Source organism: Proteiniborus sp. DW1 (assembly GCF_900095305.1).
In the GTDB taxonomy this organism is placed as follows: domain Bacteria; phylum Bacillota; class Clostridia; order Tissierellales; family Proteiniboraceae; genus Proteiniborus.
In genome coordinates this window covers 1-57,671 of record NZ_FMDO01000036.1, presented here as the reverse complement: position 1 = coordinate 57,671, position 57,671 = coordinate 1, and the positions used below count along the sequence as shown (strand labels likewise).

Here is a 57,671-nt window from a genome sequence, read left to right as displayed (position 1 = left end):
ATGTAGGAGAAATACTAGGTGATAGTGAAACTCCAGTAGTTGGCATATATTTTAATATGACTGATGAAATAGAAGGAAATATTATGTTTGTTTTAGATATTAATTCAGCATAGTACAAAAAGTGAATTAGATGAAATGGATATGTCTGCTTTATCTGAGGTTGGAAACATACTTTCAGCTTCATATATTAACTCATTAAGTGCATTAACAGGATTAAATTTAAAATTGTCTATTCCATCTATTTGTGTAGATATGGCTGCTGCAATTTTAAGTGTACCTGCAGTTCAGTTCGGTCATATTGGAGAACATGTTATTTTTATAGAAACACAATTCGTAGAAAATAATAAGCAAATAACGGGAGATTTATTTTTAATTCCAGAGGTTGGCTCTTTTGAAAAAATACTAAAAAGTCTAGGGGTAATTGGGTAATGGAAATAGTTAAGGTAGGGATGGCAGACTATAAAGCAATAAAATCTACAGGTATTTTAACTACTTTAGGCCTTGGCTCCTGTGTGGGAATTGCCTTATATGATAAAGTTAATAAGATAGCAGGATTAGCACATATTATGCTACCATCTAGCTTAGAGATAAAAAATAATAGTAACAAAGCAAAGTTTGCTGATACTGCAATTGAGGAACTGTTAAAAGAAATGCTCCTATTAGGAGCAAATAGAAGATATTTAGTTGCAAAACTTGCGGGAGGTTCTCAAATGTTTTCATTTGGTTCTAATGTTGATATTTTGAGAATAGGAGAAAGAAATGTAATTGCCTCAAGAAAAAAATTACAAGAGCTTGATGTAAAAATAATTGCTGAAGATACTGGAGGAAATTATGGAAGAACAATTGAATTAGATAGTCAAGACGGAAGTTTATTAATTAAAACCATAGGACACGGTACTAAAAGTATATAGATAGTTTTATACCACCTTTTTGGAGGTGACAATATGGCAATTGACATGTTATGGAGGAATTATAAAGAAACTAAAGATTTAAGTTATAAGCAGGTCTTGATTGAAAAATATATTCAATTAGTTAAGATAGTTGCCGGCAGAATGTATAATTTTTATGGTGGAAATGTTGAGTACGAGGATTTAGTTGGATTTGGAATATTTGGACTTATAGATGCTATTGATAAATTCGACATTAACAGAGATTTAAAGTTCGAGACCTATGCGCAAATCAGAATTAGAGGTGCAATTATTGATAATTTAAGAAAATTGGATTGGATTCCAAGGGGTTTAAGAAAAAAAGCTAAGGAAATGGAAAGAGCAATAAATATATTAGAGAATAGACTTGGAAGAAGTGCTACTACTAAAGAAATAGCATTTGAGTTAAAAACAACTGAAACTGAAGTTGAAAGCATACTCTCTGAGATTTCAACATTAAATATAGTTTCTTTAGAGGAAGCTTTGATTAATAAAGGAGAAACGTATGACAACTTAAGTGATCTAGATAGCCCAGAGAGAATATTCGAAAATAAAGAGCTAAAATTTTTACTTAAAGAGGCTATAGAGAATTTAACTGAGAAGGAGAAAATTGTGATTTCTTTATATTATTATGAAGGATTAACATATAAAGAAATTGCAAGTGTATTAGAAGTCTCTGAATCGAGGATATCTCAGCTACATAGCAAAGCTATTCTATCACTTAAAAACCTATTAGCGTCAAAAGGGATTATATAATAATAACTATTAGGATGTGGTAATATGTCTCAGAAATTTATTATTTTAGAAGGTAAGGACCTAAATATATTAATAGATGAGGGACTGAAAAAATTAAATGCGGATAGAGAACAAGTAAAAGTCGAGGTATTAGAAAAAGGAAAAACTCTAATGGGAGTATCAATTAGAAATTATAAAGTTAAATTAACACTAAATCATTCTAGTAGAGAAGAAAGACTTTTAGACAGAGATGTAGAATTAGCTAAGCAATTAATTAAAATGGATAAAAACAAATCAATTGAAAGCTCATTTTATAGAATTGAGTACTTAGATGATGGTGTATACCTTAATATTTTAGATAGAGATACTTTTCAGTCTAATTCTAGGCAGGCACTGGAGTTTATTAGAAAGAAGAAAATAGATAACATAGATATTAGCGCAATAGAGGAAGCGATAAATTCTAAAGAAAAGAGTAGATTTAAAATTGCACCAAAACAGGAAGAAGTATTATTAGATGCAGAATTAAAGATTGATATTTCAAATGATGGTTTATGTGCTTTTATTACTTTAATACCTCCTTCTGGTGGAAAAGATATTAGTGTTGACGAAGCTTTTGAAAAAGTACAGGATTGCGTCAAGTACGGATTAAATGTCAATCTATTAAAGAAGGTTATAAATGAAAAATGCTATAATAGCAAAACTTTAATTGCAGAGGGAGAAAAGGCTATTGATGGGGAAGACGGTTATATAAAATACTTTTTTCCTGTGACAATAGATACTACTCCACGTGTTTTAGAAGATGGTAGTGTAGATTTTAGAAATCTCGATATAATCCATAATGTAAGAGCAGGAGATATTCTTGCTGAGCTAATTCTACCAACAGATGGGAAACAAGGGAACACAGTATATGGGAAGACTATAGAAGGGAAAAAAGGTAAAAAGAAAGAATTTAGATATGGTAAAAATGTAAAAGTTTCTGAAGACGGTAAGAACTTAATAGCTGAAAAAGATGGACAAGTATGTATACAAGATAACAAAGTAATGGTAAAGGAAGTTTTTGAAGTAAAAGGAAATATCGACAATTCTACAGGTAACATAAATTTCAATGGTACAATCAAAATCAAAGGGAATGTATTAACAGGATTTGAAGTAAATGCAGATGGTGACGTAGAGATTGAAGGAGTTGTTGAAGGAGCTAAAGTAAGTAGTCTTGGAAATATCATTTTAAAAAGAGGAATCCAGGGGTATAACAAAGGTAAACTTTTTTCTAAAGGAACTATTGTTGCTAGATACATCGAAAATAGCTTCCTAGAAGCTGATAGTGACATAATTTCAGATGCAATAATGCATAGTGAAGTAATTAGTAATGGTAGCATAAAAGTAACTGGGAAAAAAGGTTTAATTGTTGGAGGAACCTGTAAGGCTGCAACTGAAATCGTAGCCAAAACTATTGGATCAACTATGGCAACAGCAACAGTTTTGGAGGTAGGAGTATACCCAAATCTACGAAGCAAGCACGATGCAATAAAGGGTGAGATTGAAGAAATTGAAAGTAATATAAAAAAATTTGACCAATCTATTGCCTTATTTAATAGAATGTCGAAAAACGGTGAGTTGACAGAAGAAAAAGAAAAAACATTAAACAAAGTAGTTCAAGCAAGAGCTATACTTGTAAAGAATCTTGAAAGTCATAAAAAAGAAATGGCATATATATTAAAGCAGATAGATTCATTATCCAGAGGTAAAATTAAAGTTGAAAACGTTATTTATCCAGGTGTAAAAGTTGTTATAGGTAATAGCACTATGTTTATAAGAGATGAAATAAAGCATTGTACTCTATATATAGAAAATAATGAAATAAAAATTGGTCCATATGATTTTTAATATTTAGGAGGTTATTTTATGAGACCAATTGATTTAAATAACCAAGTTCCTAATGCACAGTTAATTTCAAAAGTACAGCAGGTAGAAAATAACAAGCAAAGATTTTTTGTTCAAGATCAAACCGTAATGCAAAATAAGAAATTTAAAAGGGAATTAAAAAAGGTTAACACAACAGATAAAGTTTATAAAATAAAAATCAATAAAGAACAAAAAAGTAATAAAGAACAAAAAAGAAACAAGTATAATAAGTTTGAAGAAAATGAGAGTATGACTTCTCAAGATAAAAATGACAAGAACATAGATAAAAAAGAAAAAGCTATATTAAGCGAGACAATAGGAACTAAAATTGATATTAAAATCTAATGAGGTGTAAAATGAATGCCTTTATTTTAATATTAGGTTTACTTTTAATAGTTATAGCATCCATAGCTATATTTTCTAATGATAGAAAAAAAGCAATTAATTTAGAAGAAATTGAATTAATAAATGATATTAATGAAACAAACTCTCAACCAGTTGAACATACAATGAACTTTGAAGAGATGTTAAATGATATTAACAATATAATGAGTGAAGATTTAACAGAAAGTACAAATTCTAGTTTAGTTTTTAATAGAAAAGATTTGACTTTCATAAAGGAAAATAGTAATATCAGCGATAATCACGACAATCCAAAAGAGTTAATAGAGAATAATTCGAAGGATAATTATGATAAGATTGTTGAATTGTACAAGTCAGGTCTAAGAGTTGAAGAAATAGCCAGAATTACTGAGAAGGGTATTAGAGAAGTAGAAATAATTTTAAAATTTCATAATAAGAAAAGTAATTAAGAAAATATTGTATAAAAGATGTAGTTAATGCAGAATATAGTACAGTATCCTTAATACTAAAAAAACTTATTGCCAAATCACACTTGGTATGTTATACTACATAAGGTGAAACTACACACACTCTTTGATCTTTAGGGTTGTGCCACTATGGTGCTCTATGGAGGTGAAAAGGGTGGAGGAAAAACAAAGGGAGGTGAAAAGCATGTCAGTTATTTCTATGAAAAGTCTTTTAGAAGCAGGAGTACATTTTGGTCATCAAACAAGAAGATGGAACCCCAAAATGGCTGAATATATCTTTACTGAGAGAAATGGAATTTACATTATTGATTTACAAAAAACTGTTGTTAAAGTAGAAGAAGCATATGATTTTATTAAAGATGTAGCAGTTAATGGTGGAGAAATTCTTTTTGTTGGTACAAAGAAACAAGCACAGGAGTCTATTGAGAGCGAAGCAAAAAGATGTGGCATGCATTTTGTAAGCCAAAGATGGCTTGGGGGAATGCTAACAAATTACAAAACAATAAGAAAAAGAATAGAAAGACTTCAACAATTAGAAAAAATGGAGGAAGATGGGACATTTGATGTTCTTCCTAAGAAAGAAGTCATCAAATTAAGACATGAAGCCGAGAGATTAGAGAAATTCCTTGGCGGCATTAAGAATATGCAAAGAATTCCAGATGCATTATTTGTTGTAGATCCTAGAAAAGAAAAAATTGCAGTTAAAGAAGCTAGGATACTTGGAATACCTGTAGTAGGCATCGTTGATACAAACTGCGATCCTGACGAAGTTGATTTTGTAATTCCAGGAAACGATGATGCAATAAGAGCTGTTAAGCTACTTACTGAAACAATTGCTAATGCTGTCTTAGAAGGTAAACAAGGCGAGCAAATAGAAGAGTAATCATAAAGGTAAGGGTTATAGGGGAATTTTTCCCTTACTGCTCTTACTTTTTTTAATTAAAAGGAGGCATATAAAATGGCTATATCAGCAGGAATGGTTAAGGAATTAAGAGAAAGAACAGGTGTAGGAATGCTTGATTGTAAAAAAGCTTTAGAAGAAACTAACGGAGATATTGAAAAAGCAATTGATTTGCTTAGAGAAAAAGGACTATCTAAGGCTGCTAAAAAAGCTGGAAGAATTGCATCCGAAGGTATTGTAGAGGCATACATACATGGAGGCAGAATTGGTGTACTAATTGAAGTTAATACTGAAACAGATTTTGTTGCAAAAAATGAGGAATTTAGGGTTTTTGTTAGGGATATGGCTATGCAAGTGGCAGCTGCAAATCCTAAATATGTATCTGTAGATGAAGTTCCACAAAGTGAAATAGAGAAAGAAAGAGAAATATTAAAACAACAAGCATTAAACGAAGGGAAACCTGAGCATATTGCTGAAAAAATGGTTGAAGGAAGAATTGAAAAATACTATAAAGAGGTATGTTTATTAGAACAACCATTCATTAAAGACTCTGACGTTATAGTAAAAGATCTTTTAGCTGAAAAAATAGCTAAGATAGGTGAAAACATTAAAATAAGAAGATTTGTTAGATACCAAGTTGGCGAAGGTCTAGAAAAAAGAGAAGAAAACTTTGCAGAAGAAGTAGCTAAGCAAATCAATGGCTAATTAAATGGAGAACACAAAGTGTTCTCCATTTAAGTAAATAATTCAAGCTTTTGATTAACTTTTTTTACTAGTTTTGAAGGTGTTTTTGATATGATGTAGAATATTTATGCTAGGAGTGTTTACATGATAGAACCCAAATATAAGAGAATTGTTCTAAAACTTAGCGGTGAAGCATTAGCAGGAGAAAAAGGTTTTGGTATCGATGAAAACACTATTATAAGAATCGCTGAAGAAATAAAAAAAATACAAGAGATGAAGGTTCAAGTGGCTATAGTAGTGGGAGGAGGCAACTTCTGGAGAGGAAGAAGTTCTGAGGGAATGGATAGAACAACCTCTGACTATATGGGAATGCTAGGAACTACCATTAATGCACTTGCCTTACAGGATGCTTTAGAAAAGATAGGTGTTTTAACAAGAGTTCAGACAGCTATAGAAATGAGACAAATTGCAGAACCTTATATAAGAAGAAGAGCTATTAGACACTTAGAAAAAGGTAGAGTTGTAATCTTTGCTGGTGGCTCTGGCAATCCTTATTTTTCTACTGATACTACTGCTGCGTTGAGAGCTGCTGAAATAGAAGCTGAAGTTATTTTACTTGCAAAAAAAGGAGTAGATGGAGTTTATGATTCTGATCCTTATCTAAATTCTGAAGCAAAAAAATTTGATAAATTGAAATATATAGATATTTTGAATTTAGGATTAGGAATTATGGATTCTACTGCTACATCTTTGTGTATGGATAATAAAATACCTTTAATTGTTTTTGGCATTGATGATGCTAATAATATTGTAAGAATTATTAAGGGAGACCAAATTGGAACACATGTAAAGGAGGAATAATTATGTATCTAGACATTCATAAGCAAACAGAAGAAAAGATGAAAAAAACTATTAAGGCTTATAAAGAGGAACTTAATAGTATAAGAGCAGGAAGAGCAAATCCAACTCTATTAGACAGAATCACTATTGATTATTATGGAACTCAAACACCACTAAATCAAATATCGAACATTTCAGCACCAGAGCCTAGGCTACTAGTGATTCAGCCTTGGGATGTTAGTGTTATTTCACAAATAGAAAAATCAATTTTGAAATCAGATTTAGGATTAAACCCTTCCGTAGATGGAAAAGTGATTCGACTAGTTATTCCTCAGTTAACAGAAGAGAGAAGAAAGGAATTAATTAAGGTAGTAAAAAAAGTTGCAGAAACTGCTAAAATAGCTATTAGAAATGGTAGAAGAGATGCTAATGATCAAATTAAAAAGCTACAAAAAGCATCTGAGATAACTGAAGATGAGCAAAAACAAGCAGAAGAGCAAATGCAAAAAATTACAGATAAGTATATAGAAGAAATCGATAACCTACTAGTTCAGAAAGAGAAAGAACTTATGGAGGTATAATCTTATTGAGTAAGTATGATATAATAGGGTTTCCACTGGAAGAAGGTTTAAATCTTCTGAAAAAGCAAAGTAGCAATAAAATAGAGATTAAAGGGACAACAGCGGATAGAAAGCTCAAAGAACCTTTACTATTTGAGCCAAGAATAGTTAGATGTACTGATACTGGAAGTATCATTACTGTTGTAGTTAGCTACTTTTAACCCCTTCTTATGTAAAGAAGGGGTTTTTAGTAGTTAAACTGTATATGGAGGTAATAGTATGAGCAGAGATGAAATAAATACGAATACTTTGTTGAGCAAAATTGATATGGATAAGTTACCTAAGCATGTAGCTATAATAATGGATGGTAATGGTAGATGGGCTAGAAAAAGGTTACTTCCTAGAACAGCAGGCCATAGAGAGGGTGTTGAAAGAGTAAAGGAAATTGTTGAAGCTGCTGGAAATCTTGGAATACCCTACTTAACTCTTTATGCTTTTTCAACAGAAAACTGGGGACGTCCCAAGGAAGAAATCGATACACTAATGAAACTGCTAGTTGAGTATCTTAAAAAAGAGCTTACTACTTTACATAAAAATAATGTAAAAATAAACATCTTAGGCAATATAGATGACCTACCTGCTTTACCTAGGGAAGAAGTGAAAAAGGCAGTAGAAAAAACTAAAAACAATGATAAAATGAATCTTAATATTGCTTTGAATTATGGTGGCAGAAACGAAATCGTTAACGGAATTAAGTCATTAATTAAAGATGTAAGAAGTGGGGATGTAATTTTAGATGAAATAAATGAAGAAGTATTTAAGAACTACCTTTTTACAAGAAATCAACCTGATCCAGACTTACTAATAAGGCCAAGTGGAGAAAAGCGTCTAAGTAACTTTTTGCTTTATCAAGTTGCTTACACGGAATTTGTTTTTTCAGACGTTTATTGGCCAGAATTTAATACCGAGCAGCTTTATAAATCTTTAATTGAATACCAAAGTAGAAAAAGGAGATTTGGAGGAATTTAGGTGAATAGCTATGAAAATTAGAATTATTTCAGGTTTAATAGGATTGATTATTCTTTTTACTGTAGTTCTAGTTGGAGGTCAATTATTGAATCTTTCTGTTTTGCTGATTTCCTTAATTGGATTATATGAGTTTGATAGGGCTGTTAGGAAGATTAACGGACTTAAGACTATCTTATTTATGAATTATGTGTTTGCTGTTGGCTTATTTCTATTGATTGTTTTAAATAAAAATGATTATTTTAGTGTACTACTATTCTTGTATGTTATATCTTTACTTTGTATTCTAGTATTTAATGAAAAAGTTAAGATTAGTGACATTGCTATAACAGTTATGGGAGCTTTGTATATACCTTATTTTATTTCTCATATTGCCTTACTAGGTGGTAGCATTTATATTTGGATTGTGTTTATAACTGCTTGGGGTACAGATACCTTTGCTTATTTTATAGGAGTCAATTTTGGGAAGAGAAAACTCTGCCCCAATTTAAGTCCTAAGAAAAGTGTAGAGGGTTTTTTGGGAGGAATTTTTGGAAGTCTAGTTTTAAATTTAGCTTTTTCCTATTACTTCAAGCTTGATAATTTTTTAAAAATCGCTATTTTAAGTATAATTTGTTCTATAATGGCTCAAATAGGAGATCTAGCTGCATCTAGAATTAAGAGATTAGCAAATATTAAGGATTATGGCAATATAATGCCTGGACATGGAGGCATTTTAGATAGATTTGATAGCATACTTTTTACAGGACCTTTAGTATATTATTATATAACTTTGTTTGTGCTGAGATAGTCTTATTTAAAGATGCGTATATTATTTAAATTGATCTATTTTTGTTGTTACCAGTATTTTAGTAATAAATTAATACTCTCATAATCTTGTAAATATACTGTAACAATGACAAATAGCATCCGTCTAAAATAAGGAGTGGTATTTTGATAGGAATAAGTATATTAGGTTCTACAGGTTCCATAGGGACTCAAGCTCTAGATGTTATAAAAAGCTCTAAAGAATATAAGGTGGTATCTTTAACTACTAATAAAAATATTGATTTGATTGAACAACAGGCTTTAGAATTCAATCCCAAGCTTGTCGTAGTTATGGATTTACAAAAATCTAAGATTTTAAAGGATAGGCTCAAAGGGTATAATATAAAAGTAAGCTCTGGGATTGAAGGACTAATTGAGGCGGTTGTTCTAGAGGATATTGATATAGTAATTACTTCAGTGGTTGGTATGATAGGACTACTTCCAACTTTGGAAGCAATTAAATGCGGTAAAAAAATTGCACTAGCCAATAAGGAAACATTAGTAACAGCTGGAGAAATTGTAATGAGGGAAGCTTCAAGAAATAATGTGGATATAATTCCAGTTGACAGTGAACATTCTGCGATTTTTCAGGCTTTAAGATGTGGAAATAGAGATGAGATTTCAAAACTAATATTGACTGCCTCAGGAGGACCTTTTAGGGGACGAAAAAAAGGTGATTTAGAAAACGTTAAGGTAGAAGATGCTCTTAAGCATCCTAATTGGAAAATGGGTAAAAAACTAACTATTGATTCTGCCACCTTAATGAATAAGGGGCTCGAGGTTATAGAAGCAAGGTGGCTATTTGATATTAATATTGATAAAATCGAAGTAATAGTACATCCTCAAAGTATAATACACTCTATGGTAGAATATATTGATGGTAGTATAATTGCTCATTTAGGTATTCCTGACATGAGAATACCTATACAATATGCGTTAACTCATCCTAAGAGAGTAGGAAACCAATTAAAAAAGCTTGACTTTATCAGTCTAAAGGAGCTGTCCTTTGAAGTTCCTAATACAGAAGTTTTTCCATGCTTAGAGTTAGCTTATGAAGCCATTAATATTGGAGGAACTATGCCAGCAGTACTAAATGCTGCAAATGAAGTTGCTGTAGAAATGTTTTTAAATAACCAAATAAAATTTTTAGAAATTCCCGAGATTATTCATAATACAATGACTCGCCATATTACAATTAATAATCCTACTCTAGATGATATTTTAGATAGTGATAAATGGGCGAGAAGTGAAATTCTAAGTAGAACATGTAATTAAGGTGGTGTTTTATAATTGCAAACTGCTTTGGCGACGATTTTTGTTTTTTTTATAGTTGTAGTTTTTCATGAATTTGGGCACTTTATTATAGCTAAAATTTCTGGAATTAAGGTACATGAGTTTGCTATTGGTATGGGGCCAAGATTATTTAAAATAAATAAAGGGGACACAGATTATAGCTTAAGGTTATTACCTATTGGTGGCTACGTAAAAATGGAAGGTGAAGACGAACACTCTGATGATGAAAAGAGTTTTAGTAAAAAGCCGATTGGAGTAAGAATGGCTGTTATAGCTGCAGGAGCTATAATGAACTTTGTTCTAGCTATTATAGTGTTTAGTATTTATGCTTATAATGTAGGAGTACCTACTACGACTATAGATGAGGCTACAGAGAGATTGCCTGCATATGAATCAGGGCTTAGAAGTGGAGATACTATAAAAAGCATAAATGGTTCTGAAGTTAATAGTTGGGATGATATTAAAAACTATATTGGCACCTCTAATGGAGAAGAAATAACAGTTTCAGTTATTAGAAATGGAAAAGAGTATAACTTTATTATGAAACCAATAACTAATAAAGAAGAAAACAGATTAATTATCGGGATTACTCCTAAATTAGTTAAATCATTGCCACTATCAATAAAAAGTGGATTTCAGAACATGATAATGATATTGGGCTTAATGTTCCAATTTATAGCTATGCTTTTTAGAGGAAAAGTAAGTAGTGGAGACATATCAGGTCCAGTAGGAATAGTATATCTTGTTGGAGAAGCTGCTAAGTCAGGCTTTCAATACGTTCTTTATGTTGCAGGATTTATTAGTATAAATCTAGGATTTTTTAATCTTTTACCTATACCTGCACTTGATGGAAGTAGACTTGTTTTCCTTTTGCTTGAATTGATTCGTGGTAAACCAGTAAATCCAGAGAGAGAAGGATTTATTCACTTTATAGGCTTTGTATTTTTAATATTGTTAATGTTAGTAGTAGCCTATAAAGACTTAATAAAATTTAATATTTTCTAGGCGGTGAAACCATGAGAAGAAAAAGCAAAGAAATTTTTGTAGGCAATGTTGGTATTGGTGGAGAGAACCCTATAACAGTTCAGTCCATGACTAATACAGATACAAGAGATGTAGAAAGGACAGTTAAGCAAATATTGGAATTAGAAGAGACAGGTTGTGATATAGTACGAGTTGCTGTTCCAGATAATGATGCTGCTGAAGCTATAAAAAAAATTAAGCAAGAAATTAACATTCCACTTGTTGCAGATATACATTTTGATTATAGACTTGCTCTTAGTGCAATAAAAAATGGAGCAGATGGTCTTAGAATAAATCCAGGAAACATTGGCTCAAAGGATAAGGTGAAGGAAGTAGTTCTTGCTTGTAAAGATAGGCAAATACCTATAAGAATAGGAGTTAATTCTGGTTCTATAAAGCGGGAAATAATAGAGAAATTTAATGGGATAAATGAGGATTCTATGTTATATAGTGCATTAGAACATATTAGAATATTAGAAGACTTGAATTATAATAACATAAAGGTTTCTTTAAAAGCAACAGATATAGCATTAACTGTAAAGTCATATAAAAAGGCTGCAGAATCAATTGAATATCCATTTCACATTGGAATAACTGAATCAGGAACTCCTTGGACTGGAACAATTAAATCTTCTATAGGTATTGGTTCGTTGCTTCTAATGGGAATAGGAGATACTATTAGGGTTTCACTTACAGGTAATCCAGTTGAAGAAGTAAAGGTTGGCAAACAGATTTTAAGAACTTTAGGTTTACTTAAGGATAAGATAGAAATAATTTCATGTCCTACATGTGGAAGAACTCAAATAGATTTAATTGACTTAGTTAATAAAGTTGAAAAGAGAATACATAATATTTCAAAACCTATTAAAATTGCAATTATGGGATGTGCAGTTAATGGACCTGGAGAAGCTAGAGAAGCTGATTTAGGCATAGCAGGAGGTAAAGGCTCAGCTCTAATATTTAAAAAAGGTCAAATAATTAAAAAAGTCGACGAAGATAAGTTGCTTGATGAGCTTATTTATGAAATAGAGAAATTATAGACAAAACTTGTAGATAAAGTTAAGGTGGTTAAATGTGTTCAATAACTGTTATAATACCAGCATATAATGAGGAAAAAACAATTGGTGACGTTATTAAAGCAGTAAAAAAGGTTAAATTAGTAGACGAAATAATAGTGGTAAGCGATGGCTCTATAGACAAAACTGTAGATATTGCAAAAAAGCATAATGTAGGAATATTAGACTTAAGAGATAATATTGGTAAAGGTGGAGCTTTGAATAAAGGTGTAAATGCCACACAGTCAGAAATACTATTGTTTTTAGATGCAGATCTGATTGGTCTTAGTGAGCAACATATAATTGACTTATTGATTCCAGTAGTTAATGGAGATGTTGATATGACAATTGGAGTATTTAGTAATGGTAGGCTTACTACGGATTTAGCCCAAAAGGTGGCTCCATATTTATCAGGTCAAAGGGCAATAAGAAGGTATTTATTTGAAAGTATTCCCAATATTGATATAACAAGGTATGGGGTAGAAGTTGCTTTAACGAAGTATGTGACGATAAACAATATCAAAACAAAAGAAATAATTTTAGAAAATCTTACTCATGTAATGAAAGAAGAGAAATTAGGTATAATAAAAGGTTTCATTTCTAGGATGAAGATGTACTGGGATATAGTAAAAGTTATTACTAGTTATAGATAGGTGATGAAATGATTTCGATTAAAGAAGTGGTTACTCGACTCATCCTTTCAGTTATATTATCAGGTATTATAGGGATTGAGAGGGAAAGTATAAAAAGACCTGCTGGGCTTAGGACTCATATTTTAGTATGTGTAGGTTCAACACTTGTTATGCTTACTTCTATTTTTATTTTTGATATGTTTAAGGAACAGACATCTTTACAACCTGACAGACTTGGTGCCCAGGTAATAAGCGGAATAGGTTTTTTAGGTGCTGGAACTATTATTAGACAAGGCGATACCGTTAGAGGATTGACTACAGCTGCAAGCTTATGGGCAGTAGCTTGCATAGGCATTGCTGTTGGTGCAGGTTTTTATCTAGGCGCCATAATTACAGTATCATTAGTACTTATTACTTTATTGTCTTTCTCGAAGTTTGAAAAGCACATAAAATTAAGAAGAAACTACATGAATCTTAAGATAACTGCTATTAGTAAGCCAGGACAACTAGGAAAGATATGTAAAATTATTGGAGATCTAGGCGGACATATTTTAAATATAGAGTTAGTTCCAGAGGATGAACAAATAGAAATAGTGAATTTAATTATAAAAATCCCTAATATATCTTTAAAGAATGAATTAATAAGCAAATTAAGTGATGAAGATGGTGTGATAGATGTACAAAATAGATCATAAAGGATTAGGAAAATAATATTAGAAAAGTATAGATGTTTATGTTAGAAGCTTTAGAATATATTTTTATATGAATTATATAGTAGCAGTAAGCTTACTTTATTTAATATTTGATTTTTGGAAAAAAATATGATATGCTTTAATTAAATAGACCTATGCAGCAAGAGTGGGATTTCCCACTCTTACTTTATTATAATATGCATTTAGAATAATTAAGCTATTTTATGGCAAAATATAAACGTAATTGTTTGGAGGTGAACATATGAAAAAAGCAGCAATAGAAAATATGGTTGCAGAAATGCTAGAACCGATATTGTTAAAATTTACCTATGAATTAGTTGATGTGGAGTACATAAAAGAAGGTCCACACTTTTATTTAAGAGTGTTTATTGATAAACCCGGCGGAGTAACAATAGATGACTGTCAAAGAGTAAGTGAAGAATTAAGTGTTCTCCTTGATGAAAAAGACCCTATAAAAGAAAATTATTTTTTAGAAGTATCTTCACCTGGACTAGATAGACCGCTTAAAAATAACAAGGATTTAGAAAGAAGCTTTGGAAAAGATATAGAAATTAGTCTGTATAAGCAACTAAATGGCAAGAAAAAGTATATTGGCAAACTAGTTAGCTTTGATGATAAAAATATAATAATTATCAATGAAAAAGAAGAAAAGATTCAGATAGATAGAGAGATTATATCAAAGATTAATCTAGCTATTAAATTTTAGTAGGGAGGTTAAAGGGGATATGAAAGCCGAGTTTATAGAGGCCCTTGAAGAAATTGAAAAAGAGAAAGGTATTCGCAAAGACACAATATTCGAAGCATTAGAAGCAGCTCTTATTTCAGGTTATAAAAAGAATTTTGGCTCTTCACAAAATGTTGAGGTAGCAATAAACAAAGAAAATGGTGAAGTAAAAGTATATGCAAAGAAAACAGTGGTTGAATCAGTAGAAGACGATTTGCTTGAAATTAGCTTAGAAGCTGCTAAGGAAATAGACACAAGGTATGATATAAATGATATAGTTAATATAGAGATTACACCTAGAAACTTTGGAAGGATAGCTGCTCAAACTGCAAAGCAGGTTGTAATGCAAAAAATAAAAGAGGCTGAAAGAGAAATAGTCTTTGATGAATTCATCAACAGAGAAAATGAGATTGTAACCGGATTAGTTCAGAGAGTTAGCAAAAACAATGTTTACGTAGACTTAGATAAAACAGAAGGAATATTGGCTCCAAGCGAGCAAATTCAAGGTGAGGTTTACAATCAAGGAGATAGGATAAAGGCATATATTCTAGAAGTTAAAAAGACTACTAAAGGCCCTCAAATCCTACTTTCTAGAACACACCCAGGTCTTGTTAAAAGACTTTTTGAGCTTGAAGTTCCAGAAATACAAGAAGGAATTGTTGATATCTATAGTATTTCAAGAGAGGCAGGATCAAGAACTAAGATTGCAGTGTATTCTAAAGACCCAAATGTAGATCCTGTTGGAGCATGTGTTGGATTTAAAGGTGCTAGGGTTAAAGCAATTGTTTCTGAGTTAAAGGGCGAAAAAATCGATATAATTAATTGGAGTAAGGATATTGAGGAGTTTTTATCCAACAGTTTAAGCCCTGCTAAAGTTATAAAGGTTGATGTAAATGAAAGTGAAAAGTCTGCCTTAATTGTAGTACCTGACTATCAATTATCGTTAGCTATAGGTAAAGAAGGCCAGAATGCTAGACTTGCAGCAAAACTAACTGGCTGGAAAATAGATATAAAAAGCGAAGGACAATTAGATAATTAATACTTGTTAAGGGGTGATAGAAGTTGAAGGTGAAAAAGATACCTCTTAGAAAATGTTTAGGCTGCTCTGAGGGGAAGCCCAAACGTGAATTAATAAGAATTGTTAAAAATAAAGATGGAGAGATATTTGTTGATTTAACAGGAAAAGCAAATGGACGCGGAGCTTATATCTGCAAAACTAGTGACTGTTTAGAAAAAGCAATAAAAACCAAAAGACTGAATAAAGCATTAGAGGTTGAAATTCCTGACAAGATTTATGATGACTTGTTTAAGGAGATAGAGTAGATGAAAAAACTATTATCAATGCTCGGTATCGGTAGGAAAGCTGGGCTTATAATATCAGGTGAGATGGGTTGTATTCAATCATTAAAAGAAAGAAAGTCTAAATTGTTAATTATTGCTTCAGATGCTTCAGATAATACAAAATCTAAATTTCAGAGTATATGTAATCAAAAAAATATTAGATACCTTGAAATAGGTCAAAAAGTAGAACTTGGGGAGTCTATTGGAAAAGGGCTCACCTCTGTGATATCAGTAAATGATGAAGCATTTTCAAAAGCTTTATTAAAAATTATAGATAAAATTACCACCTGTAAATAAATTGGGGGTGCATAGTTTGACTAAAATAAGAATATATGAATTAGCAAAAGAAATAGGAATATCAACTAAAGAATTAATGGATAAGTTAGATGAATTAAATGTGAAGGTTGGAAGCCATATGAGCTCTGTGGATAAGGAAGAAGCTGAGCTACTTAAGGAATATATCAAAGAAGAGTCTAGTAAAAAAGACGAAGATGAAGATATAGAAAGTTATGATGATACTAATGAAGATTTTTATGAAAAGAAGGCTTCTTCTTCAAAGCCTAAGAAAACTAAAAAACGTGAAGAAAATACTAAGGTAAATAAAGAAAAGGATAAGGAACGATTGACTAATAAAGAGATTAAGATTATTGAAGTAGATAATAAAATTATAGTTAAAGATTTAGCTGAGAAGGTGGGTGTAAGTTCTAACCAAGTAATCTCTAAATTGATTGCTTTAGGAGTTATGGCTGGTATAAACCAAGAAATTGATTTTGATGCAGCAAGTATTGTTGCCTCAGAATTTAACTGTGAATTAAAACTAAACAAGCAAGTTACAGAACAGGAAAATTCAATTTACGACGATTTTTTAGATAGCGAGGATCCTGAGGAGAGCTTAAAGCTTAGGCCTCCAGTTGTTACAGTTATGGGACACGTAGACCATGGGAAGACTTCTTTATTAGATGCTATAAGAGAAACTCGTGTTACTCAAAAAGAAGCAGGAGGGATAACACAACATATAGGAGCATCGACTGTAACAGTAAATAATAAAAAAGTTGTTTTCTTAGACACACCTGGTCACGAAGCTTTTACTTCCATGAGAGCAAGGGGTGCACAAATAACAGATATAGCAATACTTGTAGTAGCTGCAGATGATGGTGTAATGCCTCAAACTATAGAGGCTTTAAATCATGCTAAGGCAGCAAATGTGCCAATAATAGTCGCAGTAAATAAAACTGATAAAGAAGAGGCTAATCCTGATAGAGTTAAACAAGAATTAACAGAGCATGGCTTAGTACCTGAAGAATGGGGTGGAGACACAATATTTGTTCCTGTGTCTGCTCTTAAAAGAATTGGAATAGATGAATTATTAGAGATGGTATTATTAGTAGCTGAAATGCAAGAGTTAAAGGCTAATCCTAATAGGAATGCAGTTGGAACGATAATAGAAGCTAAATTAGATAAAGGAAGAGGTCCAGTTGCAACAGTGTTAGTACAAAAGGGTACACTTAGTGTTGGAGATTCAGTAGTTTCTGGAGTAGCCTATGGAAAAGTTAGAGCGATGCTCGATGATAAAGGAAAAAGAGTAAAAAAGGCTGGTCCTTCTATGCCAGTGGAAATACTTGGACTATCTGAAGTTCCAGAGGCAGGAGAATCCCTTTATGCAGTAGAAGATGATAAAAAAGCACGGGAAATAGCTGAACGTAATAAAGAGGCTATTAGAAGTGAACAACTAAAAGTTACTCAAAAGGTTTCTTTAGACGATCTATTTGAGAGAATTAAACAAGGCGAAGTAAAGGATTTAAATATTATTATAAAGGCAGATGTGAAGGGGTCTATAGAAGCAGTGAAACAATCATTGGAAAAGTTGAGTATAGATGAGGTAAAAGTAAACCCAATCCATGGAGGAGTTGGAGCTATAACTGAGAGTGATATTATGCTGGCATCTGCCTCAAATGCCATAGTTATTGGCTTTAATGTTAGACCAACTAATACTGCAATGGACATTGCAAATAGAGAAAATGTAGATGTAAGAACATATAGAGTAATATACAATGCTATTGAGGATATTGAAGCTGCAATTAAAGGTATGCTTGCACCAGAATATAAAGAAGTAATACTTGGTAGGGCTGAGGTCAGAGCTACATTTAAAGTGCCAAATGTTGGCATGGTAGCAGGAATATATATACAACAAGGTAAAATACTAAGAAATGCTAAAGTAAGACTTTTAAGGGATAATGTAGTTATTCATGAAGGAAATATTTCTTCATTGAAGAGATTTAAAGATGATGTTAGGGAAATAGCTACTGGATACGAAGGTGGCTTGGGTATAGAAGGCTATAATGACCTAAAAGAAGGAGATGTAATAGAAGCTTTTACCTTAGAGGAAATAAAAAGATAAATTGTTAGTAATGCATAAAGGAAAAAGGATAGGTGACTTCTATGAGTATAAAACGTTTAGGAAGGATTTCTGAAGAAATAAAAAGGATAGTTAGTAATGCTATAATGACAGAGTTAAAAGATCCTAGAATCTCTCCTATGACAAGTGTCACAGAAGTGGAAGTAACTAGGGATTTAAGATATGCAAAGATTTATATAAGCGTCCTAGGAGATGAAAGTAGTAGAGAGGAGACATTAAAAGGGCTGGAAAGCGGGAAAGGCTTTATCAGGAAAGAAATAGGTGAAAATTTAAACTTAAGATATACACCAGAACCATTATTTTATCTAGATAAATCAATTGAACATGGTTTTAAAATTTCAAAATTGTTAAATGAAGTGAAAGATAGCAATAGTAATAAAGGAAGTAGTGAAGATGACTAATAATAGAGAAATGCTTTTAAGAGAAGCACTCTCTAAAATTGAAAAGAATAATAGTATATGCATTACTTCTCATGTTAATCCTGATGGAGATAGTATAGGCTCTGTATTAGCTTTAGGTCTAGCTCTTAAGAGAAATGGCTATGACAATATAACTATGTTCATACCCGATGAAATACCTAGAAATCTTTCATTTCTTCCAGGAGTAGATTTGATTCAAAAAGAAATTCCTGATAATAAAATTAAAACGTTAATTGCATTAGATTGTGGAGATTTAGAACGAATTGGGATAGAAAAAACAGTTTTAAAATCTATAGATTCTATTATCAATATAGATCACCATATAACTAACACTAAGTTTGGCAACATAAACATAATTGATCCAGATGCTAGTTCTACTGGAGAAATAATTTACGAGATTTTAGAATTTATGAGTGTCAATATAGATAAAGATATTGCCACATCACTTTATGTAGCTATATCTTCTGATACAGGAAGCTTCAAATATGACAATACCTCACCTACTACTCATATAATAGCTTCTAAACTACTTAATATAGGTATAGATATTAATTTTATTAATGTAAATTTATATCAGAGTAGAAGTATTGAAAAGACAAAGCTACTCATGGCAAGCCTTAGTACTATGGAAATATTAGAAGAAGGGAAAATAGCTTTAGTCAATGTAACTAGACAAATGCTACAAAGCTGCAATGCAACAATGAGTGATGGAGATAATATAATTGACTTTATTAGAGATATTGACGGTATAGAAATTGCTTGTATATTTAAAGAGATTGAAGATAATGTTGTGAAAGTTGGTTTTAGGTCAAAAAACTATGTTGATGTATCAGCTATTGCAAAGAACTTCAATGGTGGAGGACATAAGAAAGCTTCAGGATGTACAATATACACTAGTATAGAAGAAGGAAAAATATTAGTATTAAAAGAAATAAAAAATGCACTCAGGTGATTATATGAATGGGATTATTAATGTTTTAAAACCGCCGGGTATGACATCTCATGACATTGTAAATTTTATTAGGAAAAAATTAAAAATTAAAAGGGTAGGGCACACTGGCACCTTGGATCCAAATGCAGCTGGTGTGCTGCCTATTTGTATAGGAAAAGCTACAAGGGTTGTTCAATATTTTGATGACTTTAGTAAATCGTATAGAGCCGAACTAACCCTTGGTTATGAAACAGATACTCAAGATAAATATGGAGAAATTATAAATAGGAAGGCTATACCAGATATTACCTCTGATGAACTTGAACAAGTATTTAATGAATTTAAAGGCAAAATTCAACAGATACCTCCTATGTATTCTGCATTAAAACATAATGGGAAAAAATTATATGAGCTTGCTAGAGAAGGGAAAACTGTAGAAAGAAAACCTAGGGAAATAATTATCCATAATATTTCAATTATAAAAAATTATGATAATAAGAGAGTACTTTTTGATGTCGAATGTTCAAAGGGGACTTATATACGAACATTATGTAACGATATAGGTAAAAGACTAGGGAGTTTAGGCTGTATGACATTTTTAGTAAGAACTCAAGTAGGAGACTTCAAAATTGAAAATGCCTATACCATCGAGGAAATAGAAGAATATATTTCTAATGGTAGATTAAGTAGTATTATGATGCCTCTAGATAGTGTACTTAAACATCATAAGCTTGTTAAGCTTGATCAAAAGTTCTATGATATCTTGAAAAACGGTGGAAAAATAAAGTTAAGTGACCATAACTATAAATTTAATAGTGAAAGTCACAGAGGCGAAATACGGGTATACTGCGATGATATATTTATTGGAATGGGGCTAGTTGAAGAAACTGCTGAAGGTACTATTTTAAAAATGGATAAAGTTTTTATATAAAGGTGATAGACAATGAAAATCTTGCATGACTGCAATACATCTATTAATAAATATACAGCTGTAGCTCTTGGAAATTTTGATGGTTTCCATCTAGGACATCAGTATTTAATAAAAGAAATGATGAAGAATGCAGAAGAAAAGGGCCTAACTAAGTCTGTTTTTACATTTAACAATGAATCACTAGTTAACTTTAAAACTAATAAAACAAACAATCTGCTTATGAGCAATGAGCAGAAAATCTTGTTATTTGAAAAAATCGGGATCGAGATATTATATTTAACTGATTTTACTAAAGAGATAATGCGTATGTCACCCTATGATTTTGTAAAAAAAATACTTGTGGATCAGTTACATGCAAAGTTTGTCGTAATAGGGTTTGATTATAAATTTGGTCATAAAGCTCAAGGTAATGGAGATTTTTTAATAAAAGCAGGTAAAGAGTTTGGCTTTGAAGTAATGATCATAGACCCCATTACCAGTAATAATAAGATAATAAGTAGTTCAAATATAAGGGAGTTAATTAAAGATGGACTTATTGAGGAAGCTAATATTCTACTTGGAAGACCATTTGCTATAAATGGCACTATTGTCAAAGGAAAAGGCAGAGGAAAAGGGTTAGGTTTTGCCACAGCAAATTTAAAAACAGATACAAAGTACCAAATACCAAAGTTTGGTGTTTACAAATCAATTACATCGATAGATAATAGAGAATTTTTGAGTATTACAAACATAGGAAGTAATCCTACTTTTAATGATGTAGATTTTAGCATAGAAACCCATATACTTAATTTTAATGAAAATATATATGGAAAAAGGGTTCATATTCAATTATTAGAGTTTATTAGAGAAGAAAAGAAATTTTCTAATAAAAACGAACTAGTCAAACAGGTTATGAGAGATATTGAGAAAATCTCTATACTTGATAGATGAATATGGAGATAAAAATGTAATATTAAAATAAATATTTACAAGATATATTTGATATGGTACAATTAGGATTGATAATACCATATGCTAAGTTTACTGTAGCCTCGACTGTATACTTGGCTTATGGTGTAGTATAATATAAGGAGGATAAAAAATGAATTTAAGTAAAGAAGAAAAAGCAAGAATTATTGAAGAGTACAGAGTACATGAAGGTGATACAGGGTCACCAGAAGTTCAAATTGCGATTTTAACACACAGAATTAATAAGCTTAATGAGCACTTAAAGATTCATAAGAAAGATCATCATTCTAGAAGAGGTTTGTTAAAGATGGTAGGTCAAAGAAGAGGCTTACAGAACTACTTAGAGAAAACTGATATAGAAAGATATCGTAATCTTATAGAGAAATTAGGCTTAAGACGTTAATTGGAGCGGGGATACCCGCTCTATTAATTTATAGGTAACTTTGTTTTTTTTATATTTTCGAGGCAATAATAATTAATATATAATAAAGTATACATATTAAAGGAGGTAGAACATGGAGAGAACTTTTGAAACTAATATAAGTGGAAGAAAGCTTTCTGTAACAATAGGAAAGGTCGCCGAGCAGGCTGGAGGTTCATGTCTAGTTAGATATGGTGACACTGTAGTATTAGCTACAGCTACTGCATCAAAAGAACCCAGAGAAGGTATTGACTTTTTTCCATTGAGTGTTGATTATGAAGAAAGGTTGTATGCAGTTGGGAAAATCCCAGGTGGCTTCATTAAGAGAGAAGGTAAACCTAGTGAAAAAGCCATATTAACATCAAGGCTTATTGATAGACCAATTAGACCATTATTTCCTAAGGATTTTAGAAATGATGTCCAAGTGATAGTAACAGCTTTATCAGTTGATCAGGACTGTACTCCAGATATTGTTTCAATGATAGGGGCATCTATTGCACTAACTATATCAGATATACCATTTAATGGACCCACTGGTTCTGTATCAGTAGGCTTAATTGATAATAAATTTATAATAAATCCTACTTGCGATCAAAGAGAAAAATCATTATTAAGCTTGATAGTTGCTGGCACTGAAGATGCTGTTATGATGGTTGAAGCTGGGGCAAATGAAATTGATGAAGCTGTAATGCTAGATGCTATAATGACAGGACATGAGGAAATAAAGGAAATATGTAAATTTATTAATGAGATTAGAAAAGAAGTTGGCAAACCTAAAAAGGAATATAAAGCATTCCTACCTGACAAGGAAATCGAAAAAGAAATAACAGAATATGCTAGAGAAAAAATGTTAAAAGCTATTAGAACTGAAGATAAGCAAGAAAGACAGGATAATATAGATAGTGTGAAAAAAGAAACATTTGAATATTTTATTGAAAAATATCCTGATAATACTGCTGATATTGAAGAAGTATTATATAATGTTGAAGAAGGAATTAGACCTGACAATAGACATGTAGATGAAATACGAAATATTACTAGTGAGGTTGGAATATTACCAAGAACTCATGGTTCAGGACTATTTACTAGAGGGCAAACTCAAGTATTGACTGTTGCAACCTTAGGAGCTGCAGGAGATGTTCAAATTATTGATGGACTTGGTGAAGAAGAAGAAAAAAGATACATGCATCACTATAACTTTCCACCATTTAGTGTCGGAGAAACTAGATTCTTAAGAGGACCTGGAAGAAGGGAGATCGGACATGGTGCTCTAGCTGAAAGAGCTCTAGAACCTGTTATTCCTAGTGTTGATGAGTTTCCTTACACCATTAGGCTAGTCTCAGAAGTACTAAGCTCTAATGGCTCTACTTCACAAGCAAGTGTCTGTGGAAGCACTTTAGCTTTATTAGATGCTGGGGTTCCAATCACTGCACCTGTAGCTGGTATTGCAATGGGATTAATAAAATCAGATGATAAAGTAGTAATTTTAACTGATATACAGGGAATGGAAGACTTTTTAGGGGATATGGACTTTAAAGTAGCTGGAACAAAAAAAGGTATAACAGCAATACAAATGGATATTAAAATAGCTGGTATTGATAGGGAAATTTTAAAAAATGCATTAGAAAAAGCAAGGATAGGAAGACTTTTTATACTTGATAAAATGAGTGAGGTTATTTCACAGCCAAGAAAAGAACTATCTCCTTACGCACCTAGAATCCTTACAATGTCAGTAAATCCAGATAAAATACGAGATATTATTGGTCCAGGTGGGAAAGTAATCAATAAGATTATTGATGAAACAGGAGTAAAAATTGATATCGAAGATGATGGAAAAGTGATTATTGCAGCAGAGAATGTAGAGTTTGGTAAGAAAGCTATGAAAATGATAGAGAAAATAGTTGAAGAGATAGAGATAGGAAAAATATATCTAGGAAAGGTAACTAGAATAATGCCATTTGGAGCTTTTGTAGAAGTATTAAATGGGAAAGAAGGTTTAGTTCATATATCAAACATTGCAAAGGAAAGAATTAACAAGGTAGAAGATGTATTATCAATTGGAGATGAAATACTAGTAAAGGTAACAGAAATAGATAATCAAGGTAGAATTAATCTTTCCAGGAAAGATGCTTTACCTAGCGAAGGAAAGAATGAAGGTGAACAAAAATAAGGACATGAGCCTAAAGGTTTATGTCTTTTTTATTTTTATATAATAAGTTTTTTATTTTTTATCAAGAAACTGATCTCATTGAAGCTTTTCTTATTATATTTTATAAAACTTAGAATACTTATATAGTATATCATATTATAGAATAGGAGGAAGTTTATGAAAATAATCTATATAAGGTTCAAAACTTTAATTATAGCAATTACAATAGCTATAATAATTTTAGCATTAATTATTTTGCTGAGCTTTAATTTTTCTTCAAAAGCTAAAGATATCTTCAATATCGATGATGTGTACTATAAGGGAACTATTGATGAAAAATTAATAGCCTTTGCATGCAATGTTGATTGGGGAAATGAATGCATACCTGGAATGCTGGACATTTTTAGAGAAAATAATATCAAAATAACCTTTTTTGTAACAGGAAGATGGGCAGAAAAAAATCCTGAACTACTAAAAAAGATATATGAAAATGGTCATGAAATAGGAAATCATGGGTACTTTCATAGGGATTATGATAAACTAAACTATGAAGATAACAGAGATGAAATAAATAAAGCGGATAAAGTGATAACTGATATATTAGGGATAAAATCTGTATATTTTGCTCCACCTTCTGGTGCATACAACAAAGAAACTATAAAAGCAGCTAATGAATTAGGATATAAGGTGATAATGTGGAGCATAGATACAATTGACTGGAGAAAAGATAGTACAAAAGATAAGATAATTAATAGAGTGATAAGCAAGCATCACAACTCAGCAATCGTTCTAATGCATCCAAAGGAGGAAACAGTTAAAGCTTTGCCTGTAATAATACAAAATTTAAAGGATAAGGGTTATCAAATAGGTGCAGTAAGTGATATAATAAAGTGAAATCATTTCAAGCCTAATTTCAATAAGTTATAATAAAATATAGTACTAATTTGCTTAGGAGGAAAACATGTATAATAAAATAACACTGGACAATGGCCTTCGAATAGTTACCGAATATATCCCATATGTTAAGTCTGTATCTATAGGAGTTTGGGTGGAGGCTGGTTCTAGAAAAGAAACCTTAGAAAATAATGGAGTATCTCATTTTATTGAGCATATGTTGTTTAAGGGAACTAAAAATAGAACTGCAAAAGAAATAGCCGAAAGTATTGATAATATTGGAGGTCAAATAAATGCTTTTACTAGTAAAGAATGTACCTGCTATTATGCTAAAGTATTAGATAGTCATATTGATGTTGCAATAGATGTATTATCTGATATGCTTTTTAATTCATTATTTGATGAAGATGAAATTTCTAAAGAGAAATCTGTAGTATATGAAGAAATTAAAATGTACGAGGATTCTCCAGAAGATTTAGTGCATGACCTATTATCACAAACTATATTCAACAAAAATTCTCTTTCCCTACCTATTCTAGGTAGTAGAGAATCCTTAGAAAAATTAACTAGAGAGAGTATAATTAATTATTTTGAGAGCTTTTATATACCTTCAAATACTGTTATATCTATAGCAGGAAACTTTAATTTAAATGCCACGATTAAACTAATTGAGAAACACTTTTCTAAATGGGAAACAAAAATAAATATTGCTGATAAATATGAGAAGCCTATTATTTCTCACAGCATCTCAAAAAAGAAAAAAGATATTGAACAATTACATTTTTGTTTAGGCACTGAAGGAATTTCACAAGGACAAGATGAGTTATATGCACTGCTAATACTAAATAATATATTTGGTGGAAGTATGAGCTCTAGACTTTTTCAGGATATAAGAGAAGATAAAGGGCTAGTCTATTCCATATATTCTTATCCTTCATCATATAAGGATTCAGGTATTTTTACTATATATGCAGCGCTAAATACTGATAACTTTATAAAGGTAATAGATATAATTATGGATAATATAAGTATTATTAAGAAGGATTATTTGACTGAGGAAGAGATATACAGATCAAAGGAGCAATTGAAAGGTAATTACATTTTAGGACTTGAGAGTACATCTAGCCGCATGACATCAATAGGTAAATCAGAACTATTATTAGGAAAAGTCATATCTCCTCAAGAAATAGCATCAAGAATAGATAAGATAGAGTTAGAAGATATAATTAGTGTAGTTAATAAAATATTTGATAAAAGTAAATATAATATTGCTTATGTGGGAAATTTTGATAATGAAAATGAAATAGATAGAGAATTAAGAAGATTACTTTTTAAATAGTAATCTTTTTTTTAAAAAAATATCATAACAAATCTTATCATAAATGATAAATCATAAAACAATCATATTTTCATATCATATAATAAACTGATAAAAATGGAGGCGATTTTATTGAGACTAAGCGAATTAGGTGGAAAAGAGATTGTTAACCTAAATGACGGAGGCAGATTAGGCATAATAGCTGATTCGGATTTAGTAATAGATGAAAAAAGTGGTAAAATATTAGCTTTATTAGTACCCGATCGAAGAAGTCAGATAAAAATATTTGGATTCAATGAAAGAAGCGGAATAGAAATTCCTTGGTCATCTATTAGAAAAATAGGCAATGATATGATTATAATTGAACTAGATGAAGAAAATAGAAGCAGAAGAATATATACAGTATAGAACTTTAAAGCTTATATAAAAAGTGAGCAGTATATAAAGAATTTGCTTTGTGCTTCAATGAATTGTACTAATAATTTTAAGCATATTAATCTAGGTTTAGTGTAAACTATATAAATAATAAGTTTAATTTCTACTAAAGATATTAAATATACAAAGGAGGAACAATATTGGATATAAATAAATATAATTCTGATTTTATCCTTTTTAATAGTGATTATAAGGATGAAGAGCAGGAAGAGAATAATCCAGAACAAAATACTGATAATAATGAGGATTTAGAAAAAGTAAAAACCTTTGGTACACCTAATCTTCCTACGACTCCTCAAGACATACAGTTCATTTCAATAATTGGAGAAGTTGAAGGACATATAGTATCTCCACCACAAAAAAAGGCTACGAAGTACGAGCACATTATGCCCTTACTAGTAGCTGCTGAACAAAATCCTGAGGTAAAGGGGATTCTTATATTTCTAAATACAGTTGGAGGAGATGTTGAAGCTGGCCTAGCACTGGCAGAAATGATAAATAGTTTAAGTAAACCTAAAGTATCACTAGTCCTAGGAGGTGGCCATAGTATCGGAGTTCCATTAGCTACCTCCAGCGATTATTCCTTTATTACTCCTACAGCTACTATGACAATTCATCCTATACGTATGACAGGGTTAGTTATAGGAGTCCCACAGACTTTCAGATATTTTGAGAAAATGCAACAAAGAATAATAAACTTTATTTTAAGAACTTCTAAAATAGAAAAAGAACTATTATTGAAATTGATGTATGATACAGATGAGATTGCTAATGATGTAGGAACTATTCTTATTGGTGAAGAAGCAGTTAAAAATGGTTTGATAGATGAAGTTGGGGGTTTTTCAACTGCATTACAAAAACTCAAAGAACTCATCGAAAAGAATTAAGTAAGCTAATTTGAATAGAATATTTAAATGGTTTATGTTATAATTACAACGTAAAAGTGTTAATGATGGTCATTAGCACTTTAATTCTATAAGGATAAAGTGTTAGTGAATATTGGGCGTTACGTTTTATCTTTATAGTATCGGGGTGGTGAATTATTTCTTTTTACTAAAGGATTTTATTCACTTCTGTAGAAATAGATTATAGAGGTGATCATATGACAAAAGCGAAAAGCAGGGTAACAGCAAAAAATAAAACTACAGCAAAACGAGACATTAAAATGGAAATTATGGGAATATTAATTGTAGCTGTAGGGCTTTTATCCTTATTAAGCATGTATAATAAGTCTACTGGTTTTATTGGTCAGATAATTAAAAAATACTCAATTATTATTGCTGGCCTAGGGGGATATGTTTTTCCCTTTATTATATTATTAGTTGGCTTTCTATTTATTACGAATAAAATAGAGCTTATCAAAAAAACAACATCAGTCATCATAACTTATATTGGCCTCCTAACTATTTTAGATATTAATTTCTTTCCTTTTGTAGAAGGATTATCTTTTTTTGATAGAGTTAAGTTATCTATTGAAGTTAATAATTCTATTATTGCCTCTGAGAGTATTGCTTCAGGTGGAGGAATTATTGGTTCGGCATTATCTTATGTTTTTCTAAGATTATTTGGAACTATTGGTTCTTATGTTGTGATAGCTGCAATTATTTTGATATCCTTTTTGCTATTTACAAATATTAGTGTTATAGATGTAACTAAGAATATTTTTAGAAGAATTGTTGCTTTAATTAAAGCAACAATTAACAATACAAAAGACTTCGTATATGTAGAAGATAAAAAGGGAAATACTCCTAGCAATAAAGAAGATGATATTATTCTAAAGGATATGTTAAGTCATGATGATAAAAACAACACTAGTGATAGTTCGATTACTACTAATGAGGCTGAAACGAAGATCAGGGTTCTAGATTATACTAAAAGTATAGATAAATCTGAACAATATGCTGAGAAAAAACATGAAGACAAATTAATAAATAGAGATAATAATATTGATATACCTGAGGGACAAAAAAATGAAAGCTATGACGATTATAAGTTACCAAGTACTGAGATACTCAGGGAAGTAAAATCAAATTCAAAAAACGTAGAAAAAAAAGAAGTTCTGAATAATGCAAACAAACTAATAGAAACATTACATAATTTTGGAATTGAAGCAAAAATACTTCAAGTTAGTATTGGCCCTAGCATTACAAGGTATGAGATACAACCAGCTCCAGGTGTAAAAGTAAGTAAGATAGTAAGTCTAACTAATGATATTGCTCTTAGTTTAGCATCATCAGATATTAGAATGGAGGCTCCCATACCAGGTAAATCTGCTATAGGTATTGAAGTTCCAAACAAGAATAAGGTTGGGGTAGGATTAAAAGAGATACTAGAGTCAAATGAATATAAAGAAATTGATACACTAATACCTTTTGCTTTAGGCAAAGATATTTCAGGTAAGCCAATAGTTACCAATATAGAAAAAATGCCTCACTTGCTTATTGCAGGAGCCACAGGCTCAGGGAAAAGTGTTTGTATAAATACTTTGATTGCAAGTATTTTGTATAAAGCTAGACCAGATCAAGTAAAGTTAATGCTTATTGATCCTAAAGTTGTGGAGTTAAGTGTATACAATGGAATACCACATTTATTGATTCCTGTTGTTACAGATCCTAAAAAAGCGGCCTTTTCACTTAATTGGGCTGTTCAAGAAATGACAAGAAGGTATAATTTATTTGCGAAGAATAGTGTGAGAGATTTAGATTCTTATAATAACAAGGCTGCAAACAATCTTGAAATGGAAAAACTTCCTAAGCTCGTTATAATTATAGATGAATTAGCAGATTTAATGATGGTCTCTGCCTCTGAAGTCGAGGACTACATATGCAGACTTGCACAAATGGCAAGGGCAGCGGGAATACATCTAATCGTTGCAACTCAAAGGCCTTCTGTAGATATTATTACTGGAACTATAAAAGCAAATATTCCGTCCAGGATTTCTTTTGCGGTGTCTTCTCAAGCAGATTCAAGGACTATACTTGATATGGGAGGAGCAGAAAAGTTGCTTGGTAAAGGAGATATGTTATTCTATCCAGTTGGCGAATCTAAGCCTCTTAGAATACAAGGAGCGTTTATTGGGGAAGAAGAAATTAATAAGTTAGTTGAATACTTACAAAGCCAATGTAGCGCCAATTATGAAGAAAAAGTAGTAGAAGAAATAAGCAACAACCTTAAACAAACTACAGATGATTCAGATGAATTACTACCAAATGCCATAGATATCGTAATAGATGAAGGGCAAGCATCTATTTCTTTGCTTCAACGTAGATTGAAAATAGGTTATGCGCGAGCTGCACGTATTATTGATGAAATGGAGGAAAGAGGGATTGTAGGCGGATATGAAGGTAGTAAACCTAGAAAGGTTTTAATCACTAGGGATGAATATGAAAATGACTAATATTTAAGCTTAAATGTTTTAAGAAGGTGAACTTTTGATAAGAGAAATAAATATTGAAGATGCTTTACAGATGAAAGATTTAGTTTTTATTGATGTTAGAAGTGAAAAAGAATATGAGCAGGACACAATTCCTGATGCAATCAATCTACCTATACTTAACGTTTCTGAACGAGAGCACGTTGGATATGTTTATACACAAATAGATAAAGATGAAGCGAAAAGAATTGGATTAAAATATGCTTCTGTTAAGCTTGTAGATTTCTATGAAAAAGCAAAAGAAATAGAAAATAATAATAAAAAAACTGCATTATTTTGCTACAGAGGTGGAATGAGAAGTAACTCAGTAGCTAGAGTATTAGATATTATGGGAATTAATTTGTTCTTAATAAAAGGTGGCTATAAAAGCTATAGAAAATACGTAATAGAAGAATTACCAAAATATGAAGGCAAGTATAAGTATATTGTTTTACATGGTTATACCGGAACTGGTAAAACAAAGATATTAAGATTATTAGAAAGTCTTGGTAAAGCCACACTTGACATAGAAAGCTTAGCTAAAAATGCAGGCTCAGTATTTGGTAATATTGCTTTTGAGGAGAAATCTAACTCACAAAAAAAATTTGAATCATTGTTACTGGATAAGTTTAAAAAAAACAATGAAAGTTTTATATTTACAGAAAGTGAAAGTAAAAGAGTTGGAAAGGCAGTACTACCTGATTTTCTATTTAATGATATGGATAAGGGTTTCCACGTTTTAATTAACACTACTTTCGAAAAGAGAATCGAAAATATTGTTGATGATTACGTAAATAATGCTTCAGGCACAAAAGACACAGAAATTGAAGGTGCCATTAAAAAGCTAAGAAAAAAAATAGGTGGCGATAAAGTAGATACTCTTATTGAAGAATTACATAAAAAAAACTATTCAGTAATAGCAAAAGAACTTATGACAAACTATTATGACCCACTTTATGAGTATTCTTTAGAGAAATATAAAAAGTATGATAAGATTATTAATTACAATGATATTGAATCTGCTGTATCAGAATTAATTAAATTTGTGGACACATTATATTAGATTAGAACAAGTATACTATATTGTTTTTTTCATTTAATATTAAATTATTAGATAGGAGATGTTTGCTTTGAATTTAGCCAATAAGTTAACCATTATTAGAATACTATTAGTTCCTATTTTTATGATTTTTCTTATTTTTGATTTTCCTTATGGGGACTATATAGCAGCATGTATATTTACTATAGCAGCACTGACTGATACTTTAGATGGATATATAGCAAGAAGTAGAAATCAGATTACTAAGTTCGGCAAATTTATGGATCCTTTAGCAGATAAACTTCTAGTTTCAGCTGCATTAATCTCCTTAGTTGAGATGAATAGAATTCCTGCGTGGGTTGTTGTCATAATAATTGCTAGAGAGTTTGCAGTTACAGGTTTAAGGGTTCTGGCAGCCTCAGATGGTATTACTATTGCAGCAAGCTGGTGGGGAAAAATTAAGACTATAACTCAGATTGTAGCAATTGTTTTACTGCTTGTTAATAATTACCCATTCAGTAAAATAGGAATTCCTTTTGATAAGTTGTGCGTGTCTTTAGCAGTTATTTTCACAATTATTTCTGGAATTGATTACTTTTATGTTAACAGAAAAGTATTTTTAGCAAGTAATAAATAAGCAGTTATGCTAAGAGGTGATGGTATGAAAGCTGAGGTAATTTGTGTAGGTACTGAGTTATTGTTGGGTAATATTATAAATACCAATGCAAGGTTTCTTTCTCAAACACTAGCAGAATTAGGAATAGACGTATATTATCAAACTACTGTAGGTGACAACATGGAAAGAATTATGGATGCTACTCTTAATGCTTTAAATAGAGCAGATATTTTGATTTTTTCTGGTGGATTAGGACCTACAAAAGATGATTGTACGAAAGAAGCTGTATGTAAGGTTCTAAAAAGAAACTTATACTTAGATGAACAAATATTAAAAAAAATATTTGAGTTTTTTTCTAATAGGCAGATGCCTGAATCTAATAAAAAGCAAGCTTATGTACCAGAAAATAGTGAAATATTAGAAAATGATATGGGAACAGCACCTGGTTTTTTTATTGAAACAGATAATAAGATAATAATCTTACTTCCCGGCCCACCACACGAGCTTATACACATGTTTAATAAACATGTTATACCCAAGCTTAGCAAAAACTCGAATTATACCATAAAATCAAGGGTAATTAATACAATTGGAATAGGTGAGTCATCTTTAGAAGAAAGGATAATAGACTTAATAGAGGCTCAAACTAATCCAACTATTGCAACCTATGCCAATAATGGACAAGTAGATATTAGAATTACAGCTAAGGCAGATAGCATTACCGGTGCTGATGCTTTGCTAGATGATATTCAGATTAAGATAGATGAGAGAATTAAAGAATTTATCTATAGCTATAATGGCGAAACTATTGAAGAAGTGGTTTTTAAACTTCTTTGTAAAAGACAGTTGAAAATAGGATTTTGTGAGTCATGCACAGCTGGTCTTACTACCTCTATGCTTGCTAGTATTCCGGGAGCATCTAAGGTTTTGGATAGATCTTTTATAACTTATAGTAATTTATCTAAAATGGAGGAAGTAGATGTTAAATCTAGAACACTAGAAACCTATGGAGCAGTAAGTAAAGAAACCGCTATTGAGATGGCACAAGGCATTTTAAAAAAATGTCCAATAGATATAGGTGTATCCATCACCGGAATAGCTGGTCCTACCGGTGAAACTGATAAAAAACCTATAGGATTAGTATATATTTGCATCGCAACTAAAGAAAGACATATAGTAGTTGAAAAGAGATTTAACGGTAATAGGGATGACAATAGGCTTAGAGCTGCAAAAGCTACATTTGACATAATTAGGAGATTTCTGCTGAAATTAGTTTAATAAACTTTTTTGTTTGACTATTATAAGAACTTATTATATAATTACAATGGAACACTTGTTCGAATATTTAAAAAGGTGGTGAATCCCAGTTTTTCTGGGAATACTTATGCAAGAAAAAAAGAAAGCTCTTGAAATGGCTATAAGCCAGATTGAAAAACAATTTGGAAAAGGCTCTATAATGAAATTAGGTGAAGATTCAAAGCTTAATGTTGAAGCAGTATCAACTGGGTGTCTTGACTTAGATATAGCAATAGGAATTGGTGGACTTCCAAAGGGAAGAATTATAGAAATATATGGACCAGAATCTTCAGGTAAGACTACAGTAGCTTTACATTCAATAGCAGAAGTACAAAAATTAGGTGGAACTGCTGCTTTCATCGATGCAGAGCATGCGTTAGACCCTAGCTATGCCAAAAATCTAGGTGTGAATATTGAAGAATTAATCGTATCTCAGCCAGATACTGGAGAACAGGCCTTAGAAATTGCTGAGGCGTTAGTTAGAAGTGGTGCTGTAGATATTGTGGTTGTAGACTCAGTTGCCGCTTTAGTTCCAAAAGCAGAAATTGAAGGAGAAATGGGAGATAGTCATATCGGTTTACAAGCTCGATTAATGTCACAAGCTCTTAGAAAATTAGCAGGAGCTATAAAGAAATCTAATACTATAGCAATATTTATTAACCAACTTAGAGAAAAAGTTGGGGTTATGTTTGGTAATCCTGAAACAACAACTGGTGGTAGAGCATTGAAATTTTATGCTTCTGTTAGATTAGAAGTTAGAAGAGTTGAGTCATTAAAACAAGGCGAAGATGTTATTGGTAATAGAACTAGAGTTAAAGTTGTTAAGAATAAGGTCGCACCTCCGTTTAAACAAGCTGAATTTGACATTATGTATGGAACAGGCATATCAAAAGAAGGAAGCATTTTAGATATGGGAGTTGCTGCGGAAGTAATTAATAAATCAGGTTCATGGTATAGTTATGAATCTAATAGATTAGGGCAAGGCAGAGAAAACGCAAAAGAATTCTTACGTGAGAATATTGACATAGCTAATGAGATAGAAGCAAAAGTAAGAGAAAAATTTAACCTTCAGGTTCCTCATCAAACCAATAAATTAATTGATATTCAAAAGGAAAAAAATGAAGAAGACAATGAGTAAATAATGGTAAACTAGTATAAATGGCGAACCTCGCCATTTTTTCGTTAGAAAGTGATGCTTTTTTATAAGATTTTCTATTTAGAGAACATCTTGTTTACATATTTTAATAAAAAAATCTTTATTTTTTATGCTTCACTTAATAGAAGCTTTTCTTATTTACTTGACATATAATTTAAAAAGTAATAAAATTAAATCGTATAGCAATATACTTATTAATGTAACATAAAAAACTTTCTACAAGATAATATGTAGGATCTCATAAGCCGAGATTACTCGGTTTATATTTTTATTAACTAGTATATTAGCTATTTGCACGAGATTAGTCATTTCGGCAATCTGCTTAATCTGTTATTGTATTCTAATGAAGATGTAAAAAAAACGAAACTTGAAAACTGAATAGTAAAGGAGGTGCTTTATCATTACATTACTAGTGATTGCAGGAACTGTTGGTGGCTTGGCAGTTGGAACCATATTGGGTATATATATTAGGAAAACAATTGCTGAAGCAAAAATAGTAAGTGCAGAGGAAGAAGCTTCAAGAATAATAGATGAAGCTAAAAAACAATCAGAAACACTAAAAAAGGAACAACTTCTTGAGGCAAAAGAAGAAGTTCATAAAGCTAGGAATGAATTAGAAAAGGAAATAAGAGAGAGAAGAATGGAAATTCAGAAGCAAGAAAGAAGGTTGCTTCATAAGGAAGAATCCATTGATAGAAAAAGTGAAGCATTAGAGAAAAAGGAGGAACTCTTAGCTAAAAAAATTAAGGATTTAGAACAAAAAGATTTAGCTATTGAAGAGTTATACGTTAAGCAAGTAGAGGAGTTAGAAAGAATTTCTAATTTAACATCTGATGAAGCTAGAGAATTATTATTAAACGATATCAGAAAAGAAATAACTCATGATGCAGCAATTATGATTAAGGATATTGAAAATAAAGCAAAAGAAGAGGGCGAGAAAAAGGCAAAAGAAATCATTGCTTATGCAATTCAAAAATGTGCTGCTGATCATGTGGCAGAAACTACTGTAACTGTAGTTCCATTGCCAAATGATGAAATGAAAGGTCGAATTATAGGTCGAGAAGGTAGAAATATCAGAACCTTGGAGACTTTGACTGGTATTGATTTGATAATTGATGATACTCCTGAAGCAGTTATTTTATCTGGATTTGATCCAATTAGAAGAGAGGTTGCAAGGGTAGCTCTAGAAAAGCTTATTATTGATGGACGTATACATCCTGCAAGGATTGAGGAAATGGTTGAAAAAGCAAAAAAAGAAGTAGACAATCATATTAGAGAGCAAGGCGAACAAGCTACATTTGAAACAGGAGTACACGGTCTTCATATAGAAATTATTAAACTTCTAGGTAGGTTAAACTATAGAACTAGTTATGGACAAAATGTACTTAAACACTCTATAGAAGTATCTCATTTAGCAGGTTTAATGGCTGCAGAACTAGGAGCTGACATAAAAATTGCAAAACGAGCAGGTCTCTTACATGATCTAGGTAAAGCTGTTGACCATGAAGTAGAAGGTCCACATGTTGCTATAGGAGCAGACATATTAAAGAAATATAGAGAATCCAAAGAAGTAATTCATGCCATGGAAGCACATCATGGAGATGTCGAGCCAGAAACAATTGAGGCTGTTTTAGTTCAAGCAGCAGACGCTATATCTGCTGCAAGACCAGGTGCTAGAAGAGAAACATTAGAAGCTTACATTAAAAGACTAGAAAAGTTAGAGGAAATTGCTAATTCCTTTGATGGCATAGAAAAATCTTTTGCTATACAAGCAGGTAGAGAAATAAGAATAATGGTTAAACCAGAACTTATTAATGATGACCAAATAATCCATACTGCTCGAGAAATAGTTAAGAGAATAGAAAATGAATTAGAGTATCCTGGACAAATTAAAGTAAATGTGATAAGAGAAACAAGAGCTATTGAATACGCAAAGTAGAGAAGACTATGTCTTCTCTTTTTTAATGTTGTAAAAATTATAATATTTTGAAAAAATCTAGCTGGGAAAAGAGGATTTTTTTGTTATTTGTAGAATAATATATTCATGTTGCAATAAATATTATTATTTTTTAAGGGGGCTTTTTTAATGGATGTATTAAAAGTATCAGCAAAATCAAACCCAAATTCCGTTGCCGGAGCATTAGCTGGAGTATTAAGAGAAAAAGGTGCTGCAGAAATACAAGCAATAGGTGCAGGTGCTCTAAATCAAGCAGTTAAAGCCGTAGCTATTGCTAGAGGATTTGTTGCTCCTAGTGGTGTTGATTTAATTTGTATACCTGCTTTTACTGACATTGAAATTGATGGGGAAGAAAGAACTGCTATTAAGCTCATTGTTGAACCTAGGTAATTAAAAAAAACCTGCACAAATATGCAGGTTTTTTTATTCATTTAGACATAATATATTCATATATATTATTTGATATTAATCAATATATATGAGACATAAGTTTAATTTGAAAGGAATGGTGACTTTATGTGTAAAGAGATTAAAAAATCTGATTTACACGTTCATACCACATTTTCTGATGGTTCTTTAACTCCATATGAAGTTCTGAAATGGGCCTATGACAAAAAAATTTATGCAATTTCTATTACTGACCATGATACTATAGAAGGTTTGAAATATGCAATAGAAAGTTCTAATTTATTTGATGTTCTTATTGTTCCAGGAGTAGAAATAAGCTGTACTTTTGAAGATGAAGAGATACATCTATTAGGGTATTATTTTGATATACAAGATAAGAACCTGCTTGAGGCTCTTAACCTATTAAAACATTCTAGAGAAACAAGAGGAGAAAAAATTATTGAAAAGCTAAATAGGTTAGGATTAAATTTGACTTTGCATGAAGTATATGATATTGCTGGTAAGGGTGTTATTGGCAGACCACATATAGCTAAGGCTATGATTAACAGAAAGTATGTTAGTTCTGTACAAGAAGCATTTGATAAATACTTAGATAGACACAAGCCAGCTTATGTTGATAGATATAGACTTTCTCTAAAAGAAGGTATAGATTTAATACATAAAGCAGGAGGGGTAGCAATAATTGCACATCCAGGATTAATTAAAAATGAAAGAATTTTTTTTGAAGTTATGAAAATAGGGATTGATGGAATTGAAGTTATTCACTCAAAGCATTCTCCTGAGGATACTTTAAAATATGAACATATGGCTAATGAGAATAATCTAATTACCACCGGTGGTTCAGATTTTCATGGAGACTTAATTGGTGATATACCGGTGTTGGGCGACTATTTTATTGATTATTCGCATGTAAAGCTTTTATATAAGAAAGCCTGCTTTTATAGAGAAAGGAGAGACATTGATAATGTACAAGAATGAAAGAAATAGGCAGTTTCCTTCCAAGCTTAGCACGACATCATTTGTTAAGTTATATATACTACATTTATTGACAGAAAAAAGCTATTATGGTAATGAAATAATTGATGAAATCAAATCAAGACTTAATAACAAATGGGAGCCGAGTCCAGGAATGATTTATCCACTTTTACGAGAGCTTGAAGATAATAATTATATTCATGGTTGGTGGCAAGAACCAGATAAACGCTCTATTCGACACTATAAAATAACTGATATTGGATATGAGCATTATAAGAAAATAAAATTGCTATATCATTCTAGCCTTGAAGATTCTCTAACAATAATCAAAAATACCTTAAAAGATATCTATAAAAGTAAATAAATATTATATAAACTGCTTAACTTTAAAAGGAAATTTGATTTTTATGTAGAAATTGTAATCAATTATTATTAAAGGGAGGATGATTATTTTGAAATTTAATCTTTCATCAAAGGCTTTAATGATATCACCATCTATAACATTGGATATCACAGCAAAAGCGAAAGAAATGAAGGCTAGAGGAATAGATGTAATAAGTTTTGGTGCTGGGGAGCCTGACTTTGATACACCAGAGAACATTCAGCTTGCTGGAATTAACGCAATCAAATCTGGAAACACTAGATACACTGCAACATCGGGTATTCTCGAATTAAAGGAAGCTATTTGTGAAAAACTAAAAAAAGAAAATAATTTAGACTATAAACTGAGTAATATTATCGTATCTAATGGTGCTAAACAATCTATTTTCAACTCATTATTTGCTATTCTTAATCCTGGTGATGAAGTTATCATGCCATTACCTTATTGGGTTAGCTATCCTGAATTTATTAAACTATCAGGTGGAGTACCTGTATCTGTAGAAACAAAGGAAGAAAATAATTTTAAATTTAAACTTGAAGATCTAGAAAATGCACTAACCTCAAAAACAAAGGCATTAATTTTAAATAGTCCTAGCAATCCAACAGGTGCTGCTTATGATTTAAAAGAACTTCAAGATATTGCAAACTGGGCAGTAAAAAACAATATATTCGTTATTTCAGATGAAATATATGAAAAACTTATTTATGATGGACATAAACATATTAGCATTGCTTCTCTCAATGAAGAAATTAAGAGATTAACAATAGTAATTAATGGTATGTCTAAGGCTTACGCCATGACAGGCTGGAGAATTGGATATGCTGCAGCAGATGAGGAAATAGTGAAGGTAATGACAAATATTCAAAGTCATACTACCTCTAATCCTTGTTCAATTTCTCAGTATGCCAGTGTTGAAGGATTAGTTGGTGATCAATTAATAATAGAAGAGATGAAAGAGCATTTTATTCATAGAAGAAACTACATGGTTGAAAAGATCAATTCAATCAATGGATTATCTTGTAGAAAGCCTCTTGGTGCTTTCTATGTGATGGCTAATATTTCAAAATTAAAAGGACAAATCATAAAAGGTAAAAACATAGAATCATCCTTAGACCTAGCAAACTTACTACTTGACGAGGCAAAGGTTGCAGTTATTCCTGGTTCTGCTTTTGGTGCTGATGATTTTATTAGATTATCCTATGCTACATCAATGGAAAATATAAAAGAAGGTTTAAATAGGATAGAAGAAACACTTAATTAATAATCTATTTAATTGAACCATTTACTATAAAAAAGGTATGGTCTACCATATCTTTTTTTATACCGAATAGAAAAATCTTAAAAGACTTTATTAGTTTATAACGTCCAATAAAAACTTTATAACTGGCAATCATTTTACATTTTCTAACAATATAATTTTAATTTTTAAAGTGCTCTGATATTAATATATTAGAGGTGAAAACATGGAGCTTATTAGTACAATTGTAAATAATATAAAAGCAAAACATATTATGAATAATAGTATAATAAAAGTATGTAAAGTTCATAATCTTTTCAATGTGCTTAAGTTAATGAAAAAAAATAAACAAAATGCAGTTATAGTTATCGACAACAGTAATAGAAAACATATTAGAGATTTACTTCTGACTATAGAAGACCTGGTAAATATAATAAGTGAAGGTATTACTTTAGAAGAATATATAGATAAAAATACAGCAACTTATCATAGGGGTATAGACATTGAGGATTCAGTAAATGAGATAATGAAATTGGTCAAAGAAGGTTACGATAAATCTATACCTGTATACAGCGAAGGTAGGATTAAGGGAGTAATTAGTCCTAATAATGTAGCAATTTTTTTCAATAATTTATTATTTAAAGTAAATGACTTATTTAGCAAAATCTTAGATAATATTCATGATGCTATATGTGTAGTTGATAAAGAAGCAAATGTTTTGATATGGAACAAAAGTGCTGAAAAATTGTACAAAATAAGCAGAGAAGAAATCTATTGTAAAAAGATACAAGAGATTTTTCCTAGTGCGTTGTTACCAAAAGTAGTAGCAGAAGGTAATTCTTATGAGAATATTTTTAATAGTCCTAGAAAAGGATGCTATAATATTATTAGTGCTAAACCATTGATGGATAATGATCAAATCATAGGTGGTGTAAGCTGCGACAAAGATATATCTGAGTTAATAAGGATGGCAGGCTTGCTTAGTAAAACACAAGCAAACCTCCAAGTTCTTGAAAGCGAGGTTTCAAGTTTAAATGAAAGTAGATTTCCATTTTCACAAATAGTAAGTAATAATAATAAATTTAATGAGATTATAGAATTTAGCAAAAATATATCAAAATCTACTATTAATGTATTGATAACAGGTGAAAGTGGAACTGGAAAAGAGGTATTTGCACGAGCCATACATATAGAAAGTGGTAGAAAAGGATATTTTGTTCCTATTAACTGTAGTGCTATACCTAATGAATTAATGGAAAGTGAGTTGTTTGGATATAAAGGCGGTGCCTTTACAGGTTCTTCTAGAGAAGGAAGAGCAGGCAAATTTGAATTAGCTCATAATGGTACAATTTTCCTCGATGAGATTGGGGACATGCCATTAAATATGCAACCTAAAATTCTAAGAGTAATTGAAGATGGTATTATAACACGTATTGGTAGTGAAAATTTTACTAAAATAGATGTAAGAATTATTGCAGCAACAAATAAAAATTTACTTAAACTAATGGATAAGGGTTTGTTTAGAAAAGACCTATATTATAGACTAAATTCTGTTCTAATAGAACTTCCTCCTCTAAGAGAGAGAAGAGAAGATATACCACTATTGGTAAATAAATTTATTAAAGATTTTTGTATATCTTATGGTACTAATATTATAGAAATTCCTCCAGATGTGATGAATATACTGTTAAATCATCATTGGGAAGGAAATATACGAGAACTTAGGAATCTAATTGAGAGAATAGTAATTTTATCAAAGCATAATAAGTTTGATATTAGCTATTTACCTAATGATATCATAAAGAATTATCAAGTGAGTTCTATGATACAAGCAAAAGATAATATTGACTTAAGTGAAGTAGTAAACAATAAAGAGAAAGAATTGATACTCAAGGCATTAAAGATTACTAACAATAACAAAAGAAAGGCAGCAGAAATTTTAAATATACCCAGAAGCACTTTATACTTTAAAATGAATAAGTACAACATTGAATTGTAAAGAGATGTCAAATATCTGACTTTGTGTCAAGTATTTGACATTATTTTTTTGCTTGTGTTTTTTATTTTATTTTTTTGAAAACAATTATATAGTCTTAAATTAAACTAATAGTTAAATTTTGAATTTTATAAATGTTGTCAATTTTCTGACTTTATGTTTTTGATAAATATCTAGCTTTGAAAAATACACATTTATTTTATTAAATAGTTGGTATATTTTTTGCTATATCTATATTATACATTGCAATAAAAAGTATAAATAGTATATAAGGAGGAAAAGAATGAGAATCAAAAACCATCCAATATTAGAATTTAATAGAGGAGAAAAAATTAAGTTCACTTTTAATGGCGAAGAGTTAGAAGGGTATAAAGGAGAAACCATTGCAGCAGCACTACATGCTGCTGGAGTAAAAGTACTGGGGAAAAGCATATTTAAGCAAAGGCCAAGAGGCTTTTATTGTGCAATCGGTAATTGTTCATCATGCAACATGATAGTAAATGGTGAGCCGAATATTCGCACTTGCATAACTGAACTAAAAGATGGAATGGTTGTTGAGACCCAACAAGGAAAGGGGGTTATAACTTATGAAGTACGTTGATTTAGCTGTTATAGGTGGGGGACCAGCAGGATTGTGTGCGGCTATTAGTGCTGCATCAAGTGGCACTAAAGTATTGTTAATAGATAGAAATAAAGAACTAGGTGGACAACTTATAAAGCAGACTCATATGTTTTTTGGTTCTGAAAAGCAGTATGCTTCTACAAGAGGAATTAGTATAGCTAAAATTTTGTTAGATAACTTAATGAAGTTTAAAAATAACGTTGAAATAATGACTGATGCTACCGTTTTGGGAATATATGAAGATGGGGTTATTACTATAGATTACGATAGTAAATATATAAAGGTAAATCCTAAGGCAATTCTAGTTGCAACTGGTGCTAGCGAAAAGGTATTAGCTTTTCCTAATAATGATTTGCCAGGAATTTATGGAGCAGGTGCTGTTCAAACTCTTATGAATGTACATGGCATTAAGCCCGGAAATAAAGTCTTAATGGTTGGTGCAGGTAATATAGGTTTAATAGTAAGCTACCAGTTAATGCAAGCAGGTGTAAAAGTAGAAGCCATTATTGATGCAGCGCCAAAAATTGGTGGTTACTTAGTACACGCCTCTAAAATCAGAAGAGTGGGAATTCCAATTCTAACTAGGTACACAGTAAAAGAAGCAATTGGAGGTAATTACTTAGAGAAAGCTGTTGTATGTAAATTAGACAGTGAATGGAATTCCATAAAAGGCACTGAAATAGAATTTGATGTAGATGTTATGTGTGTTTCTGTAGGGCTAACTCCATTAACTGAACTAATTATGCAGGCTGGGTGTGAAATGAAGTATGTTCCTGAACTAGGTGGATTGGTTCCAATAAGAGATGAAAATTATCAAACTACCAAAAAAAATATTTATGTAGCTGGTGACGTTTCAGGAGTAGAGGAAGCTAGTAGTGCCATGGTTGAAGGATATTTAGCTGGTTTATGTGCTGCAAAAAGTATAGGATTTGAACACAAAGACTTTACAGAACTTAGAAAAGATTATATTTCTCAGTTAAACTCCTTACGTTCAGGAATAGTAGGAGAAAAGATTAGAAATGGAATTAGTAAAATTGTCAGAGAGGTGATCTAAATGATTGAATACACAGGAATTCCTACAAAAGATTTAATAGAAAAAGCATTTCCTAGTTTAGATAGGATAAATCGTGGTCCAGTAGCTGTTGTTGAGTGCTTTCAGAGTATTCCTTGCAATCCTTGTTCAACATCTTGTCCATGTAATGCAATGAATTCTATGAATGATATAAATGATTTGCCCTCACTAAATGTTGAAAATTGCAATGGTTGCGGTATATGTATAAGCAAATGTCCAGGATTAGCTATTATGGTTGTAGACGGTAGTTATTCAGATAATGAAATATTGATTAGAATTCCTTATGAATTTTTACCTCTCCCTAATAAGGGGGACATTGTTAAAGGTTTAGATAGAAGTGGGGAATATATAACTGATGTAAGGGTAGTAAGAGTGCTAAATCCAAAATCCTTTGATAAAACTGCCATAATAGACGTAGCAGTCAATAGACAATTTTTATATGATTTTAGAAATATAGGAATGGGGGACATGACTCATGAATAATGATACTATAGTTTGTAGATGTTCAGATCTTACCTTAGAAGATATCAGAACGCTAATTCAAGATGGTTATACAACATTAGATGAAATTAAAAGGATTTCTCGAGCTGGAATGGGACCATGTCAAGGAAGAACCTGTAGTCAGCTTATATTAAGAGAAATCGCTAATTATACTGGTCTTAATATAGCCGAGCTAGATGTTTGTGTAAGTAGACCTCCAGTAGCAGGAATCAAAATAAGGCAAATATTAAATGGAGGTGAATTTAATGATTAAAACAGCTGATGTTATAATTATTGGTGGTGGAGTAACAGGTTGTTCTATAGCTTATAATCTAGCAAAAAAAGGTATAAGAGATGTTGTTGTACTAGAAAAAAAGTTTCTTGCAAGTGGTGCAACAGGCAGATGTGGAGCAGGTGTTAGACAACAATGGGGTACTGAAATGAATTGCAGATTGGCAATGGAGAGTATTAAATTCTTTGAAACAGCAAATGAAGAGCTAGAATATGATGGAGATATTGAATTTCATCAAGGAGGATATTTATTAGTTTCTACTACCGAAAAAGAAGATGCACAGTTTAAAAAGAATGTAGAATTACAAAAATCCTTAGGTATACCTGTAGAATACATTACACCACAGGAAGCAAAAGAAATAGTGCCTTATTTAAATACAAATATTATTAGAAGTGCTACTTTTTGCCCAAAGGACGGACATTTAAACCCATTTTTAACTACGGATGCATATGCAAAAGCAGCTAAGAAATTAGGAGTTAAAATATATACATTTACAGAGGTATTAGGAATAAAAGTTGAAAATGGAAAAATTAAGGGAGTTATTACTAATAAAGGAGAGATATCTACTAATATAGTAGTTAATGCTGCTGGCGGATATTCTAAGCTAATAGCAGATATGGTAGGTGTAGACATTCCTGTATATTCAGAAAGGCATCAGATATTAGTAACTGAGCCTGTAGAACCAATGCAAGACCCTATGGTTATGTCATTTTCATTAAATATATACTGTCAGCAGACTCCCCATGGTTCTTTTATTATGGGTAGAGGTGATGATAGTGAACCTAGAGACTTAAGAGTAACATCAAGCTGGCATTTCTTAGATGAAATGGCTAAGACAGTTGTAGAATTGCTTCCTCCTGTTGGAGAATTAAGAGTTATAAGACAATGGGCCGGTCTATATAATATGACTCCTGATAAACATCCTATTTATGGTCCTGTAAAGGGTGTAGAAGGATTCTATTTGGCTATTGGATTTAGTGGTCATGGTTTTATGCTAGGGCCAATGTCAGGATTACTTATAACTGAGCAAATACTAGGTGAAAAAAATACCATTGATATTAGTAGACTTACTCTTGAAAGATTTGAAAAAGGCGAGTTAGTATTTGAACCTTCAGTAGTATGATACAGAACTCACAAACATATTTTGAGAAAAGAATTCAAGGAAAGCATTTTTAAAAGTCGCTGAAATTATGATGATGAAGTTCAAGTTATTCATTTATTAGCAGGGGAGTAAAATAGTGATATTAAAATACTACATACAGTTTTGTGTGTAGTATTTATTTTTTGATTATTTTTATCATTTAAATAAATTATTATGTATGAATTTTCTTTAATTATTAGGTTATCTATAATCATAAAGTTAACATAATTATATTATGTTAACTTTATGTAAGTGTTTTAAAATATACAAGGCTTTTATAGCATAGTATTATATAAACAAGTAAAGTCATTTTATAAAAAAGTATTCATATTATTTTATAGAAAAAACAAAAATAATAAGTGATTTATCAAAAATCATCATTTTTTATAAATCACAAAAATACCGGCTCTAAATTTGAGAAATAAAGACGTTATTTTTGCTTACTAATGGTTTTATATCATAACATATAAAATTATGCTTAAAAACGATTTAAAACGCTAATTGTTGATAATTTGCTTCAAAAAAATTAATATCATAGGATCTTGAAATTTTTAATTGAGAAACATAATTCAGCAGCAATTTTGGCCATAAATCATTAAAAATATAGATTTAAAATATAGACTTTAAGCAAATTATTAATAATAGTCATGATTGTTAATTATATTTCTAAAGCAAACATTATATAAAAGCTCAGAATTCAATAAAATTATTCTTAATTTAAGAAGGATTTCTCTAAAAAATGTAGAATATAATTATACAAAATGTATATTTTGTATAATTTGAGGTGAAAAAATGGACAACTTACCAATAGTATTAGAAGATTTCTTAAATTACACAGAAACCATTAAGGGAAAATCCGAAAATACCGTAAAAGAATACTTTTTCGATTTGCGTACTTTCTTTAGATTTCTTAAAATTCGCTATAAGCTTGTAGATAAAAATACACCATTTGATGAAATTGATATTTCCGATGTTGACGAACAATTGATTAAGAGAGTTAATTTACAGGACCTATATGCTTTCATATCTTTTGTAGATAAGGAACGTAACAATAAAAATTATGCTAAAGCTCGTAAAGTCGCTAGCATTAGGTCCTTCTTTAAATTCTTACATTCTAAGCTCAGAATCATTGATTATAATCCTGCCTTGGATTTAGAGTCGCCAAAGACACGCACTAGACATCCTGTTTATCTTTCTCTTGAAGAAGCAGAAAACTTATTAGACTCTATTGATGGTCCATTTAAAGAGAGAGATTATGCTATTATTACCCTTTTTCTAAATTGTGGTTTGAGATTATCCGAGCTTGTTAGTATAGATGTAGATAAAATCAAGGGCGATACATTAACTGTTGTTGGTAAAGGTGATAAGGAACGTACTATTTATTTAAATGAAGCATGTCTTCATGCTATTAATGAATATTTACGTGTTAGACCTACAGAAGGAATTAAAACACCTAACGCCCTTTTCTTGAGCAACAGAAAAACCAGAATCAGTAATAAGACAGTTCAATATTTAGTAAAAAAGTATTTAAAAAATGCAGGATTAGATACTGAAATGTATTCGACTCACAAATTAAGACATACTGCTGCTACTCTTATGTATAAGTATGGAAATGTTGATATCAGAGCTTTACAGCAAATATTAGGTCATGAAAATGTATCTACTACACAAATATATACTCATTTAGATGACGATAGATTAAGAAAAGCTGTCAAGAGTAATCCTTTATCCAATAAAAACCGTTCTTGAATGTCTTAAAAATCATATTCTCTGCTATTTTTATTAATATATAAAGAAATAGACCTTTGATAGTTAATGGTCTATTTCTTTAACTAAAACTAATTCATTTTTTAGTATGTAGGAATCTTAATAACACTACCTGCTTTTATACTAGCAGATTTCATATTATTCATCTCCATAATTTCTTGAACAATAATTCTAACATCCTTATTATAGGGGTTATTTCTCTTGGCAATCTCCCATAAAGTATCTCCAGACAATATGGTCATCTCAATGTATTTACCATCATTTGAGCTATAAGCTAAATTTAGCTTCCATAACCCAGTAAATATTATGGTAAAAATAATAAACACAATAGTTAAAAAAATAGTAAATCTCTTTTTATTAACAATTCTTACTTTTCTTTTTCCCATTTTAATACCTCCAAAGAACATTTGTTCGTTAACTTAATTATAATTCGAACACACGTTCCTGTCAATAGGTTTTTGAAAAAAATCGAACGAATGTTTGCTATTTATAATTTTTTATGATATAATAACATCAAATACTTTATTGAGGGGTGCCAAAATGTATGAAGATTTATCGTCAATACAGCTAAAAATACTTGAATTTATTAAGAAGGAGATTTTTTCTAAAGGCTATCCTCCTGCAGTAAGGGAAATATGTAAAGCAGTAGGATTAAAATCTACTTCTACTGTTCATGCCCATCTTGAAAAATTAGAAAAAAAAGGATATATAAGAAGAGACCCTACTAAACCAAGAGCAATTGAGATTTTAGATAGAACTGATAGTATTATCCCATTTCCAAGAAGAGAAATTATTAATGTTCCCATTGTAGGTAAAGTCACTGCAGGTGAACCTATTCTTGCAGTAGAAAATATAGAAGATACCTTTCCTCTCCCTATTGAATTTGTAGAAAACGATTCTGTATTTATGTTAAAAGTAAGAGGAGAAAGTATGATAGAAGCAGGTATTCTTGACGGAGACTTAGTACTTGTTAAACAACAAAACACTGCAATTAATGGCGACATAGTTGTTGCTCTTCTCGAAGAAGAAGCTACCATTAAGAGATTTTTTAAAGAAAAGGATCATATACGTCTTCAACCGGAAAATCAATTTATGGATCCCATTATTACTAAGGATGTCTCAATCTTAGGAAAAATCATTGGTGTATACCGTAAAATAAAGTAAATAGCCAAAGTCTTTGATTTTGTGCTAGTCACTTTTATACAGGCTAAAATAAAAAGCTGGCTAATAAACCAGCTTTTCTTTATCTATCAAATTATTTTTATATAAGTTGTTTAAACTCATCATAACACCTAACTTACAGTGGTTATAAGTTAGCCCTCCCTGATAATATGCAAAGTAAGGCTCTCTCATTGGAGCATCTGCGCTTAATTCTATAGATGAACCTTGTACAAAAGCTCCCGCTGCCATTATTACCTCATCCTCATATCCAGGCATCTTCCAAGGCTCAGGAGATACATAAGAATCAACTGGTGAAGCACTTTGTATACCTTGACAATACTTAATTACTTTTTCCCTAGACTTAAATTCAATTCCTTGAATTATATCACTTCTCTTATCTTCTGTATCAGGTACAACTCTAAAGCCTAACCCTTTATATACTAAGGCATTTAATAAAGCTCCTTTAAATGCTTCTCCAACTATCATAGGAGCCAAAAATAAACCTTGAAGAGTATTTCTTGTCATTCCAAAGGTTAATCCACATTCCTTTCCTATACCTGGTGCAGTGCTTCTATTAGCAACAAGTTCAATTAAATCTTTTCTTCCTACAACATAGCCACCTGATAAAGATATACCTCCTCCAGGGTTTTTTATAAGAGAGCCAGCCATTATATCTGCCCCTACATTTGTAGGTTCGACTGTTTCAATAAACTCTCCATAACAGTTATCTACCATAATAATTAAATCTTTGTTGAAAGCTTTAATCTTATCTATGGCATATTTTATTTCATCTATTGTCAAAGCCTTTCTATCACTATATCCAGTAGATCTTTGAATCATAACTATTTTAGTCTTATCTGTTACAGATGCTAATGATTTTTCTATATCAATTTTTCCATTTGAATCTAAAGGGACCTCATTGTATTTTATTCCATATTCAATAAATGTACCTTTTTCATTGCCCCTTATACCTATTACCTTTTGTAAGGTATCATATGGACTTCCAGTGATTACAAGAAGCTCATCCCCAGGTCGTAGAATTCCAGACAAGGTAAGAGTAATTGCATGTGTTCCTGATACAATAGTTGGCCTTACTAAAGCATCCTCGGTACCAAAAACATAAGAATAAATTTCTTCTACCTTTTCTCTTCCAATATCATCGTAACCATAGCCTGTTGTCCAATTGAAATGAGTAGCATTGAGCTTAGCCTCTTGCATTGCATGTATGATTTTATACTGATTATATTCTTTAACTTTTTCAATCATATCCATATATTTTTCTTTCAATACCTTATCCTTACTTTCAACATACTCAATAATAATATTGTCTATGCCATATTGTTTACATAATATATTTCTCGTATACTCGTTCATTAAATCACCTTCTAATAATATTGTCTTATGTATTGTAACACATGAAAATCTTAGATTCAATTAGTTATATAGTAAAATTCCTATTGTACAACTCAACTGATGAATAACTCCCAAATAAAACCTTTTAAGTTGATTTTCAACTCAAAAGGTTTTATTAAAACTCTTGCAAAAGCTAGTAAAGTTTTACTTTACAATTTTTGCTCTACTCAAAGCTATCGATATTATTACCTTTATTCATAAAGCTTACAGCTTTCATTGGTACAATAGTTGAAATTGCGTGTTTGTATATTAGATTTTGCTTGCCCTCGCTATCTAGCACTATAGTATAGTTGTCAAATCCTTTAACTTGACCTTTTAATTGAAAACCATTAAGTAAGAAAATAGTAATAGGAGTATTTTCTTTCCTTACCCTGTTCAAGAAAATATCTTGAAGATTCATTGTAGCCTTCATTTTTTATACCTCCTAAATATTTTAAAATAGTGTTTTAATATATAAATGAATTCAATACCTAACTATTATAATTCTTCCATAATTATTTTAACTATATAGTCAATTAATAAACTTTTATTTTCATAATCATCTATATTTACCCACTTAATCCTCTCTTCTCTTCTAAACCATGTTAATTGTCTCTTAGCATATCTCCTGGAATCCCTTTTAAGTATCTCTATAGCTTTATCTAGGCTGTAATTACCTTTTATGTATTGAACAATTTCTTTATATCCTAGTCCCTGCATAGATACAAGATCTTCAGAATACCCCATAGCTAATAGACTTTTAACTTCATCGATTAATCCTGACTCAATCATATTATCTACACGTCTGTTAATCCTTTCATATAACTTATTTCTATCCATGGTAAGACCGATGAAAATAATATTATATTTGTTATTTTCCTTTCGAAAATCTTTATAAAAATATGACATAGGTTTGCCTGTTTCATGGTAAATCTCTAATGCTCGGATAATTCTTTTAGTATCATTAATATGAATTCTATTAGCAGATTCTATATCAATTTTTTTTAATTCTTCGTATATACACTCATTACCGTATTTTTCGGCTTTTTTAAGATATTCATCCCTTAATTCCCAGTTAGAAATAGCTTGTGAAAAATCTAGATCATAAACTAATGAGTTAACATATAATCCAGTACCTCCTACTATCATAGGAAGCTTACCCTTATCTAGTATAATATCAATATATTCAGTAGCTTTTGCTTGAAAATCTGAAACTGAAAAATCTTCAACTGGATATACCTCATCAATTAAATAGTGATTTATACCGTTCATCTCTGATTTAGAAATTTTAGCAGTTCCTATATTCATATATCTATATATTTGCATAGAATCTGCAGAAATAATCTCACCATCTATCTGCTTTGCTACATCTACGGAAATGCTAGTTTTACCTACAGCAGTTGGTCCGACTATTATTATAAGTGGTGGCTTTTTTTGCATAAAATCATCCTTTACTATACTCTTTTAAATCTTTTTTCAATTTCATATTTTGACATCTTAATGATAATTGGACGCCCATGAGGACATGTATAAGGCTGCTGAGTATTTCTTAAATCATTTAATAAAGAAACAATCTCTACTTTTTTTATATTTTGCCCCGCCTTTATTGCACTAGTACAAGCTAGCTTCATTATTTTATCTAGCCTAACTTCATAACTACTGATAATTTTTTCATCTAAATTATCTAATATATCTAGAAACAAATTTTTTGTATCTGGAGCACCGAATACCACAGGCACACTTCTGATTACAATTGAGTTAAGACCAAAATCTTCTACGTCAAAACCAATTCTATTAAATATAGCTCTATTTTCTTTAATTAACTCCATTTCTCCATGTGATAAACTAACTATAATTGGTGATAATAACTGTTGTTTATATATTTCGCCAGAACTTAACTGAGACTTAATTTTTTCGTACATTATTCTTTCATGAGCTGCATGTTGGTCAATCATATACATATCCTTCCCTACCCTATCTTCAGCAATGATATATGTGTCAAAAATAGTTCCAACTATATGAAGATCAGGTATAGGATTTAATTTAACATTTACATTTTCCTTTACATTATCATCATACCTTATTTCAGTTACTTCATTTACACTATAATCTATAATTCTTATCATTTCATTTAGATCTGTATGTTTTTCATTAATATCTTTATTATAGTCAAAATTTTTTTCAGAGTTGGCATTTAAAGCATCAGGATTTATGGGTTTTTCTACCTGATTGATTTTGCTATAATTCATATCTAAGAAGGTTTCTTGTTTCGTATCTTCAAGCTTGTTACTATCATTTACAACTGGCATGGTCATTTCTGGTATTAGATTGTTACTAGAAAAAGCAGAGCTAATAGCTAATGTTAATGCTCTTCTAAGTTTCTCAATATTATCAAACCTTACTTCAGTTTTTGTAGGATGGACATTGACATCGACAAGTTCGGGATTTATGTCAATGTAAATAGCATATACAGGAAACCTATTTATTGGAATCATAGTTTTGTACAAACTTGTAACTATATCTGATATCTCCTCACTCTTAATATATCTTCCATTGACATAGGTATATTGATGATTTCTGTTGCCCCTAGTAAAAGAAGGACTACTAATCAATCCACATATCTTTATATCATCTCCAGAATAACCAATATCAAACATAGAACTTGAAAATTCTTTTCCTAAAAGACTATAAACCGTTGATCTAATATCATTTTTACCTGGTGTATTTAGTATAACTTTATTATCTTTAATGAACTTAATTTTTAGCCCTGGATTACCTAGCGCTAGTTTGTATATAATATCACTTATATGAGAAGCTTCTATTGTATCAGTTTTAAGGAATTTTTGCCTGACAGGTACATTATAAAATAAGTTTTTTAAAATAATCGTAGTACCTATAGGACAACCTACTTCACTTTTCTTGATTATCTCTCCACCATTAATAAATACATGAGTTCCACTTATAGCTTCTTTCGTGCGAGTAATAAGCTCTAGCTGTGATACTGATGCAATGCTTGCCAATGCTTCACCTCTAAAGCCTAAAGTAGATAAAGAACTCAGATCCTCAACACTGCTTATCTTGCTTGTTGAATGTCTTAGAAAAGCAAAGTCAACATCATTCTTGCTTATTCCCGTGCCATTATCGGTTACTCTAATATATTTTTTACCGCCATTTTCTATTTCAACAACTATAAAAGATGCTTCTGCATCAATTGAATTTTCTATAAGCTCCTTAATTACAGATGATGGCCGTTCAATCACTTCTCCAGCTGCTATTTTATTTATTGTATTGCTGTCTAACAGTTTAATGTTATTCATTAAAATCACCTATATTTCTTTAGATTCTTCTCGAATCTTGTATAGTATGTTAATAGCATCAATAGGAGTTAACTTTTCAACTTCTAAGCTTTTAATTTTATCTATCAACTTACTTCTTTTAATATTGAATAAGTCAAGTTGCAGGCTATTATCAATATTAGAATTTTTTGAGGTGTCTTTTTTACTTACTGAAATAGCCACTTCTGATTTGCTTTCGTCTCTTTTTTCTAGGTCTTGTAATATTTCATAAGCTCTATTAATAACATCTGTCCTTACGCCAGCAAGCTTAGCTACTTCAATACCATAACTTCTATCTGCTCCACCTTTTTTTATCTTTCTCAAAAATATTATGTCTTCGCCTTTTTCTTGAACTAGTATTTTATAATTAATAATTCCGTTTATTTTATTTTCAAGCTCAGTTAATTCATGATAATGAGTAGCAAATAGAGTTTTTGCACCTATTTCTTTAGGGTTACTTATATGTTCAATAACTGCCCACGCTATACTTAGACCATCATATGTGCTGGTACCCCTGCCGATTTCATCAAGTATTAGCAAACTATCTTTTGTAGCATTATTTAGTATATTAGCTACCTCACTCATTTCTACCATAAATGTACTTTGCCCTTGTGATAAGTCGTCTGAAGCTCCTATTCTCGTAAAGATTCTATCTACAATACATATATCAGCTTCCTCAGCAGGTACAAAGCTACCTATTTGCATCATTAACACTATAAGTGCCACTTGTCTCATGTATGTTGATTTTCCTGCCATATTAGGTCCAGTAATGATTAAAACTCTACTATCGGTATTGTTTAGATAGGTATCATTTGGAACAAATAAGCCTTCTTCAAGTACTTTTTCAACAACTGGGTGCTTGCCATCCTTAATATTTATTAAACCTTCTGTATTTATGTTTGGTCTAATGTAATTATTATTCAATGCAGTCAATGCTAATGAATTTAAAGCATCAATTTTAGCAATAATCTTGCTAGCTTCTTGTATTCTCTTCACCTCAGAAGCAATCTTATCTCTGATACTAACAAAAATCTGGTATTCTAAGGCTATCATTTTATCTTCAGCGCCTAAGATTTTACTCTCCATTTCCTTTAATTCTGGGGTTATATATCTTTCAGAATTAGCAAGAGTCTGTTTTCTTATAAAATAATCAGGAACATATTTAATATTTCCCTTTGAAACTTCTATAAAATATCCAAAAACCTTATTAAATCCAATCTTTAAGTTTTTGATACCTGTTTTTATTCTTTCTTGTTCTTCCAGCTGTGAAAGCCATTCCTTACCCTGTACTGATGCTTCTCTAAGGGATTTTATTTCATTATTGTATTCTTTTTTTATAATTCCACCTTCTCTTACCGAAAAAGGAGGGTCATCCACAATTGATTTATCTATTAAATCATGAATATCCTCAAGCCCATCAAGTTCATAGCTAATATCTAATAACTCCTTACTGTTTGTAGCCGATAAAAAGGCCTTTATTTGCGGAAAAACCTCAATAGAATCTTTTAATGCAATCATGTCTCTCGCATTGCATGTTCCATATATTACTTTTGACATCAGTCTTTCTATATCATAAACTTCCTTTAGCAAAGTTTTCAAGTCATTTATTAGCATTAAATTATCAACTAAATACTCAACAATATTGAGTCTATACTCAATACTCTTTTTATCCAATAGAGGTTCCTCTATCCATTTTTTAAGAAGTCTACCTCCCATAGCAGTAGAAGTGTTGTCAAGCACCCAAAGTAGTGAGCCTTTCTTAGTTTTACCCCTAATAGTTTCAGTAAGCTCAAGATTTCTTCTAGTATTAACATCTAGAACCATATAATTATGAGAAGAATACTGGATAATTTTATTAATATGATAAAATGATATCTTTTGTGTTTCTCTCAGATACTCTATTAAAGTTCCTGAGGCAATTATAGAATATCTTTTATCTCTTAAGCCAAGTCCATCAAGACTAATAACTGAAAAGTGTTTTTTTATTGACTCTTCTGCAAAATCAAAATCAAATACCCATTCATGGTATGGATTCATCATACACTCAAATTTTTGCTTTAATTTTAGTGAAACTGATTCATTGCTATATATAAAGTCATTACATATTATTTCCTTTGGCATTATTTTTCCTAGCTCATCAAAAAGTGAATCAATAATATTGCTGTTCTCAGGTTCTACTTCAGTAGTAAAAAAATCACCTGTAGATACATCTACATATGCTAATCCATACCCCATTTGATCTAAATAAATACAGCATAAATAATTGTTTTCTTTTTCATCTAACATATTTGGATCTATAACCGTTCCTGGAGTTATTACCCTAACTACATCCCGCTTTACAAGTCCAACTGACTTAGATGGATCCTCTACTTGTTCACAAATCGCTACCTTATAACCTTTTTCAATAAGCTTAGATATATATGTATCTGCAGAATGAAATGGAACTCCGCACATTGGGGCCCTTTCTTTTTGTCCACAATCTCTTCCAGTAAGCGCAATCTCTAATTCTTTTGATGCAGTAATAGCATCATCAAAAAACATCTCATAAAAATCACCTAGTCTAAAAAAAAGAATAGAATCCTTATGCTTTTCTTTTATTTCTAAGTATTGTTTCATCATTGGTGTCAAGCTCAATTCATTCCCCTCCAAATCCCCTAGTTATAAATATTATATCATATGTAAGAGCATGTGTCCTAACATTGATATGTATTAAAAAATAGGCCAGGTTCAGCCTATTTTTTACAATTTGCACAGTTTGAATTACACTTACCACAACACCTGTTATTAGAATTACTTATTTTGGTTTCTCCAGTTATATATTCAATAATATTGTATATATTTTTAAGTAAATTATCATAATTCTTTTTAGCTTCTAAATACTGTTTAATTACTATGTTCATATCTACTGTATTTTGCATTTCTTTAATTTCTATAATATCTAGTTTTAATTTAATAGAGTTATCATTTTGAACTTCAATATATCCTAAACTGTTTAGGAGATTCAATGCAGCCTCATTGTTTAATAGTTCTTCTTCTGATTTTTTTAAAGAGTTATATTCAGCTGAGTTTAAGATTGAGAAGCCTAGTTCTCTTGCTAACTTTATAGGGCTTTCAACATTGTTACCCATCAATAAGCATTCCTTCTAGAGTCCATGTTTTTGTATTATCTATTTTGACTTTTACTATTTTTCCTATTAAATCCTTATCTCCTTTAAAGTGAACCAGCTTACTTGTTCTAGTTCTACCACTTAATACAGTAGAATCAGTTTTACTTGTTTCTTCTACTAAAACTTCTTGAATAGTATTTAAATATTGTAAGTTCTTATCATGACTTATAGGATTAAGAGTATCTAATAAGGTTTTAAGTCTTCTATGTTTAATATCTTCAGGAATTTGATTTTCCATATTTGCTGCAGGTGTCCCTTCTCTTATAGAATAAATAAAAGTAAAGGCTGAATCAAACTCTGATTTTTTTACTACATCAATAGTATCCATGAAGTCTTCCTCTGTCTCTCCTGGAAACCCAACTATTATATCAGTTGTTAGTGAAATATTTGGTATTTCACTTTTAATCTTCTTAACTAGGTCTAAATATTGTTCTTTCGTGTATTTTCTGTTCATATGCTTTAGAATTCTATTGCTTCCTGCTTGGAAAGGCAAATGAATATGTTCACAAACCTTATGGCAATCCCTTATTGTATAAATAAGCTCGTCTGATAAATCTTTTGGGTGTGAGGTCATAAATCTAATTCTCTCAATTCCCTCTATTTCATTAATCAAGTATAGTAATTGTGCAAATGACATTTTAGATGTAAGAGTCTTTCCATAAGAATTTACATTCTGACCGAGAAGAGTTATTTCTTTGCAGCCCTCATTAGCAAGCTCTCTTATTTCACTAAGTATATCTTCTGGCTCCCTACTTTTTTCTCTTCCTCTAGTATAAGGAACTATACAATAGCTACAGAAGTTATTACATCCATACATAATGTTAACAAAAGCCTTAAACCCATATTTTCTTTTTGCAGGCATTCCTTCAACTATATTCCCTGCATCTTCCCATACATCAATAATCATTCTAGTATGTTGATTGTGATTTGCAATTAGTTCAGGAAGTTTGTGGATATTATGTGTACCAAAAATTATATCAACAAACTTATATTTTTCTTTTATTATGTCTCTTATTTCTTTTTTCTGCATCATGCATCCGCATATTGCAATTATCAAATCTGGATTATGTCTTTTCAGAGCTTTAAGTTCTCCAAGGTTCCCATAAACTTTTAATTCTGCGTTTTCTCTAACTAAACATGTGTTGAATATAATTAAATCTGCTTCTTCTTTTATATCGGTACTTATATATCCTAAAGTTTCTAAAATTCCAGACATTTTTTCTGAGTCATGCTCATTCATTTGACAACCCCAAGTCGTAATTATATATTTCTTACTACCATTTATCATTAGGATCCTCCTATTCTCCTTTATGTCTTTAAGCAATTATCTAATCATTATATCATTATAACAAACATATATATAAAAAAAAAGTAATTTAATCACTAAGTATCAATCTAAACTATTATAAAATTTCTTTGAATATATTAAAAATATAGAGAAAGATTACTCTTTCTCTATACAAAATCATTCATTGTATATTGTAAATTTTCTGTTTTATTTATAACATCTAAAATTGTTCTCTTTAAAGCTTCTCTATCTGTTAAAAAAATATTCTCTGTTTCACCTTTAGCATTTATATCTAGAAAAACACTAATTCCATCAATATCATCTTTAATTTTAATAAATTTCTTTTCATATAAGCCTATATTAGCAAGAATAAGAGTTGGATAATTAACTTTTTTTAATTCTTCATCAGTGCAACTATCTAAATTATTTATTTCATATCTTGAAAATCCTGCCATTATCATAATTAATCTTATTAATGTCATTTCGTCATAATAGTAATTATTATATTCTCTATTAAAAAAACTATTTGCAATAAAGGTCTTTAGATTTTTTTTAGGATATATCCACACTAATTCTTCTCTCTCTCTATCTTTTATTGGTTTTTCATAATCAAAAAAGGCTTTAAT

The 57,671-nt window shown here is 30.9% G+C and carries 61 protein-coding genes (1 of these 61 running past the window's edge); 52 read left to right on the top strand and 9 right to left on the bottom strand.

Going from position 1 to position 57,671, the window contains the following annotated elements; genetic code table 11:
* From DW1_RS16015 to DW1_RS08985, 51 genes are all read left to right on the top strand, one after another.
* A protein-coding gene (locus tag DW1_RS16015; protein WP_347499714.1) for a chemotaxis protein CheC crosses the window boundary here: on the top strand, positions 1-113 show its end. Its footprint begins 151 nt before the window's first position; 113 of the gene's 264 nt are visible here — the last part of the coding sequence; the start codon falls outside the window, past its left edge; its stop codon occupies positions 111-113.
* A gap of 22 nt (positions 114-135) precedes the next feature.
* A complete protein-coding gene (locus tag DW1_RS16010) occupies positions 136-429 on the top strand; it encodes a chemotaxis protein CheC (protein ID WP_347499713.1) in 294 nt (97 codons plus the stop codon).
* On the top strand, positions 429-911 hold the full coding sequence (locus DW1_RS09230; RefSeq protein WP_074350328.1) for a chemotaxis protein CheD: 483 nt from the start codon (positions 429-431) through the stop codon (positions 909-911). Before DW1_RS16010 ends, DW1_RS09230 begins: the two co-directional genes overlap by 1 nt.
* 33 nt (positions 912-944) lie before the next feature.
* Positions 945-1,682, top strand: a complete 738-nt coding sequence (locus DW1_RS09225; protein WP_074350327.1) for a FliA/WhiG family RNA polymerase sigma factor — start codon at positions 945-947, stop codon at positions 1,680-1,682.
* A 24-nt stretch (positions 1,683-1,706) separates the two neighbouring features.
* Positions 1,707-3,545, top strand: coding sequence for a FapA family protein (locus DW1_RS09215; RefSeq protein ID WP_083605609.1), 1,839 nt, complete (start codon positions 1,707-1,709; stop codon positions 3,543-3,545).
* Between the two features lie 18 nt (positions 3,546-3,563).
* Positions 3,564-3,908, top strand: coding sequence for a hypothetical protein (locus DW1_RS09210; RefSeq protein WP_074350326.1), 345 nt, complete (start codon positions 3,564-3,566; stop codon positions 3,906-3,908).
* Positions 3,909-3,919: 11 nt separating this feature from the next.
* Positions 3,920-4,375 (top strand): DUF6115 domain-containing protein, encoded by a 456-nt coding sequence (locus tag DW1_RS09205; RefSeq protein ID WP_074350325.1) that lies wholly within the window; start codon positions 3,920-3,922, stop codon positions 4,373-4,375.
* A gap of 202 nt (positions 4,376-4,577) precedes the next feature.
* Positions 4,578-5,276, top strand: a complete 699-nt coding sequence (gene rpsB, locus DW1_RS09200) for a 30S ribosomal protein S2 (RefSeq protein ID WP_074350375.1) — start codon at positions 4,578-4,580, stop codon at positions 5,274-5,276.
* Positions 5,277-5,351: 75 nt separating this feature from the next.
* Positions 5,352-5,999 carry a translation elongation factor Ts gene (gene tsf / locus DW1_RS09195; RefSeq protein ID WP_074350324.1) on the top strand — a complete coding sequence of 216 codons (648 nt, stop codon included), beginning with the start codon at positions 5,352-5,354 and terminating at the stop codon, positions 5,997-5,999.
* 123 nt (positions 6,000-6,122) lie between these two features.
* Positions 6,123-6,839, top strand: coding sequence for a UMP kinase (gene pyrH / locus DW1_RS09190; RefSeq protein WP_074350323.1), 717 nt, complete (start codon positions 6,123-6,125; stop codon positions 6,837-6,839).
* Positions 6,840-6,841: 2 nt separating this feature from the next.
* Positions 6,842-7,399 (top strand): ribosome recycling factor, encoded by a 558-nt coding sequence (frr, locus tag DW1_RS09185; protein ID WP_074350322.1) that lies wholly within the window; start codon positions 6,842-6,844, stop codon positions 7,397-7,399.
* Between the two features lie 5 nt (positions 7,400-7,404).
* Positions 7,405-7,599: a hypothetical protein gene (locus tag DW1_RS09180; protein WP_074350321.1), complete on the top strand. Its 195-nt coding sequence runs from the start codon at positions 7,405-7,407 to the stop codon at positions 7,597-7,599.
* A 58-nt stretch (positions 7,600-7,657) separates the two neighbouring features.
* The gene (locus DW1_RS09175; RefSeq protein ID WP_074350320.1) at positions 7,658-8,407 is read left to right on the top strand and encodes an isoprenyl transferase; all 750 of its coding nucleotides are present in this window, start codon (positions 7,658-7,660) and stop codon (positions 8,405-8,407) included.
* 10 nt (positions 8,408-8,417) lie between these two features.
* Positions 8,418-9,194 (top strand): phosphatidate cytidylyltransferase, encoded by a 777-nt coding sequence (locus DW1_RS09170; RefSeq protein WP_074350319.1) that lies wholly within the window; start codon positions 8,418-8,420, stop codon positions 9,192-9,194.
* 140 nt (positions 9,195-9,334) lie between these two features.
* The gene (locus DW1_RS09165; protein ID WP_074350318.1) at positions 9,335-10,486 is read left to right on the top strand and encodes a 1-deoxy-D-xylulose-5-phosphate reductoisomerase; all 1,152 of its coding nucleotides are present in this window, start codon (positions 9,335-9,337) and stop codon (positions 10,484-10,486) included.
* Between the two features lie 27 nt (positions 10,487-10,513).
* Positions 10,514-11,509, top strand: coding sequence for an RIP metalloprotease RseP (gene rseP, locus DW1_RS09160; RefSeq protein ID WP_200800500.1), 996 nt, complete (start codon positions 10,514-10,516; stop codon positions 11,507-11,509).
* Between the two features lie 11 nt (positions 11,510-11,520).
* Complete coding sequence (ispG, locus tag DW1_RS09155) at positions 11,521-12,567, top strand: flavodoxin-dependent (E)-4-hydroxy-3-methylbut-2-enyl-diphosphate synthase (RefSeq protein ID WP_074350316.1); 1,047 nt, start codon at positions 11,521-11,523, stop codon at positions 12,565-12,567.
* 32 nt (positions 12,568-12,599) lie between these two features.
* On the top strand, positions 12,600-13,235 hold the full coding sequence (locus DW1_RS09150; RefSeq protein WP_074350315.1) for a glycosyltransferase family 2 protein: 636 nt from the start codon (positions 12,600-12,602) through the stop codon (positions 13,233-13,235).
* Between the two features lie 8 nt (positions 13,236-13,243).
* On the top strand, positions 13,244-13,909 hold the full coding sequence (locus DW1_RS09145) for an MgtC/SapB family protein (RefSeq protein ID WP_074350314.1): 666 nt from the start codon (positions 13,244-13,246) through the stop codon (positions 13,907-13,909).
* Between the two features lie 259 nt (positions 13,910-14,168).
* Complete coding sequence (gene rimP / locus DW1_RS09140) at positions 14,169-14,633, top strand: ribosome maturation factor RimP (RefSeq protein ID WP_074350313.1); 465 nt, start codon at positions 14,169-14,171, stop codon at positions 14,631-14,633.
* 19 nt (positions 14,634-14,652) lie between these two features.
* On the top strand, positions 14,653-15,690 hold the full coding sequence (gene nusA, locus DW1_RS09135) for a transcription termination factor NusA (RefSeq protein WP_074350312.1): 1,038 nt from the start codon (positions 14,653-14,655) through the stop codon (positions 15,688-15,690).
* Between the two features lie 23 nt (positions 15,691-15,713).
* Positions 15,714-15,974, top strand: a complete 261-nt coding sequence (locus DW1_RS09130; protein WP_074350311.1) for an RNase P modulator RnpM — start codon at positions 15,714-15,716, stop codon at positions 15,972-15,974.
* Positions 15,975-16,289 carry a L7Ae/L30e/S12e/Gadd45 family ribosomal protein gene (locus tag DW1_RS09125; protein WP_074350310.1) on the top strand — a complete coding sequence of 105 codons (315 nt, stop codon included), beginning with the start codon at positions 15,975-15,977 and terminating at the stop codon, positions 16,287-16,289.
* A gap of 16 nt (positions 16,290-16,305) precedes the next feature.
* A complete protein-coding gene (gene infB, locus DW1_RS09120; protein WP_143474397.1) occupies positions 16,306-18,390 on the top strand; it encodes a translation initiation factor IF-2 in 2,085 nt (694 codons plus the stop codon).
* Between the two features lie 41 nt (positions 18,391-18,431).
* On the top strand, positions 18,432-18,809 hold the full coding sequence (rbfA, locus tag DW1_RS09115) for a 30S ribosome-binding factor RbfA (RefSeq protein ID WP_074350308.1): 378 nt from the start codon (positions 18,432-18,434) through the stop codon (positions 18,807-18,809).
* Entirely contained in the window at positions 18,802-19,779 is a 978-nt protein-coding gene (locus DW1_RS09110; protein ID WP_083605608.1) for a DHH family phosphoesterase, read from the top strand. Before rbfA ends, DW1_RS09110 begins: the two co-directional genes overlap by 8 nt.
* The gene (truB, locus tag DW1_RS09105) at positions 19,766-20,689 is read left to right on the top strand and encodes a tRNA pseudouridine(55) synthase TruB (protein ID WP_242942466.1); all 924 of its coding nucleotides are present in this window, start codon (positions 19,766-19,768) and stop codon (positions 20,687-20,689) included. Before DW1_RS09110 ends, truB begins: the two co-directional genes overlap by 14 nt.
* Before the next feature lie 12 nt (positions 20,690-20,701).
* Positions 20,702-21,619 (top strand): bifunctional riboflavin kinase/FAD synthetase, encoded by a 918-nt coding sequence (locus DW1_RS09100; RefSeq protein ID WP_074350306.1) that lies wholly within the window; start codon positions 20,702-20,704, stop codon positions 21,617-21,619.
* 151 nt (positions 21,620-21,770) lie between these two features.
* Positions 21,771-22,040: a 30S ribosomal protein S15 gene (rpsO, locus tag DW1_RS09095; protein ID WP_074350305.1), complete on the top strand. Its 270-nt coding sequence runs from the start codon at positions 21,771-21,773 to the stop codon at positions 22,038-22,040.
* A gap of 112 nt (positions 22,041-22,152) precedes the next feature.
* Complete coding sequence (locus DW1_RS09090; protein ID WP_074350304.1) at positions 22,153-24,228, top strand: polyribonucleotide nucleotidyltransferase; 2,076 nt, start codon at positions 22,153-22,155, stop codon at positions 24,226-24,228.
* A 156-nt stretch (positions 24,229-24,384) separates the two neighbouring features.
* Positions 24,385-25,101, top strand: a complete 717-nt coding sequence (locus DW1_RS09085) for a polysaccharide deacetylase family protein (protein ID WP_074350303.1) — start codon at positions 24,385-24,387, stop codon at positions 25,099-25,101.
* A gap of 67 nt (positions 25,102-25,168) precedes the next feature.
* The gene (locus DW1_RS09080) at positions 25,169-26,440 is read left to right on the top strand and encodes a M16 family metallopeptidase (RefSeq protein ID WP_074350302.1); all 1,272 of its coding nucleotides are present in this window, start codon (positions 25,169-25,171) and stop codon (positions 26,438-26,440) included.
* 111 nt (positions 26,441-26,551) lie between these two features.
* Complete coding sequence (locus tag DW1_RS09075) at positions 26,552-26,827, top strand: YlmC/YmxH family sporulation protein (RefSeq protein ID WP_074350301.1); 276 nt, start codon at positions 26,552-26,554, stop codon at positions 26,825-26,827.
* Between the two features lie 173 nt (positions 26,828-27,000).
* The gene (locus tag DW1_RS09070) at positions 27,001-27,741 is read left to right on the top strand and encodes a ClpP family protease (protein WP_278335736.1); all 741 of its coding nucleotides are present in this window, start codon (positions 27,001-27,003) and stop codon (positions 27,739-27,741) included.
* Positions 27,742-27,956: 215 nt separating this feature from the next.
* Positions 27,957-30,251 (top strand): FtsK/SpoIIIE family DNA translocase, encoded by a 2,295-nt coding sequence (locus tag DW1_RS09065; protein ID WP_083605606.1) that lies wholly within the window; start codon positions 27,957-27,959, stop codon positions 30,249-30,251.
* A gap of 34 nt (positions 30,252-30,285) precedes the next feature.
* Positions 30,286-31,329 carry a tRNA 2-selenouridine(34) synthase MnmH gene (mnmH, locus tag DW1_RS09060; protein WP_083605605.1) on the top strand — a complete coding sequence of 348 codons (1,044 nt, stop codon included), beginning with the start codon at positions 30,286-30,288 and terminating at the stop codon, positions 31,327-31,329.
* Between the two features lie 67 nt (positions 31,330-31,396).
* Entirely contained in the window at positions 31,397-31,942 is a 546-nt protein-coding gene (gene pgsA / locus DW1_RS09055) for a CDP-diacylglycerol--glycerol-3-phosphate 3-phosphatidyltransferase (RefSeq protein WP_074350300.1), read from the top strand.
* Between the two features lie 24 nt (positions 31,943-31,966).
* Positions 31,967-33,199, top strand: coding sequence for a competence/damage-inducible protein A (locus DW1_RS09050; protein WP_074350299.1), 1,233 nt, complete (start codon positions 31,967-31,969; stop codon positions 33,197-33,199).
* A 106-nt stretch (positions 33,200-33,305) separates the two neighbouring features.
* On the top strand, positions 33,306-34,355 hold the full coding sequence (gene recA, locus DW1_RS09045) for a recombinase RecA (RefSeq protein ID WP_074350298.1): 1,050 nt from the start codon (positions 33,306-33,308) through the stop codon (positions 34,353-34,355).
* Between the two features lie 430 nt (positions 34,356-34,785).
* On the top strand, positions 34,786-36,312 hold the full coding sequence (gene rny, locus DW1_RS09040) for a ribonuclease Y (RefSeq protein ID WP_242942465.1): 1,527 nt from the start codon (positions 34,786-34,788) through the stop codon (positions 36,310-36,312).
* Between the two features lie 147 nt (positions 36,313-36,459).
* Entirely contained in the window at positions 36,460-36,720 is a 261-nt protein-coding gene (gene spoVS, locus DW1_RS09035) for a stage V sporulation protein SpoVS (RefSeq protein WP_050354976.1), read from the top strand.
* A 126-nt stretch (positions 36,721-36,846) separates the two neighbouring features.
* Positions 36,847-37,716 (top strand): PHP domain-containing protein, encoded by an 870-nt coding sequence (locus DW1_RS09030; RefSeq protein WP_074350296.1) that lies wholly within the window; start codon positions 36,847-36,849, stop codon positions 37,714-37,716.
* Positions 37,703-38,077 carry a PadR family transcriptional regulator gene (locus DW1_RS09025; protein WP_074350295.1) on the top strand — a complete coding sequence of 125 codons (375 nt, stop codon included), beginning with the start codon at positions 37,703-37,705 and terminating at the stop codon, positions 38,075-38,077. Before DW1_RS09030 ends, DW1_RS09025 begins: the two co-directional genes overlap by 14 nt.
* A 118-nt stretch (positions 38,078-38,195) precedes the next feature.
* Positions 38,196-39,356 carry a pyridoxal phosphate-dependent aminotransferase gene (locus DW1_RS09020; RefSeq protein ID WP_347499717.1) on the top strand — a complete coding sequence of 387 codons (1,161 nt, stop codon included), beginning with the start codon at positions 38,196-38,198 and terminating at the stop codon, positions 39,354-39,356.
* Positions 39,357-39,558: 202 nt separating this feature from the next.
* A complete protein-coding gene (locus tag DW1_RS09015; protein WP_074350293.1) occupies positions 39,559-41,331 on the top strand; it encodes a sigma 54-interacting transcriptional regulator in 1,773 nt (590 codons plus the stop codon).
* Positions 41,332-41,611: 280 nt separating this feature from the next.
* Positions 41,612-41,929, top strand: a complete 318-nt coding sequence (locus DW1_RS09010) for a (2Fe-2S)-binding protein (protein ID WP_074350292.1) — start codon at positions 41,612-41,614, stop codon at positions 41,927-41,929.
* Positions 41,916-43,004, top strand: a complete 1,089-nt coding sequence (locus tag DW1_RS09005; RefSeq protein ID WP_074350291.1) for an NAD(P)/FAD-dependent oxidoreductase — start codon at positions 41,916-41,918, stop codon at positions 43,002-43,004. Before DW1_RS09010 ends, DW1_RS09005 begins: the two co-directional genes overlap by 14 nt.
* Positions 43,005-43,505 carry a 4Fe-4S binding protein gene (locus tag DW1_RS09000; protein ID WP_074350290.1) on the top strand — a complete coding sequence of 167 codons (501 nt, stop codon included), beginning with the start codon at positions 43,005-43,007 and terminating at the stop codon, positions 43,503-43,505.
* Positions 43,498-43,776: a (2Fe-2S)-binding protein gene (locus tag DW1_RS08995; protein WP_074350289.1), complete on the top strand. Its 279-nt coding sequence runs from the start codon at positions 43,498-43,500 to the stop codon at positions 43,774-43,776. The genes DW1_RS09000 and DW1_RS08995 overlap by 8 nt, the downstream gene beginning before the upstream one ends.
* Positions 43,769-44,917 (top strand): NAD(P)/FAD-dependent oxidoreductase, encoded by a 1,149-nt coding sequence (locus tag DW1_RS08990; protein ID WP_074350288.1) that lies wholly within the window; start codon positions 43,769-43,771, stop codon positions 44,915-44,917. The genes DW1_RS08995 and DW1_RS08990 overlap by 8 nt, the downstream gene beginning before the upstream one ends.
* An 810-nt stretch (positions 44,918-45,727) precedes the next feature.
* On the top strand, positions 45,728-46,684 hold the full coding sequence (locus DW1_RS08985; RefSeq protein ID WP_074350287.1) for a tyrosine recombinase XerC: 957 nt from the start codon (positions 45,728-45,730) through the stop codon (positions 46,682-46,684).
* A 101-nt stretch (positions 46,685-46,785) separates the two neighbouring features.
* Here DW1_RS08985 and DW1_RS08980 read toward each other — a convergent pair whose 3' ends face one another.
* Positions 46,786-47,088 (bottom strand): LysM peptidoglycan-binding domain-containing protein, encoded by a 303-nt coding sequence (locus tag DW1_RS08980; RefSeq protein WP_074350286.1) that lies wholly within the window; start codon positions 47,086-47,088, stop codon positions 46,786-46,788.
* 154 nt (positions 47,089-47,242) lie between these two features.
* Between DW1_RS08980 and lexA the strand changes: the two genes are divergently transcribed.
* Positions 47,243-47,866: a transcriptional repressor LexA gene (lexA, locus tag DW1_RS08975; RefSeq protein ID WP_074350285.1), complete on the top strand. Its 624-nt coding sequence runs from the start codon at positions 47,243-47,245 to the stop codon at positions 47,864-47,866.
* Between the two features lie 60 nt (positions 47,867-47,926).
* Here lexA and DW1_RS08970 read toward each other — a convergent pair whose 3' ends face one another.
* The 8 genes from DW1_RS08970 to DW1_RS15555 all read right to left on the bottom strand — a co-directional run.
* Positions 47,927-49,237: a methionine gamma-lyase family protein gene (locus DW1_RS08970; RefSeq protein WP_074350284.1), complete on the bottom strand. Its 1,311-nt coding sequence runs from the start codon at positions 49,235-49,237 to the stop codon at positions 47,927-47,929.
* A gap of 202 nt (positions 49,238-49,439) precedes the next feature.
* Entirely contained in the window at positions 49,440-49,688 is a 249-nt protein-coding gene (gene hfq, locus DW1_RS08965; RefSeq protein ID WP_074350283.1) for an RNA chaperone Hfq, read from the bottom strand.
* Positions 49,689-49,753: 65 nt separating this feature from the next.
* Positions 49,754-50,695 (bottom strand): tRNA (adenosine(37)-N6)-dimethylallyltransferase MiaA, encoded by a 942-nt coding sequence (gene miaA / locus DW1_RS08960; RefSeq protein ID WP_074350282.1) that lies wholly within the window; start codon positions 50,693-50,695, stop codon positions 49,754-49,756.
* A gap of 14 nt (positions 50,696-50,709) precedes the next feature.
* The gene (mutL, locus tag DW1_RS08955; protein ID WP_074350281.1) at positions 50,710-52,572 is read right to left on the bottom strand and encodes a DNA mismatch repair endonuclease MutL; all 1,863 of its coding nucleotides are present in this window, start codon (positions 52,570-52,572) and stop codon (positions 50,710-50,712) included.
* A gap of 9 nt (positions 52,573-52,581) precedes the next feature.
* Positions 52,582-55,209 (bottom strand): DNA mismatch repair protein MutS, encoded by a 2,628-nt coding sequence (gene mutS, locus DW1_RS08950; protein WP_074350370.1) that lies wholly within the window; start codon positions 55,207-55,209, stop codon positions 52,582-52,584.
* Between the two features lie 113 nt (positions 55,210-55,322).
* On the bottom strand, positions 55,323-55,718 hold the full coding sequence (locus tag DW1_RS08945) for a YlbF/YmcA family competence regulator (RefSeq protein WP_074350280.1): 396 nt from the start codon (positions 55,716-55,718) through the stop codon (positions 55,323-55,325).
* Positions 55,711-57,045, bottom strand: a complete 1,335-nt coding sequence (gene miaB / locus DW1_RS08940) for a tRNA (N6-isopentenyl adenosine(37)-C2)-methylthiotransferase MiaB (protein WP_074350279.1) — start codon at positions 57,043-57,045, stop codon at positions 55,711-55,713. Before miaB ends, DW1_RS08945 begins: the two co-directional genes overlap by 8 nt.
* 167 nt (positions 57,046-57,212) lie before the next feature.
* On the bottom strand, positions 57,213-57,671 hold a 459-nt coding region (locus DW1_RS15555; RefSeq protein WP_159433579.1), incomplete at its 5' end, for a hypothetical protein.

Bases quoted from the DNA above. Each gene is read 5' to 3' on its own strand.
- mutL (WP_074350281.1), bottom strand. From the start codon at position 52,572: ATGAATAACATTAAACTGTTAGACAGCAATACAATAAATAAAATAGCA.
- rimP (WP_074350313.1), top strand. From the start codon at position 14,169: ATGAAAAAAGCAGCAATAGAAAATATGGTTGCAGAAATGCTAGAACCG.
- DW1_RS09175 (WP_074350320.1), top strand. From the start codon at position 7,658: ATGAGCAGAGATGAAATAAATACGAATACTTTGTTGAGCAAAATTGAT.
- spoVS (WP_050354976.1), top strand. From the start codon at position 36,460: ATGGATGTATTAAAAGTATCAGCAAAATCAAACCCAAATTCCGTTGCC.
- DW1_RS09230 (WP_074350328.1), top strand. From the start codon at position 429: ATGGAAATAGTTAAGGTAGGGATGGCAGACTATAAAGCAATAAAATCT.
- ispG (WP_074350316.1), top strand. From the start codon at position 11,521: ATGAGAAGAAAAAGCAAAGAAATTTTTGTAGGCAATGTTGGTATTGGT.
- DW1_RS09025 (WP_074350295.1), top strand. From the start codon at position 37,703: ATGTACAAGAATGAAAGAAATAGGCAGTTTCCTTCCAAGCTTAGCACG.
- truB (WP_242942466.1), top strand. From the start codon at position 19,766: ATGCACTCAGGTGATTATATGAATGGGATTATTAATGTTTTAAAACCG.
- pyrH (WP_074350323.1), top strand. From the start codon at position 6,123: ATGATAGAACCCAAATATAAGAGAATTGTTCTAAAACTTAGCGGTGAA.
- DW1_RS09225 (WP_074350327.1), top strand. From the start codon at position 945: ATGGCAATTGACATGTTATGGAGGAATTATAAAGAAACTAAAGATTTA.
- recA (WP_074350298.1), top strand. From the start codon at position 33,306: ATGCAAGAAAAAAAGAAAGCTCTTGAAATGGCTATAAGCCAGATTGAA.
- miaB (WP_074350279.1), bottom strand. From the start codon at position 57,045: ATGATAAATGGTAGTAAGAAATATATAATTACGACTTGGGGTTGTCAA.
- mutS (WP_074350370.1), bottom strand. From the start codon at position 55,209: ATGATGAAACAATACTTAGAAATAAAAGAAAAGCATAAGGATTCTATT.
- rpsO (WP_074350305.1), top strand. From the start codon at position 21,771: ATGAATTTAAGTAAAGAAGAAAAAGCAAGAATTATTGAAGAGTACAGA.
- DW1_RS09000 (WP_074350290.1), top strand. From the start codon at position 43,005: ATGATTGAATACACAGGAATTCCTACAAAAGATTTAATAGAAAAAGCA.
- DW1_RS09005 (WP_074350291.1), top strand. From the start codon at position 41,916: ATGAAGTACGTTGATTTAGCTGTTATAGGTGGGGGACCAGCAGGATTG.
- DW1_RS09100 (WP_074350306.1), top strand. From the start codon at position 20,702: ATGAAAATCTTGCATGACTGCAATACATCTATTAATAAATATACAGCT.
- DW1_RS08990 (WP_074350288.1), top strand. From the start codon at position 43,769: ATGATTAAAACAGCTGATGTTATAATTATTGGTGGTGGAGTAACAGGT.
- DW1_RS08980 (WP_074350286.1), bottom strand. From the start codon at position 47,088: ATGGGAAAAAGAAAAGTAAGAATTGTTAATAAAAAGAGATTTACTATT.
- rbfA (WP_074350308.1), top strand. From the start codon at position 18,432: ATGAGTATAAAACGTTTAGGAAGGATTTCTGAAGAAATAAAAAGGATA.
- DW1_RS09215 (WP_083605609.1), top strand. From the start codon at position 1,707: ATGTCTCAGAAATTTATTATTTTAGAAGGTAAGGACCTAAATATATTA.
- DW1_RS08970 (WP_074350284.1), bottom strand. From the start codon at position 49,237: ATGAACGAGTATACGAGAAATATATTATGTAAACAATATGGCATAGAC.
- DW1_RS09030 (WP_074350296.1), top strand. From the start codon at position 36,847: ATGTGTAAAGAGATTAAAAAATCTGATTTACACGTTCATACCACATTT.
- DW1_RS09170 (WP_074350319.1), top strand. From the start codon at position 8,418: ATGAAAATTAGAATTATTTCAGGTTTAATAGGATTGATTATTCTTTTT.
- lexA (WP_074350285.1), top strand. From the start codon at position 47,243: ATGTATGAAGATTTATCGTCAATACAGCTAAAAATACTTGAATTTATT.
- DW1_RS16010 (WP_347499713.1), top strand. From the start codon at position 136: ATGGATATGTCTGCTTTATCTGAGGTTGGAAACATACTTTCAGCTTCA.
- DW1_RS08995 (WP_074350289.1), top strand. From the start codon at position 43,498: ATGAATAATGATACTATAGTTTGTAGATGTTCAGATCTTACCTTAGAA.
- miaA (WP_074350282.1), bottom strand. From the start codon at position 50,695: ATGCAAAAAAAGCCACCACTTATAATAATAGTCGGACCAACTGCTGTA.
- DW1_RS09065 (WP_083605606.1), top strand. From the start codon at position 27,957: ATGACAAAAGCGAAAAGCAGGGTAACAGCAAAAAATAAAACTACAGCA.
- DW1_RS09150 (WP_074350315.1), top strand. From the start codon at position 12,600: ATGTGTTCAATAACTGTTATAATACCAGCATATAATGAGGAAAAAACA.
- DW1_RS09010 (WP_074350292.1), top strand. From the start codon at position 41,612: ATGAGAATCAAAAACCATCCAATATTAGAATTTAATAGAGGAGAAAAA.
- DW1_RS09125 (WP_074350310.1), top strand. From the start codon at position 15,975: ATGAAAAAACTATTATCAATGCTCGGTATCGGTAGGAAAGCTGGGCTT.
- nusA (WP_074350312.1), top strand. From the start codon at position 14,653: ATGAAAGCCGAGTTTATAGAGGCCCTTGAAGAAATTGAAAAAGAGAAA.
- DW1_RS08985 (WP_074350287.1), top strand. From the start codon at position 45,728: ATGGACAACTTACCAATAGTATTAGAAGATTTCTTAAATTACACAGAA.
- DW1_RS09020 (WP_347499717.1), top strand. From the start codon at position 38,196: ATGATATCACCATCTATAACATTGGATATCACAGCAAAAGCGAAAGAA.
- DW1_RS09080 (WP_074350302.1), top strand. From the start codon at position 25,169: ATGTATAATAAAATAACACTGGACAATGGCCTTCGAATAGTTACCGAA.
- DW1_RS09085 (WP_074350303.1), top strand. From the start codon at position 24,385: ATGAAAATAATCTATATAAGGTTCAAAACTTTAATTATAGCAATTACA.
- frr (WP_074350322.1), top strand. From the start codon at position 6,842: ATGTATCTAGACATTCATAAGCAAACAGAAGAAAAGATGAAAAAAACT.
- DW1_RS09015 (WP_074350293.1), top strand. From the start codon at position 39,559: ATGGAGCTTATTAGTACAATTGTAAATAATATAAAAGCAAAACATATT.
- DW1_RS09210 (WP_074350326.1), top strand. From the start codon at position 3,564: ATGAGACCAATTGATTTAAATAACCAAGTTCCTAATGCACAGTTAATT.
- DW1_RS09110 (WP_083605608.1), top strand. From the start codon at position 18,802: ATGACTAATAATAGAGAAATGCTTTTAAGAGAAGCACTCTCTAAAATT.
- DW1_RS08945 (WP_074350280.1), bottom strand. From the start codon at position 55,718: ATGGGTAACAATGTTGAAAGCCCTATAAAGTTAGCAAGAGAACTAGGC.
- DW1_RS09205 (WP_074350325.1), top strand. From the start codon at position 3,920: ATGAATGCCTTTATTTTAATATTAGGTTTACTTTTAATAGTTATAGCA.
- DW1_RS09090 (WP_074350304.1), top strand. From the start codon at position 22,153: ATGGAGAGAACTTTTGAAACTAATATAAGTGGAAGAAAGCTTTCTGTA.
- tsf (WP_074350324.1), top strand. From the start codon at position 5,352: ATGGCTATATCAGCAGGAATGGTTAAGGAATTAAGAGAAAGAACAGGT.
- rpsB (WP_074350375.1), top strand. From the start codon at position 4,578: ATGTCAGTTATTTCTATGAAAAGTCTTTTAGAAGCAGGAGTACATTTT.
- DW1_RS09145 (WP_074350314.1), top strand. From the start codon at position 13,244: ATGATTTCGATTAAAGAAGTGGTTACTCGACTCATCCTTTCAGTTATA.
- DW1_RS09050 (WP_074350299.1), top strand. From the start codon at position 31,967: ATGAAAGCTGAGGTAATTTGTGTAGGTACTGAGTTATTGTTGGGTAAT.
- hfq (WP_074350283.1), bottom strand. From the start codon at position 49,688: ATGAAGGCTACAATGAATCTTCAAGATATTTTCTTGAACAGGGTAAGG.